Origin of the sequence: Clostridium lentum (assembly GCF_014287815.1) — a bacterium.
GTDB lineage: Bacteria > Bacillota > Clostridia > Clostridiales > Clostridiaceae > Clostridium > Clostridium lentum.
In genome coordinates, this window is sequence record NZ_JACOOQ010000011.1 from 1 (window position 1) to 57,671 (window position 57,671).

The window sequence follows — 57,671 nt, forward strand, 5'->3', positions numbered from 1 at the left end:
AACACGAGGTTGATAGGTCAGAGGTGTAAGTGTGGTAACATATTTAGCTGACTGATACTAATAGGTCGAGGGCTTGACCAATAAAAATAGATTATCATTTATATGCAATTTTCAGAGAATATTCTCTAATAATCCGCGATAGCTCAATGGTGGAGCACTCGGCTGTTAACCGATAGGTTGGAGGTTCGAGCCCTCTTCGCGGAGCCATAAGACAGAAGTTATACTTCTGTCTTTTTTTGTATATAAAAATAAAGTATAATAGATTTTAGATATAATTAAAAGAAAGAGGAGGGCGATACAATGCTTTCAAAAGAAATAGCACAGCAAGTACTTGGTCGTTGTTTAGTAACTGGAGGAGACTTTGCAGAAATTTTTGAAGAAGATACAATAGATAATTCCATAAGTATTTTAAATGGGAAAGTTGAAAATTCCATAGGAGGAAGAGCTTATGGAATAGGAATAAGAATATTTAAAGGGCTAAAAAGCGTTTATGCTTATACCAATAATAATAGCCTTCATTCATTATTACAAACTGCCGAAAAAGCAGCATTAGCATTGGGAGAATTAAAAGAAGATATAAGCATAACTCTATATGAAAAAGAAACTATAAACATACATCCCACAATTTATTTACCATCTGTTGTAGAAGCAGATAAAAAAATAGGTATAATGAAGATAGCTTATGATGCAGCAAAGAATTATCATAGTGAAATTTCACAAGTAAGTGTTGGTTATGGTGATAAGGAACAAAACATATTAATAGCAAATACAGAGGGATTATACACAGAAGATAAGAGAGTAAGAACAAGATTATTTATTAATGCAGTAGCATCTGCTAATGGTGAAAATCAAACAGGAATTGAAGGCCCAGGTAGAAGAGCTGGAATAGAAATGTTCAAATATATAGATCCTGAATATTATGGAAGACAAGCTGCAAAAACAGCACATACTATGCTTCATGCTAAGAATTGCCCTGCAGGAAAGATGACAGTAGCTATTGATAATGGGTTTGGTGGTGTTATATTCCATGAAGCATGCGGACATTCATTAGAAGCTACATCTGTTGCTAAAGGAAATTCTGTATTTACAGGTAAATTAGGAGAACAAATAGCATCTTCTAAGATTACGGCTATTGATGATGGAACAATTCCCAATGCGTGGGGTTCACTAAATATAGACGATGAAGGTACTCCAACACAAAAGAATATCTTAATTGAAAATGGTATTTTAAAATCTTATATGATAGATAAATTAAATGCTAGAAGAATGGGCATGGAAGTTACAGGAAGCGGAAGAAGACAAAGTTATAAATATGCTCCAACTTCAAGAATGACTAATACGTATATAGCTAATGGAGATAATACACCAGAAGAAATCATAGCATCAATAAGTGATGGATTATATGCTAAAAAAATGGGTGGAGGTTCTGTGAATCCTGTTACAGGTGAGTTTAACTTTGCTGTATCAGAAGGATATTTAGTAAAGAATGGAGAAATCCAAGAACCAGTTAGAGGTGCAAGTTTAATAGGAAAAGGTAGCGAAATATTAATGAATATTGATATGGTAGGAAATAATATGACTCAAGGACAAGGAATGTGTGGATCATCTTCAGGAAGCATACCAACTAACGTAGGTCAACCTATGATAAGAGTAAGTGAAATTACTGTAGGTGGAAGATAGGAGGTAATGTAATGGAATTAAAGATATTTGTAAATCAATTATTTAAGGAAGCTAAAGATGTAGGGTTTGCTGAGTGTGAAGTATACTATGTTGATAGAGAAAGCCTTAGTATAAATGTATATAAGGAAGAAGTAGAGAAATATAACTTAAATACTTCTTATGGGCTATCATTTAGAGGAAAGATGGGTGATAGGATAGGATACTCTTATACAGAAATACTAGATGAAGAAGCAATTCATATGCTTGTTAATAAGGCTAAGGAAAATGTATTAGCTATAGAAAGTGAGGATGTTCAATTTATTTATGGTGGAGACAAGGAGTATAAAGAGATATCTACTTATTCAGAAGCTCTTGAAAATATATCACCAGATAAGCTTATACAAATAGCATTAGATATGGAAAAGGAGGCTAAAGCTTTAAATAGCAAAGTAGAAAGTTTTGCAGGGTGTGCTGTAGCTTATAGTTCTGGTAAGTATGGCATAATAAATAGCAAGGGATTAAACTTACACAATAAATCTAATTTATTATCAGCATATGTATGTCCAATAATAAAGGAAGATGAAAAGATGTATGATGGCTTTGGATATGCAATAGCTAAATCTCTTGAAGAAGTTAATCCTAAAAAAATAGCAGAAGATGCTGTAAATGACGCTTTATCTAAAATAGGTGGAAAAGCTATTCCTTCAGGTAATTATCCTATAGTTATAAAAAATGAAGCAATGGTTTCAATGTTATCTACTTTTGCTGGAATATTCAGTTCAGATGCAGCTCAAAAAGGGTTAAGTCTTTTAAAGGGAAAAGAAGGAGAAGAAATAGCATCATCAGTAATTAACTTAGTGGATGATCCGCATTTAAAAGATGGTTTTGCATCAGTAGGATTTGATGATGAAGGAGTGGCAACAGAAAAAACTTATCTTATTAAGAATGGAAGATTAGAAACATTATTATACAACTTAAAGACTGCTAATAAGGCTGGTGTTAAATCAACAGGTAATGGATTTAAGAATTCATATGCATCATCAATATCAGTATCACCTACTAATTTCTACATTGAAAAAGGAAACAAGAATTTTGATGAGTTATTGGCAAATATAGAGAAGGGTCTTATTATAACTGATTTTGCAGGGCTTCATTCAGGAGCAAATGCTATTACAGGAGAGTTTTCTTTAGCAGTTAATGGATTCTATATTGAAAATGGTAGAAAGACATTCCCAGTTGAACAAGTAACTGCTTCAGGTAACTTCTTTAATTTACTTAAGGATATAGAAGAAGTGGGAAATGACTTAAAATTCCCTATGAGTAGTGTAGGAAGCCCATCTATAAAGGTTAAATCACTTGCCATAGCAGGAGAATAGACAGAATTAAAAATTAAGAATTAAGAATGAAAAATTAAGTAGTAATTTAAAACCATAAGTGAATTAACATGAAGGAAGTACTAAACATAAAATTTTTAACTGAGTAATACTATTCTATCTGAAACTAGTTATATTTTTTATAACTAGTTTCAGATATTATGATATTGTATATTTAAATTAAATCAGTTTACTAATTTTTTATTTTACATTTTTAATTAATTGAAGGGGTGTTTTTGTGGAAAAGTATGATTTAGTTGTCATTGGTTCTGGAGCTTCAGGATTGGTTTCTGCTATTATGGCCATGCGAGAAGGGGTAAAGGATGTTCTTATCATAGAAAAGGAAGAAGATTTAGGAGGAAATTTAAATTTATTTATCCATGATGGTTTTGGTAGCTTTTATTTAGGTAAAAAAGTAACTGGTCCTGAGTTTGCAAGTATAATGATAAATGATTATAAGGAGTTAGGTGGAAAATATTTAACTAGTAGTAAAGTTTTAGAGATAGATTCTGATAAAAAAATAACTGTTATTAATCCAGATAAAGGTGTTTATAATATTGAAGCTGGAGCAATAATATTTGCCACAGGATGTAAGGAGAAGTTTACAGGTAATATAATGATTCCAGTGGATAGATATTCAGGCATTTTTACTATAGCATCAGCTCATAGATTGATTAATTTCTATGGATATTTACCAGGAAAAGAAGTTGTAATACAAGAAAGCGGTAAGTGGTCAGCACTTTTAGCTAGGAGACTATTAATAGAAGGAGCTGAAATAAGAGCTTTAGTAACAGCTAAAAAATCATTAGATAAAGAGCAGTTAGATCTGTTTGAAGGTTTTAATATTCCTGTAATATATAATGCCAGAGTTTCAGAAATTGGAGGAGCAGAAAGGGTGGAGTGGGCTGCTGTAATGATTGATGAAAAGGAAGAAGAATTAATAGAGTGTGATTCTTTAATATTATCAGTGGGGTATTATCCAGAAATAGATTTATTAAGAGGCTTAAATGTAGATATAAAAACCATAAATACTGTTGAAGATGGATTTTTTGCTTGTGGCACAGTAAAGCATGGAATTGAAGGCGTATTTTCTAGTGGAGAAGATGGTTATATAATTGGGCATTTAGCTTCACAATATATAAAGAAGTATTTATACTAAATTGGTATAAATACTTCTTTTGCTTTATTGAATAATATATTCTGTTCTTTAGGATTAAAGTGAATATCAGCTCATAAAAATATAAAATCTATCATTATTGAGTGTCCTTAAAATAATTTTGTAAAACATTTTTTACAGATTAAAGTTTTACCACCATCAGCTTTTATGGAAGATGATTTATCAATTATTCCATTACAGATTGAACACTTTTCCACGGATGTAGTAGAACTTTCTTTTACTTTTGTAGTAGGAATGACCTTTTTTAATGATGAATAAATTCTCTTTTCTGAAGGAGTAGCTTTTTCCTTAATTGTATATGTGACTTCAAAGGAACTTTCACCATAAAACTCTAATTCAAAACGAGGATTTTCTTTATCATAATATTCTTCAGTTATTATTCGACGAATCTGTGCATCATTAACTATAAGACCGCTTTTTTCAATACCATCAAAAATACTTTTTGTTATATTGGCAGTATCAGGATGACGTTTTTCACTTTTGTAGTAAACTTTTAAGATGGCAATTAAAGATTCCTCTAATATGATAGTAGGATTTTGGCTTCTAGCATAATAGGCTATTTCTTCTTCATATAAGGCATATTTGTCATGAGCTTTTCCAGTATTATATGGAAGTATCGCTCTACCTTCCTTATTATGTAATTTAAAATTAGATTTGGAAATAGGGGAACCTGGTACCACTACCTTGGCATATGGTTTCATAATCAATTCTCCTTAAAATTCTATAAATTGAAATAAATATTTAATGAATATGTAAGATTTAATTTATATAATTAAAATATCTACTATATTTAGAATATACAATAGACAGAAAAAATTAACAAGGTTTGTTTGATTATAGGGTTTTATTAAGATATAATACTCATTAGATATAAACAGTAATAAGAAGAGGTATAGATAGATATGGAAAAAAAATATATATTAGCTATAGAGTCAAGTTGTGATGAAACTTCAGCAGCTGTTGTTGTTAATGGAAGAGAAGTTTTATCAAATATAATAGCTTCTCAAATAGATACACATAAAAAGTTTGGTGGAGTAGTTCCAGAAGTAGCTTCAAGAATGCATATTGAAGTTGTCAGCGGAGTAGTTCAGGAAGCATTAGAAGAGGCAGGAGTAACTTTACAAGATATTGATGCCATAGGGGTTACCTATGGACCAGGGCTAGTAGGAGCATTATTGGTAGGATTACAATTTGCTAAGGGATTAGCATTTTCAACTAAAAAGCCATTGGTAGGAGTTAATCACATAGAAGGACATATATGTGCAAATTACATACAACATAAAGATTTAAAACCTCCATTTGTTTCATTAGTAGTTTCAGGAGGACATACTTTCATAGTACATGTTAAAGATTATGGTGTATATGAAGTTATAGGACAGACAAGAGATGATGCAGCAGGAGAAGCATATGATAAGGTTGCTAGAGCATTAGGCCTTGGATATCCAGGTGGACCAAAGATAGATAAGTTAGCAAGGGAAGGAAATCCAGATTCTATTGCTTTTCCAAAAGCTAATTTTCATGATAAATCTTTAGACTTTTCGTTTAGTGGTGTTAAATCAGCAGTATTAAATTACTTAAATAAAGCAAAGATGCAAAATGTTGAAGTTAATAAGGCAGATGTGGCGGCTTCTTTCCAAAAAGCTGTAATAGAAGTATTAAAAGATAATGTAATGGAAACATGTAAAAGTAGAAATGTTAAGAAGATAGCCATTGCTGGAGGAGTTGCATCTAACTCAGCCTTAAGAGAAACGATTATGAATGCTGCATCAAAGAAAGGAATAGAAGTATTATTCCCAGCACCAGTATTATGTACAGATAATGCAGCTATGATTGGAAGTGCAGCATATTTTAATTTAGTAAATGGTAAAATAAGTGATTTAAACTTAAATGCAAAACCTAATTTAAAGCTATAATAATATAAAAGGAGATTGAAAAAATGAACTTATTGCCACATTCAAATGGAGTAAGAAGAGTTAATATGAAGAGGCAAAGAACTACTAAAGAAAAATTAAAGTATATAGCTAAGGTTTTATTAGGTATAATAATAGCAGGCTTTATTGTGCAACAAATTACAAACTTTATAGCAGGAGAAACTTTAATAGAAAGAGTAGATTACATTACAGTGGATGATAAAAGAATGGATTTTAGATTAAGTGGAAGTGGAAATTACACTGTAGTATTTGATGGAGTGCTTGGGGGAAATCTAGAAGTTTGGAATACAATTGCCAGTGAGCTGGAGGAAAATGATAATGTAGCAACTTTCTTATATAATAGAAGAGGATATGGCTTTAGTGCATCTGGGTCAGCTAGAACAATTGAAGAGCAGGCTCAGGACTTAAAGATACTATTAAGAAAATCTGGAGCTTTAGAACCATATATATTAGTGGGAGAAGAGTATGGTTCATTAGTATTAACTAGCTTTGCAGAGCAGTTTCCAGATTCAGTTGCCGGAATTGTTTCAGTTAATCCGTTAGTGGAAGAAGATATTAAAAATTCACGAAATAGTTTAAAGAATGTGGCTTTAAGAATAAGAAGAAAAATAGAACAATTAGGCTCATATATTGGATTAACAATGCTTTTGGATAAATTAAATTTAGATGTTAATATTAATGACTTAGAAGATAATTTAGAAGGCGAGGCTTTAGAGGAATTTTCAAGTCATAGAACTAAAGCAAGTTATACCAGTGCAGTGAGCAATGAATTAAGAAATTTATCAAAATATAATTTAGATATTCAGCAAGATGGGGTATTTACAGGAAAGCCTTATTGTTTAATAACTAAAAATGAAGATGATAGGTTAAAGAGCTTAGGAGATGAAGGTTTAACTACATCTATTGTCAGCAATACTGATTCTTGCGTATTATCATTAAGTAAAGCTATTGATATACTTGCAGGAATAAGAGGAGTAATCAAGCAGTGTAATGATCTTAAAAAATAGAAAGTTATTTTATAGCTTTCTATTTTTTATATATAAAAGTAGTAAAAAGTTTATTGTGAAATTAGTATGAATTATAGATTTAAAACCTATTTGTCATATATTTGACACATAAGGTGGTTATATTATAAGTATAGAATAGTTAACGGAAAGGGAGAGTTAGTCATGGATGATAAGAATATTTATGATGTAGTATACAGTAGTGGAGATGATAATAATACTTATAATTTTCAAGAGCCACCTGTTAAAGTTAAAAAGAAAAGAGGATTTAATAAGACAATAGCAGCAGTTATTGTTTGTACATTATGTAGTGGATTCATAGGAAGTGGAGTAACATATTTGGCATTAAAGGATAATTTAAAAGAAACAAAGACAATTAATGTAAATCCATCAAAATTTGATACTAAAAGTGAAGCTTTAAGTGCTACGGAAGCATATAATAAAGTTGCGCCAGCCGCTGTTGTAGTTTCAACTAAATCAGTAACTCAGGGATATTTCATGCAAACTCAGGAAGTTGAAGGAATTGGATCAGGATTTATAATAAATGAAGAAGGTTATATCCTTACAAATTATCATGTTGTAAAGGGAGCACAAGAAATATCAGTTACATTAAGTAATGATGTAACAACTACAGCTCAGATAGTTAATTATGATGAAAATCAAGATGTAGCAATGATTAAGATAACAGATGAAAGTGTTAAAATACCAGCAACAGTAGAACTTGGAGATTCAGATTCATTACAGCCAGGTGAAGAGGTAATAGCAATAGGTACTCCATTATCAACAGAATTATCAAGTACTGTTACTAAAGGAATAATCAGTGCTACTAGTAGAAGTGTTGCTGTTGAATCAGGAGTAACAATGAACTTAATTCAAACAGATGCTGCAATAAATGCTGGTAATAGTGGTGGACCATTAGTAAACACTAAAGGAGAAGTAGTTGGTATAAATTCAAGTAAGATTAGTGGCGAAGCAGTAGAAGGTATTGGATTCTCAATTCCAATAAATGATATAAAGGATAAGATAGAATCATTATCAAAGCCAATATTAAATTTAGGGATTTCAGTTAGAACTATTGATGAAGCACTATCTAAGCAATTAAATATGGAACAAGGATTATATGTAGTTGAAGTAACAGAATTTTCTTCAGCTGAAAAGGCTGGGTTAAAGGCTGGAGATATAATTGTTAAAGCTGATGGAAATAGAATAACAACATTTGATGAATTTAAAGCAGTAAAGAATGGTAAAGAAGAGGGAGATGAAATATCTCTTGAAGTAATAAGAAATGGTGAAAGTAAAACAATAAATGTAAAATTAACAGCTAGTTAATATTTAGGTTAAATAAAAAGGGTTTAGTTATTATGGTAACTAAGCCCTTTTATTTTATATGTCAATTAGTTTTCCCTTAGTATATCAATGTAAGCTGATAGAGTAAGTTTAGCGGTATTACTCCAAGTAAATTTAAGACTGTTTTTATAACCTTTTTCACCATACTCAGCAAGAAGACTTGGTGAATTTAGTACTCTCAACATTGCTTCACTTAAAGCAGATTTATCAAAAGGATCAATAAGAATAGCTGAATTATTAGCCACTTCAGGCATAGAGCTAGTGTTAGATGTTATGACAGGAGTTTGGCAGCTCATTGCTTCTAAAATAGGTAATCCAAATCCTTCATAAGAAGATGGATAGACGAAAAGGTCAGAAGCATTATGGAAGTATGGCAAATCATAATCTACTACAAAATCTGTAAAAATTACTTTATCATCTATAAGAAGCTCTTTAGTAATTTCCTTTAGACGAAGGCCTTCATCTTTAAGGGAGCCACATATTACAAGAGAGTAATTTTTATTTAATGAGGATAGTATATTTTTAAAGGATAAAATAAGTTCATAAACATTTTTACGTTTACTAAAGCCACCTAGATACAAAATAAAAGGAGTAGTGATTTTATACTTTTTATTAAGGTAATCTTTGCAGTTATCTTTAGGAAGAGGTTTATATAAAGTGTTAGCAGCTAATGGAGTAACATATATCTTATCTTCTGGACAGTTAGGAAAAAATCTTAATATATCCTTTTTAGAATAATTAGAAACAGTTAATATACCATGACAGTTTTTTATTATAAAGGGCATATCAGTGAGGAATCTTTCTAAATAACCTTTGCCAACGGTTTCAGGCATAATATAGGGAATTAAATCATGAATAGTGACGATGGAAGGAGTGTTATAGGTGTTTGATAAACCCATACCATTTTGTGGTATATGGTGTAAGTTAATATTATATTCTTGTAGTATGCTAGGATAGTAATAATTTTCAAAGAATAAATTATGTTTTTTAGAAGTTAATATGACCTTGGAGTTTTTACGTTTATATTTTTGAAAATTATCACCAGCCCAAAATATTGTATAGTTATTTTTTTTATCTATATTAAGGAGTTCTAATGTTAAATTTTCAATATAAGTACCTATTCCAGAGCCTTTATATAAATTAATACCACGAGCATCAATAGAAAAGTTCAAAAATAAGCGCCTCCTAAAAAAACCTTATACAATAAAATATTATCATTTTAAATTAATGTGATAGAAACACAATAAAATATGCATATTCATATAATACAGATGAGAGAATGTTTAGGAGACATTAATGGATATAAATGAAATAAAAGATATAGTGGAAGAAAACTATAGTATTAATATTAGGTCAATATTAAAGGTTAAAAATTCATATAATGTGAAAGCTGATGAGGGAGAATATTGTATAAAGAATATAAAGTATGACTTTCCTCATTTTAATTTTATTATAAGTGCCATAGAGCATTTACAAAAAAGACAGTTTAAAACTATACCAGAAATACTGCCTAATAAGCTAGGAAATAAGTATATAAAAATAGATGAAGATTATGCTTATATCACTAAGTGGATACCTTCAAGAGTGAGTAATTTCAATAATCCTGTTGAGCTTCAAGCTATAGCAATAAAACTAGCAGAACTGCATAAATGTAGTAAAGGGTTTAATTTGAATAGGGAAATGAGACCAAGAATTGGATGGTATTCATGGGTTAATGTTTTTAACACAAGATGTAATGAAATATTAGATTTTAGAAAAAGAATATATCAAAAGGCATACAAAAGTGATTTTGATAGGATTTATTTAGAGCATATAGATAATGAAATTGATAGAGGGCAAAGGGCAGTAAAGGGTCTTGAGAGAAATGGATATTTTGTTCTTATGGATAGAGAAGTAAAGAAAAGAGGTTTTTGCCATCATGATTTTGCTCATCATAATATCTTAATTGATAAAGATTATCAGATAAATATAATAGATTTCGATTATTGTATATTAGATACTCATATACATGATTTATCATCCTTGCTTATAAGAGTTATGAAGGATGGTAAATGGAATAATAAAACTGGAGATTTAATTATTAATAATTATCGGGAAGTACTAGAGGTAACAGATGATGAACTAAAGATTATGAAGTATTTTATTATGTTTCCCCAGAGCTTCTGGCAGATAGGGCTTCAATATTATTGGGAGCAGCAGCCATGGAATGAAGAGGTATTTATAAATAAGATAATTAGGTATTTAGAAGATGTTGAATACCGGGAAATATTTTTAGATGAATACTTTAAATAGGAGGATAGTTTCATGGATATTTACGAGTATTTAAGCAGCAGAAGCATTATCATAAGTGATGAAAAATTTAAAGACAATGCTGAAGTAAGTGTTAGTGATCAAATTCAGTTAATATCAGATGCACATAAGAGGCTTCTAGATGGCAAAGAAGCTATTATACCAAGAATTCAAAGTGTAATTGGCAGGGAGTTTGAGGGATATAAAGTTGATATAAAAAAGAATAAAAATTATATAAATAAAATTATTAATAATAAAAGTACTAATTATATTGAAGATTATTTAATAGATGAAGGCTCTCGTATTATAAAAAAGGCTCAAGAAACTCTTAGCTTATTAGATTTGGAAATCTATTTTTCAATAATTAAAAGAAGCATGAAAAGATATGAAATATGTTTAGGGAGAGTTGATGAAAGTAGTTTAAAGAGAGATAAGAATGAAATAATTTATATAAGAAGCAATAAATATATTGTTTATGATTTATTGGAAAGCGATTGTTATAATTATATAAAAAAAATCAAAAGAAGAAAAAAAGGATATGGTATAAACAATATAATAGATGAGTTTGTTAATAAATCAGCATTAGATCAGGGGAGTATTAAGTATTTAAGAATTTTATCAATATATCCTAATGAATCTATGAAAATCTTAAATAAATGTAGAAATGGTAGGATTGATATTACAAATGAGGATGTAGTGAGTAAGTTTAGAAATGCAAAAGAATGTGATGGTATTAAACTTTTATGAGAGGTAATAAAATGAATAAAAATAGATATGTTGAACGAAAGGTTTTATGTGATTATGACTTATGTGAAGGATTATTTGATAAGCTTAATTTAAATGTTCAAGATATGATTCCACTTAGAAAGGTATTCTTATTAGTTACTGATAAGGGAAAGAAAATATTAAAAAGATGTGATATGAAATTTGAAGATGTACAGTTTATTGATGAAGCTTTAAATTATATATATTTATTAGATAAAGATGTAATTAGGTATTGTAGGAATAAAGATAATGAAGTTATAACAACATGGAATGAAAAGAACTATATTCTCCTTGATATGATTGAAGGAAGAGAAGCAGCATTTACTAATCCAGTGGAGATATCATGGTGTACTAAAGCAATAGAAAAGCTTCATATTTCATCAAAGGGAATAGAAAAATACTTAAAGGAGTTAAATATAAAATGCAAATATGGCAGTAATATAATTAATGATTATATTGATGATTTAAAGGATATAGAACAAATGAAGCTTTTGGTGAAAAAGTACAAATATAAAAATGAGTTCGATAGCTTATTTTTAAAGAATGTAGAAGTTATGGAAAAGCAAATGAACAAAGCTATAGAATTATTAATGAAGACTAGCTACGAAAAGATGAAGAAAGATAATAGATACTTTTATTTATGTCATAATGATTTAGCGCATCATAACTTTATAATAGATAATGATAATGTTAATATAATAGATTTTGACTATTGCAATATTGATTTACGAATTAAAGATATATATATATTTATCAATAAGGTTATTAAGAATCTTGTTTATGAAAAAGAGGCTATAGATAGTATTTTAGAAGCTTATGAAAAGCCAAATGATAAAATAGATAGCCAAGAAAGAGAAATATTAAATGCTCTTATATGTTATCCATATGATTTTGTAGAAATTATTAAGTTATATTATTATAAGCAAAAATCATGGGAGCAAGAAGTATTTATAGGTAGGCTTAAAAATAAAATAGAATTAGATGATTTTAGAATTGCATTAGTAAAGAGGATTCTGAAATAAAAAAATGAGCTGCAATAAAAGTTATAATTTTATGCAGCTCATTTTTATTAATTTATTTAGAATTAATAATTTTTTCATAAGCAGAGATAGTGTTTTTAGCAGTTTTTTGCCAGGTATAGTTAGAGCTTGTTATAAGACCCTTTTGAACCATAGTCAGTTTAAGAAGGCTATCACATAATACTTTCTCCATGGCGTAGCTTAGGGCATATACATCATAAGGATTTACCAATAAAGCAGAATTATAGAATAATTCTGGTAGGGAAGTGATATTTGATGTAATAACAGGAGTACCACAAGCCATTGCTTCTAAAGGAGGAAGTCCAAAACCTTCATAAAATGATGGATAAGTTAATAACTCACATGCATTATAAAAAATAGGTAGATCTTCTAAAGGAATAAAATCAGTAAAAATTACTGAAGATGAAATATTAAGCTCTTCAGTTCTTAATTTATATCTATCATATGAAATACCTTTTCTACCAGTTATAACTACTTTAAGATTTTTTCTTAGAGTAGGATTTAAAAGGGAATAACTTTCTAATATGCCTAATATATTTTTACGAGGGCTATATCCACCTACATATAAAATAAAGTCATCACTTATTCCGTATTTTTCTTTAATGATTTTTTTACATGAATTCTTACTTAGAGGGCGATAAATTTCTTCTGCAGCAAGATGTGTAACATAAATTTTTTCTTTAGGAAAGTTAAATTCCTTGGCTATATCTTCCTTTGAAAAGTCAGATACAGTTATTATGCCATCGCAATCTGGTATTATTTTAGGAAGTTCCTCATTAAATATTTTTAAATATCTATCACTGACTGTTTCAGGCAATTTCAATGGGATTATATCATGCAAGGTAATGGCTTTAAGACAATTAATATTTTTTGAAAGTCCTACTCCGTTTTGAGGAACATGATATAAATCCATCTTATTATTTTTTAAGATATTAGGAGTTTTAACATCATCCCAAAAATGATTGTTTGAAGACTCCTTAAGACATTCTATGGTAAAGTTATCTTTTAAAACTAAATCAGTGTTTTGTGGCAAGAGTATCAAGTATTGATTACTTGAATCTACTATACTTAAGTTATTAATTAGCTGATAAGTATAAGTGCCAATGCCTGTTCCTCTATACCATTTAGCAGCTCTTCCATCAATGCCGATCTTCATGATTTAATCCTTTCATAGTTGTTTTAATTTATTATATTAAAGCAAGCAAAAAAATGTTAATAAAAGAAAATAGATATACATATAAATATATAGGGGGTGATAAAAATGATGAGAGAGTTTGAAATAGAGAGGCAGTTTCAAATAAAAATTGATATTATAAAGGCTAATAAAGGTGTATATTACTTAAAAACTAATAAAGGCGAAAGATGTCTAAAGAAAATTAATTATGGACCTCAAAAACTCTTATTTGTTTATGGAGCAAAAGAGCATCTCATAAAGAATGGGTTTGAATCTGTAGATAGATATTTCTTAAATAATGAAGGTGAGCCTTATGCTTTAGTAAATGAGGATTTATACACCCTATCTGAATGGCTAGATGGAAGAGAATGTGACTTTCATAATTTAGAAGAGGTGAAATTAGCAGCTGAAACTTTAGCCAGATTACATGAAGCTTCTAAGGGGTATGATCCTCCAGAGAATTCTAAGCTAAAAACAGATTTAGGTAGATGGACTAGCCTCATGGAAAAGAGAATAAAATCATTAGATAAAATGAGAGATATGATAAGAAAGAGAAATAATAAGACTAATTTCGATATGTTATATCTTAAATCTATGGATTTTTATAAGGAAATTGGTAAAAATGCCTTGATGACATTAAAGGAATCAAATTATATAGAACTTTGTGAAATTGCAGAAAGGAATAAAGGATTCTGCCATCATGACTATACTTATCATAATATAATACTTACTGATGATAATAAGGTAAATATAATTGATTTTGATTATTGCAAGAGGGAAATAAGAGCTTATGATATTTCAAATTTTATGATTAAGGTGCTTAAGAGATGTAACTGGAACTTAGAGTATGCTAAGGAGATAATCAATGCATATAATAGTGTATCTCCTTTAAGAGATGATGAATATAAAGTGCTTTATGCATATCTTCAATTCCCACAGAGATACTGGAGGTTAGCGAATAGATATTATTATAATGAGGTTAATTGGGGACAAAATACTTTTTCTAATAAAATTGAAAGTATAATAAATGAACAAGAGAAGTTTACTAAGTTTTTAGATGATTTTAAAAAGGAATATTCCCTTTAAAAAATAGGGCTGTTTAAAGAAACAGCTCTATTTTTTATCTTGCTAAATAAAAGTAAATATTTCATTAAACAAAGAGTCGATTATTCTCATATTATAAAATAGTAATATGAAATATGGAGATGCATATGAAAATAGGCGATATTGTTGTGAGAAAGTCATATGATAAGGACATAATATTTAGAATTATAGATATAAAGGAAGTAAGGGGAAAAGTATATTGTATTTTGAAGGGATTAAGCATAAGAATAATAGCAGATTCACCTAAAGATGATTTAGAAGTTGTAGATTATGTATATGTGGAAGAAAAGGAAAAGATATTAAATAATAGAGTAAATGAAGCAATGAAAAAAGCAAAAAGCATGCAGAAAAGAATTGGTATGAGAGAACAGATAAATTGTCGTATTAATAAAAATACAAAGGCACAAGCTGTAAATAATGATATGTTCTTTGGTAGACCAGGGAAAATACTTCATATAGATGGTGATGAAGAATACTTAGAAACATGTTTAAAGGTTTATAAGCAACTATCTTTAGATGCAGTAGGAAAAGCAATAGCAGAAAAGGAGCAATGGACTAAAGTAATAGATCTTGTCAAAGAAGTAAAGCCTGATATTGTAGTTCTTACAGGACATGATAGTGTGATAAAGAGTACAGATGATTATTTAGATCTTGAAAATTATAGAAATACTAAATATTATATTGAAGCAGTCAAGGCATTGAGAGATTATAATTCCAGCTATGATGAGCTAGTGATATTTGCAGGAGCTTGCCAATCATGTTATGAATGCCTTTTAGATGCAGGAGCTAATTTTGCTAGTTCACCAAGCAGAGTTCTTATACATTGTCTAGATCCTGTTTTTGTTTGTGAAAAAATAGCCTATACCAAAATAGATGAAGTTGTTTCTATAACAGATTTAGTTGAAGGTACTATTACTGGGATTAAGGGCATTGGTGGATTGCAGACTAGAGGGAAATACCGTGAAGGATATCCAAGGTCAAATTATATATAGTTAGTATATAGCTGAGCTGTATTGAATGATATAGTTCAGCTATATAAGATATAAAAATTAATAAAATTTTAGAGTTACTGTATAAAATTTATAAAATTTGAAACAATAATTAATGGATTGATAATATTATCTAAAAAGTAAAAGTTTACATTGACAAGTGTATATAAAGATGATAAAATATTTTGTTTTATTTGACAAATGGAAAAAAAAGGAGTAAAATTTATATTAGAAAGAGGGTGTTTTCATGGAAAGAAACAGGACTTTAGCAACAATTAGGAATGATATTGAAAGGCATGTAGGTGAAAAAGTAACCTTAAAAGCCAATGGAGGCAGAAAAAAAATTCTAGTCAATGATGGAATAATTGAAAGCGTTCATCCAAGTATTTTCGTTGTTAGATTAGACAATGACACCCAAAGGACCGTGACATATAGCTATTCAGATGTTTTGACAAAAACAGTTATGTTGTATTATGCTGTATAATTAAAGGCTTCGAATAAATATCGAAGTCTTTTTTTATATATAAAAAAAGAAAGATGGCGGGTATCCATCTTTCAACTATGGTATAAAAGGGTATTGAGAATTTATGAGAGGTTATATGGTCAATAACCATATTTATAATACGACATATTTTTAATGTTGTCAACAATATATTAAAAAAAATATAAAAAAAACTTAAATTACGTCTTTGATTCGACATGATGTTTATAAAATTATATCTTTCATAAAAGTTTTCTTAGAAAATTATAAAAAGCTATTTGAAAGTGTTAACAAATATCATTTATTAGAATAAATATATAGTTAGGGAAATATATATTATAGTAGTTAAGCTATAGGAGGGATACTATGTCACAAATAGATGTCATTAAAGAAAATGTTCAATATGAACAGCTTTTAAGAGAAAGTACTGGAAGCAATATTTTGAAAGGGGAATACTTAATTAAGGATTCACATCCAGATGTACATGAAATCTTAGGAGTTGATGCAAAGGCTACAGTGACCAATAAAGAAGTTTTAGCTGATAAAGTTATGCTTGAAGGTGTTGTAACCTATACTGTTTTATACTTATCTATTGATGAAAGTGATATAGAGAGAATAAATTCTGTAAATCTATCAGAAAAGTTTGCAGATTATCTAGAACTCACTGGTATAGAACATAAAGTCCTTTGTGATGTTGAATGTGTAGTAGAACATATACAAGCTAATATTATGAATGAGAGAAAAATAGCCATAGAAGGAGTTAGGACTACAAAGTGGCATATTTATGAGATTGATGAATTTGAATTTATTAAGGATTTGGAAGGAAGTTCAGATATTCAAGTTCAAAAGGAAACTGAAGAGATAAATAAGGTAATTGGTGATAAAGAAATAGAACTTATGGGAAAATCAATTTTAAAAGCTACTATGGATAAGCCAGAAATAGAAGATATATTACAATGTTCATTAAATCTTCATAAGAAGGAAACTAAGCTAGGAGAAGATAAGATATATTTTGGCTGTTATTGTAAAGTAGAAGTTTTATATAAGGGAAAAGATACTGATGATATCGTACTTTTAAATGATGATGTATATTTATCTAAAGAGCAAGAGCTTATTGGATGTAATGCTGATATGATGGCGTATAATGAAGTGGATATAGTAAATAGTGACTATATAGTAACTTTAGATGATTTAGGGGAAAATAGAATTATCAATGTTGAGTTCTTAGCTAAAGGCGTAGTTAAAGTCCTATCTAAGGAGAAGATTGATTTAATAAATGATGCATATTGTCCATCACAACCAATAGACTTAATAAAGAATAATCATGATATTGGCTTAATACATGGTATGGTAAATACAGAGGTAATTTTGAAAGATAATATATCTTTAGATGATGATAAAGAAAAGATAGGGTCAATTATAATGACGTCAGGATGCCCTGTTATTACAGATAAAAGCGTTGAAAATGATAAAATAAAATTAGAAGGAGTAGTAAAGGTTTCAGCACTATATAGAACTGCTGATGAGATAAGCAGGATAAATATGTGTACAGGAGAAGTTCCTTTCACTACAGCAATAGACTTGAAGGGTACTAATAAAGATATGGATGTAGTTAGTAAGGTACAAATGGAAACAATAGACTCAATTATTGAAGCTAATACTATAGGAGTAAGAATTACTTTAAGTGTATGGGCTAAGGTTTCTTATAAGGTCAATAAAGAATGGATAGTTGATGTTGTGGAAAGTGAAAATGGACGAGCAGAAAGTGAAGCATCTGTCATAATCTATTCTGTAGATAAAGGAGATACCTTATGGAAGCTTGCTAAAAAATATAATACAACCATTGAAGAATTGGTAAAGATTAATGATATTGAAAATCCAGAAATAATAATCATTGGTCAAAAGCTTATAATACCAGGAAGAGCTATTTTTTAATTAACTTTTTAACCCCAAAAAAGGTAATCGCATTTGCGATTACCTTTTTTTGAATAATGAGTTGATATTATGGATAAAATAACAAACGTACGATTTGAGGTGAGATGATGAGTGAAAAAGTTGTCGGCAATTTAATTATCATTGGAGGGGCAGAAGATAAAGTTGGCGATAAGGAAATATTAAAGAAAGTAGTAAGTTGTATTAATAGGGAAAAGGATATGATTTTAATTGCAACTATAGCTACAGAATATCCAGAAAAAAGCTTTAAAAATTATGAAAAGGCCTTTAAATCCTTAGGTGTAAAGAATATTGAAAAATTAGATATAAAATGTCGAACTGATGCTTATGTAACTGAAAATATAAATTTAGTAAAGAAGTGTAGTGTTTTATTTTTTACAGGTGGAGATCAACTTAGGATAACTAGTATATTAGGGGGGACTCCAATTAATGAAGCTATAAAAAGCTTATGTAAGAGTAAAGCATCTATTGTGGGAACTTCGGCAGGAGCTTCAGTTATGAGTGATACGATGATAATAGAAGGAAAAGATGATGAATCACCAAGAAAATGCACTTTGAAAATGTCACCAGGATTAGGATTGGTAAAAAATATTATGATAGATCAGCATTTTGCACAAAGGGGAAGATTAGGAAGGCTTTTGACAGGAATAGCACAAAATCCAGAAGTGTTAGGGATTGGCATAGATGAAGATACAGCAATAATTGTCAGTGATGAAGGTATAGCTGAAGTTGTTGGATCAGGAGCAGTATATTTTGTTGATGGCAGTAGCATACGATATAGCAATGTTTCTGAGCAGTATAGTAATGAAGTGCTAAGCATGTTTAATGTTAAATTACATGTACTAAAAGAAGGAAATAAATTTAATTTACTTAAAAAGGCGCCTTTAGAGGAGGATATGAATTTTTATGAAAATGATAAGCAGCACAGTTTATAAAGGGAGAAATATATATTCACATAAAAAGTGTATAAAGCTAGAAGTAGATTTGGAAGGATATTCGGAAATTGCCAGCAAAGATATTGAATCTTTTAATGAAAGACTTTTAGAATTAGTTCCAGAATTATATACCCATAGATGTGGCATTGATGAAGAAGGCGGTTTTGTTAAAAGATTAAAGGAAGGCACATATCTAGCACATATATGTGAGCATATTATTATTGCTTTGCAAAATAGTGTAGGTATTAATTTAGCGTATGGAAAGGCAAGAGAAAAAAACGGGGATATCTACATCATAGTATTTCAATATAAATATGAAAAGGCAGCAATGGAAATTGTTAAGTTGGCTATTGAAATAATAAATAGCCTAATTAAGGGAAGTAATATAGATATTAATATGAAATTAAGCATAATAAGAGAAATAATTAATGAAGAGGCTATAGGCCCAAGCACGGCAGAAATTATAAAAGGAGCAGAAAAGTTTAATATGCCAGTGATAGATATTGGCAATGGAGATTTCTATCAGATAGGATATGGCAAGCAAGGAAGATGCATTGAAGCGGCTATAACCAGTGAAACAAGGTGTGTAGCAGTGGATATTTCCTGTGATAAGCTTATTACAAAAAAACTTTTAGATATTCAAAATTTGCCAGTGGCAAGAGGGCAGAAAGTTAGCAATGTACTTGATTTATTAAGAGCTGCCGATGAAATAGGTTATCCGGTGGTGCTAAAGCCACAATTTGGTAGTAAGGGCAAGGGAGTTTTTGTAGATATAAGAAGTAAAAAGGAATTAGTAAAGACCTATGATTATTTAAAGAATCAATTTAAAGATATAATCATAGAAAAGTATCATGAAGGCGATGACTTTAGAGTTTGTATTGTAAATAATGAAGTGGTAGCTGTATCAAAAAGAATTCCTCCTTTTATAATAGGTGATGGATTAAAAAATATAGAGCAGTTAGTAGAAGATATTAATTCCACTGAAAATAGAGGAAGAAATCATGAAAAGCCACTTACTAAAATAGATATTGATTTTATTTATTTAAACGAACAAGGTTATCATTTATCCACTGTACTGGAAAAAGGGAAAAAGGTATTTTTAAGGCAAAATGCTAATTTATCTACAGGTGGAATAGCTGTTGATTATACCGATGCAATAAGCGATGAGAATAAAGAAATATGTGTAAGAGCCGCAAAAGCTATTGGGTTAGACGTTTGTGGAATTGATATTTGTACTAAAGATATTACAAAATCAATTAAGGGTAATGGAGTGATATTAGAGGTTAATTCAGCACCAGGACTAAGGATGCATGTATATCCTTCTTACGGTAAATCACGTAATATAGGTGAAAAGGTTATCAATATGCTTTACAATAATAGTGTGCAAAATATCCCTGTTATATCAGTGACAGGAACAAATGGGAAAACAACAACAACTAGAATTATTAGCAGTATATTAATGAAAATGGGATATTGTGTGGGTATGACATGCACTGATGGCATATATATAGATGGCAATTGTATTGATAATGGAGATGATACAGGAGCAGATAGTGCTACTTGTGTACTTTTAAATAGAGATGTTGATGTGGCTGTATTAGAAACTGCTAGAGGTGGAATCATCAGAAAAGGCTTAGCATATGATTTGGCAGATGTAGCTGTAATCACTAATGTTACAGAAGATCATTTAGGTTGTGATGGTATAGAAGATATGGAAGATTTATGCATGGTAAAGTCTTTAGTGGCAGAAGCTGTAAAAGAAGATGGATTTGTAGTTGTAAATGCTGATGATAAATATAGTTTGGATATTATTCCGCGGATAAAGGCGCAAATAATATATTTTTCAAAGGATTGCAATAATGATTATATTTTAGAAGCAATTAATAAGGATAATATATGTGTTTATTTAAGAGAAGGATATATATGTGTTTATAACTACGGTAGAGAATACAGAGTAATAAAGGTTGAAGATGTACCAATAACTTTAAATGGTGTATTGGAATTTAACATTGAAAATGTTATGGCAGCTTGTGCAAGTTTAATAGCAATGCAAGTAGATTATAGCATGATAAAAATAGGGCTTAGCAAATTTGAATTAAATGAAAAAGATAATTCAGGTAGATTTAATATCTATGACTGCAATGGGGTAAAAGCAATTTTAGATTATGGTCATAATATTGATGGATATAGAAAGGTTTTATCATCTCTTAAAGAATTGGCAAAGGGTAATATTATTGGTGTTATAGGGATACCAGGAGATAGAAGTAATAATGATGCTGTAAGAATAGGTAAGCTTAGTGGGAAGAATTTAAATAAGATAATAATTAAAGAAGATAAAGATAGAAGAGGGCGAAGATGTGGTGAGATAGCAGAACTAATCAAGAATGGAGTTCTTCAAGTAAATAAAGATTCAGATTTAAAAGTAATTTTAGATGAGGTTGAAGCGTTTAGAACAGCACTTATGGAAGCAAAGAGAGGAGATACGGTAATTGTATTCTTTGAAAAGAGAAAGCCTCTATTAGAAGTTATTGAGTACTTTAGAAAAGAGCAAGAGGAAAATGGATATAAAAAAATTAATTGAATAAGTGATAAATATTGGGTAACATTTAATTTCTTAATTTGCTTATAAGAAGTTTTATGTTACCCACTTTTTCAAAAATTTTATGTAATAAAAGATATATTTACTACAGATAAAATACTATATATAATAATAGTTATAAAGTTTAGATATATTTGAGTTTGAAGAATTAAATATATGATTATGACAGATTAAGTAAAAGGCTTTCGTCGAAAGGATTTGAATATATGAAAATTAAAGCATACGGTAAGGTAAATATATCTTTAGATGTGGTTGGAAAAAGAGAAGATGGTTATCATCTATTAAGTATGATAATGCAGAATATAGATTTATATGATGAAATTGAAGTTGAGAAGCAGAAATATGGAATAACTTTAGAATGCAATAAAAGTTATGTTCCTGTGGATAATAGAAATTTAGCATATAAAGCAGCTGAAATTTTTAAAGAAAGATATGATATTGTTGATGGAGTTAAAATAAATATAGAAAAGAATATTCCAGTTTCAGCAGGACTTGCAGGTGGAAGTACAGATGCAGCAGCTGTATTAAAAGTAATGAATGAATTATTTAATGTTAATGCAACTGAGGTAGAATTAATGGAGCTAGGTTTAAGATTAGGTGCAGATATTCCTTATTGCATTCATGGAGGCACAGCATTATGTGAAGGAATTGGTGAGATAATAACTCCTATCAAGTCATTTAAAGATAAAATAATAGTATTAGTTAAGCCAGCATTTGGAGTTTCTACTAAAGAGGTATATAAGAATTTCAATTTAGAAAAAGTTAAACAACATCCAAAGACAGCAGAGATAATCAATGCTATAGAAAATGATAACTTAAATTTTGTAGCAAGTAATATGAAAAATTTATTAGAAAATGTTACATTAAGAAAACATAAGATATTAATAAAAATAAAAGAAGAAATGAATGCTTGTGGAGCGATAAATTCAATGATGAGCGGAAGCGGGCCAACAGTCTTTGCGTTTTTTGATGATATGCTAAAGGCACAAAAATGTTTTGAAAAGATGAAAAAGAAATATAGTGATGTATTTATTACAAGAACAATATAAAAATAAAAAATAGATAAATATGAATAATCCCCTAAAGTATGTCAATACTTAACTCATATAGGGGGTTATAAGTATGAAAAAGATTTTTAGTATATTTTTAGTTTTTATAATTTGCATAGGTATTTTAGTAGGCTCAACTAATGAGGGATGCTTGGAGGCACAACTAGTGAGCTTAAATTATGATGAAATTAAAGACAAGCTTATTAGATTTCATGTTATTGCAAATAGCGATTCTGATGAAGATCAAGCTGTTAAGTTATTAGTAAGAGATAAAGTTATTGATTATATTAATATTCAGTTAAAGGATGCTACAGAAGTAGATGAAGCAAGAAATATATTAATGGATAATATAGAAGAGGTAAATAATATAGCAATAAATGTACTTTGGGAAAATGGTTTTGATTATGAAGCTAAGACAATGATATCAAGAGAAAACTTTCCAGATAAGGTTTATGGAGATTATTTATTTCCACAAGGGAATTATGAAGCATTTAGAATTATCATCGGAAATGGTGAAGGTCATAACTGGTGGTGTGTGATGTTTCCACCATTATGTTTTGTAGATGAGACAAAAGGTGATGTTGATTCAAGTAACTTGAAAGAAGTTCTTGTTGATGATAATGATGAAGAAAACAATAATATAAAATGCAAATTTAAAATAGTAGAACTAATAAAAGATATTTTAAAAAATAATTAGGGGAATAAATATGACTAGAGTATAATAGAGTAAAGGAAATGAATGTATCTCCAATGAAATATAAAAAGTTAGAAAAATATTTAATTAACGTAAAATAGGAGGAAATATGGAAAAGAGTGCAATAATATCTGTAAGAAGTTTTTCAGATTTAAATAAAGATGAAGTAATAGAAGTAGTTACGCCAGGAAAGTTTCATTTAGGAGAAAGTGAATTTAAGGCTGTGTATGAAGAGTCGGAAATATCAGGCATGGATGGAACAACTACTACTTTAGTTATAAAAGATGAGGCATTAATTTTAGAAAGAGAAGGTTCTACTACTACAAGAATGGAATTCAAAAAAGGAGAAGAAGTAGTTTCTTTATATAATACTCCGTATGGAATGATGAATATAAATATATATACAAAGGAATTAGATATAGATATGGATGATGATGGTGGAGTGGTATATACTAAATATATATTAGGATTAGAAGGGCAGTCAGGAATAACTATAGAGCTTAAAGTTAAGATTAGAGCTAATTAAGATAAAATCACAAGGTAATTATTAATTATCTTGTGATTTTTTTAAAATAAATATAAGTAATTAATATTGGTATATTCTAAATAACTGCATAGTTATATATTTATATGGAAATAATTATATAAAAAGGGGAAAGGAGTGAATATATATAGAAAAGTATCTAGTAATTATACAAATTATTGCTCAATTTTATGGAATTGATGATGAAGAAATATGCGTAATTATGAAAAGAAGAGAATGTAAATACTTACTACTTTTATTAATGAGAAAATTTAATTGCTTAGATAAAGGGCTCATAAAGGATCAGCTTCAGCTGAAATCTGATAAGACAATCAAGAATAATATAGTAAAAGCTGAAGAAAAATTACTGATGAATAAGGAATTTAGAGATAATTTCTTTTACTTAGAGGAAAAGATAGAGAAAAATTTTTAAAAAAGACAAAAAACACTAGATAAAATATAACTAATGTGATATGATTTTATTTATGAATTAAGGATTACCCCGCTTGTGTAATTAGTGGGGTAATTTATATTATATCAAAGATAAAATCAAGTGTCAACATTAAAAATATAAATTAGGAGGAAAAATAATGGCTACTAAATATGTTTTTGTAACTGGTGGTGTTGCATCAGCTTTAGGAAAGGGAATAACAGCAGCATCATTAGGGAGATTATTAAAAAATAGGGGATTAAAGGTATCAATTCAAAAGTTTGATCCGTATTTAAATGTGGATCCAGGTACAATGAGTCCATATCAACATGGAGAAGTTTTTGTTACAGATGATGGTGCAGAGACAGATTTAGATTTAGGACATTATGAAAGATTCATTGATGAAAGCTTAAGCAAAAACAATAATGTTACAACAGGGAAAATATATGGAGATGTAATTGCTAAGGAAAGAAGAGGTGAATACCTTGGAGGAACAGTTCAAGTAATACCTCATATAACTAATGAAATAAAGGATAGAATTTATGCAGTTAGTAAAGAAACAGATGTTGATGTAGTTATAACTGAAATAGGTGGAACAGTAGGAGATATTGAATCGCTTCCATTTTTAGAATCAATTAGACAAGTACAATATGAAGTAGGAAGAGATAATGTATGCTTTATTCATGTTACTTTAGTTCCTTACTTAGGAAAGGCTGGAGAGTTAAAGACTAAGCCAACACAACATTCAGTGAAGGAATTAAGAAGCATTGGCATTCAACCAGACATAATAGTATGTAGATCAGAAAAGCCATTAAATGAAAGTTTAAGAAGTAAGATAGGTTTATTCTGTAATCTAGAAGCTAAAAATGTTATACAGAACTTAGATGCCAATAGCTTATATGAAGTTCCATTAATGTTACATAGAGAAGGATTAGATAGGCTAGTTGTTGAAAAATTACAATTAGGATGCATAGATATCAACAATAACGAATGGATTGATATGGTTGATAGAATGAAAAATCTTAAGAAGGAAGTTACTATTGCTTTAGTAGGTAAATATGTAGAATTACATGATGCATATATTTCGGTAGTAGAAGCTTTAAACCATGGTGGACTTGCTAATGAAGCGAATGTTAAGATACAGTGGATAAATGCTGTAGATGTTACTGCTGAAAATGCTAAGAACATATTCAATAATGTTGATGGTATTTTAGTTCCGGGTGGATTTGGTGATAGAGGAGTAGAAGGAAAGATTGAAGCTATCAAATATGCAAGAGAAAATAATATACCTTTCTTAGGAATATGCTTAGGAATGCAGACAGCAGTAATTGAATTTGCTAGAAATGTTTTAGGATATGAAGGAGCTAATAGTTCAGAAATAGATTCAGAAACAAAGTATCCAGTAATAGATTTAATGAATGATCAAAAGGATGTACAAGATTTAGGCGGTACTATGAGATTAGGAGCTTATCCATGTATATTAAATAAAGAATCCAAGTCCTTTGAAGTATATGGTGAAGAAAATATATCAGAAAGACATAGACATAGATATGAATTTAATAATAAATTTAGACAACAAATAAGTGAAGCAGGAATGAAAATAGTAGGAACAAGTCCAGATGAAAGATTAGTTGAAATTGTAGAAATTCCAAATCATAAGTGGTTTGTGGCAGCACAATTCCATCCAGAGTTAAAATCTAGACCAAACAGACCGCATCCTCTATTCACAGGATTAATAAAGGCTGCTTTAGAAAAATAATTAATAAGAAGTTCTGCAATAAAAAATTGCAGTACTTTTTTTTAGGTGTGCCCAGTATTGGCAACAATTTGACGGCAAATAGTCCAATAATGGAAACAATATTAACTTTATGAATGTTATTATGATTATACTTGGTATAATAAATTATAAAAAAGGATAATCTTATAGTATAACTTTTTATTGAAATATGTATATTATTGATGGATAATTATATATGCAAATACTAAGGTTTTATTTCAATTCATTTTTTCAAGTCTAAAAGTGCAATCTTAAATGAATCCCAAAAAAATATAAAATATTATGGAGGTATAAATTTGGAAACAGAAAACTATAATGAAATGACTTTAGCTACCTTAAAAGAAATAGCTAAGGAAAAAGGTATAAAAAATATTAGTAAATTAAAGAAAAGTGAATTAATTGAAGAGTTAGTGAAAATAACTCCTAATAAAATAGAAAAGAATGGGGTAATTTTAACAGAAAAAATTGCACCTAAGAATAGAAACATAGAAGCTAGTATACATATAGATGAAAATGTAAATAGTGAAGCTTATGCAAGCGATTCAAGAGATAGATATAATGTAACAGAAGAAGAAAAGGAAGAGAAGAAGGAAAGATTAAAGGTTATGATTAATGAATCTAATTCTTCTAAAGGGGTTTTAGAAATTCAAGAAAACAATAGCTTTGGTTTTTTAAGATGTAGTAATTATCTTACTGGAGAAAACGATATATATGTTTCACCGTCACAAATAAGAAGGTTTAACTTAAGAACAGGTGATGAAGTAGAAGGAAAAGTAAGAGAAGCAAAAGATGGTGAAAAGTTTAAAGCACTATTATTTGTGGAAAAGGTAAATGGTGAATCACCAGATAAGGCTATAGGAAGAAAGAATTTTGAAAATTTGACTCCTATATATCCTAATGAAAGATTACATTTAGAAACTGATAACGGTAGGGATTTATCTTCAAGACTTATGGATTTTATGTGTCCAATAGGAAAGGGACAAAGAGGGATAATAGTTGCACCACCTAAAGCAGGTAAAACTACATTATTAAAAAGAATAGCACAAAATATTTCAAAGAATTATCCTGATATAAAGCTTATAGTATTATTAATAGATGAGAGACCAGAGGAAGTTACAGATATGAAGAGATCTATTAAAGGAGATGTAATTTACTCTACTTTTGATGAAGAACCACAAAATCATGCTAAAGTATCACAAATGGTTCTTGAAAGAGCAAAGAGAATGGTTGAACAAGGGAAAGATGTGGTTATTCTTATGGATAGTATTACAAGACTTTCAAGAGCATATAACTTAACTATAACACCAACAGGAAGAACTTTATCAGGTGGGCTTGATCCAGGAGCTTTATTAATGCCAAAGAAATTCTTTGGAGCTGCAAGAAATATAGAAGAAGGAGGAAGTTTAACAATATTAGCTACGGCATTAGTAGAAACAGGTTCAAGAATGGATGATATGATTTTTGAAGAATTTAAAGGAACAGGAAATATGGAAGTTCATTTAGATAGAAGGCTACAAGAAAGAAGAATATTCCCAGCTATAGATATTTATAAGTCAGGTACTAGAAAAGAAGACTTATTATTATCAGATGAAGAAAAAGAAGTTGCTTTTGCTATAAGAAAAAATATGAATAGAGATGGAAATATAGAAAGTATTACTGAAACATTAATAAATATGCTATCAAAAACTAAGAATAATAAAGAATTTATGGAGTTATTCATAAAAAATGAAGTTATGAAGAAATAAAAAAACGGGAAAGATATCTTTCCCGTTTTTTTAAAAACAATCTTATTTGTTAAGACCGAATTTCTTGTTAAATTTATCAACTCTACCGCCGATATCAACGATTTTTTGCTTACCAGTGAAGAATGGGTGGCATTTTGAACATATATCAATCTTTAATTCTGGTTTAACTGAACCTGTTGTAAAAGTATTTCCACATGCACACTTAACCACTGCATCGTGATGGTATTCTGGATGTATGCCTTCTCTCATATTTTTCACCTCTTTCAATAAAAATATATCATTAAAGTAAAATCTCCAATGACTTTAAAAAGTATAACACACAATTTAATAAGCAGTCAATAAAATTGCATCAATAAAACATTATCAGGAATAAGTGAATTATAGGAAATAAAAACATCTTTATTAAATAACAGTTAAAATGATATAATCTGAGTAGATATTACAGAAGAGGGAGAGATATGATGAGTAAATTATATTTTAGATACGGAGCAATGAATTCAGGAAAGTCTACTCATTTGATGCAGGTGGCACATAATTATGAAGAAAGAGGAATGAAGGTTATCTTAATAAAACCTGCAACTGATAAAAAGGGTGGAGATAAATTAGTTTCAAGATTAGGTGTAGAAAGAAAAGTTGATATACTTTGTCTAGAAAAAATGAATATCTATGAAGAAATACAAAAATGGCAAGAAGTTAAATTTAAGGTAAATTGTATATTAGTTGATGAAGTTCAATTTATGACTAAGGAACAAGTAGACCAGTTATTTAAAATAGCAGTGGTTCTTGATATTCCAGTTATATGCTATGGTTTAAGAACTGATTTTATGATGGAAGGTTTTGAAGGAAGTACAAGACTTTTATTATTAGCTCACAGCATAGAAGAGATGAAGACCATTTGTAAATGTGGCAGAAAGGCTATCTTAAATGGTAGAAAGATAAATGGGGAATTTGTTTTTGAAGGTGAGCAGGTAGCTATAGATAATATTGATAATGTGCAGTATGAATCTTTATGTGGACATTGTTACTTTAGACATAAAAATAATAAATAATGAAAGTGTGATGATATGAGAAAGTGTGATGTAGGGGGGCAAGCTGTAATTGAAGGTGTTATGATGCGTGGCTCCAAAGGTATGGCTACAGCAATAAGAACACCAAAGGGTAAAATAAAGGTTAGTGTAAAAAAAACAGTTTCATTAACTAAAAAATATAAAATTTTATCATTGCCATTTATAAGAGGAATAACGGCCTTGCTAGATTCATTAATTATTGGCATAAAGACATTAAACTATTCAGCATCATTTTTTGAAGAGGAAGAAGAGGAAAGCGCATTTGAAAAATTGATAAAAGATGTATTTGGTGAAAAATTAGCTGGTGATTTAATTATTACATTAACTATGATGCTATCATTTGTAGTTTCTATTGGAATATTTATTGGTATTCCAACTTCTATAGCTTCTATATTTAAAACCTTTGGCTTTTCTAGCATTATTTTAAATTTAATAGAAGCATCCATCAGAATTGCTATACTTATATTATATATGTTTCTTATAAGTAATATGGAGGATATTTACAGAGTATTTCAATATCATGGTGCAGAACATAAAACAATTTTTTGCTATGAAAATGAGCAGAGGCTTACTATTGAAAATGTAAAAAAACAAAGCAGGTTACATCCTAGATGTGGAACTAATTTTATATTTCTTACTATGTTTGTAAGTATATTATTATATACTTTTACAGGCTGGGGCAATTTTATAGAACGTATAATAATTAGGATAGTATTATTACCAGTAGTAGCTGGAATAAGCTATGAAATAATTAAATGGCTAGGAAGGTCAGAAAGTAAGCTTAGCAAGATAATTGCTTATCCAGGGCTGATGCTACAAAAACTAACAACAAAAGAGCCAGATGACATGCAAATAGAAGTTGCAATCAAGTCATTGATGGCTGCAGAGGGGATAAAAGATATGAAGACTATTGGAGAACTTCTCATATATGGTAACCAGCAGTTAAAGGAAGCAGAAATAGATACTTATATATTAGACTGCCAGTTATTATTAACAAAGGTGTTAAATAAAGATAAAATATATTTAATATTAAATAAAGATGAGGAAGTAAGTAATCTTAATGAAAATAAGTTTAAACAACTTATTAAAAAGAGAAAAGAGAAAATGCCTATGGCATATATATTAAAAGATGTTGAATTTATGGGATTAGATTTTTATGTGGAAGAAGGAGTTTTGATTCCAAGGGGAGATACAGAAGTTTTAGTTGAAGAAGTGCTAAAATATATAGGTGAAGAAGAGGCTATAAGTATATGTGATTTGTGTTGTGGAAGTGGAGCTATCGGCATATCATTAGCAGCTTTAAGAAATAATATAAAGGTAGATTTAGTTGATTTTTATCCTATACCTGAAAAAGTAACTAAAAAAAATATAGTTAAACATAATTTAGAAGAAAGAACAGAATTCATTAAAAGTGATTTATTGAATAAAGTTATAGAAGATGGCAAGAAATATGATATATTAGTATCTAATCCTCCATATATAGCTGATGAAGTAATTGATGATTTAATGGAAGATGTGAAAGATTATGAACCACATACAGCTCTAGCTGGTGGAGAAGATGGAATGGATTTCTATAATATAATAGTTTCTGAGAGCCGTAAGGTGTTAAATGAAAATGGTATACTTGCATTTGAAATAGGATATGATCAAGGTGAGAAGGTAAAAGTTCTGATGGAAGAAAATGGGTTTAAAAATATTAAAGTTATTCAAGATTTAGCAGGATTAGACAGGGTAGTAATAGGAAATTTCTAAAATCTTGATATAATTAGATTAAATATGATATAATATTTCAATATGAAAAAAAACAGTATGGAGTGATACTATGTTATTAGATAAATTAGCATTTACAGAAAATAAATATGAAGAGCTTTCAGTAAAAATATCAGATCCTTCTATAATGGCTAACCAAAAAGAATGGAGAAAGCTTTGTAAGGAACATGCTGACTTAGAGATAATCGTTACAGCATATAGAGAATATAAAAAGGTTTTAGAAGACCTTGAAGCAAATAAGGAAATGTTAGAAGAAGAATCAGATAAAGAAATGAGAGAAATGTTATCTGAAGAAATTTCTATGTTAAAAGAACAAGAAATAGAATTAGAAAATAAGATACAAATATTATTATTACCAAAAGATCCAAATGATGATAAGAACGTATTTGTTGAAATCAGAGGTGGAGCTGGTGGAGATGAAGCAGCTCTATTTGCAGCTAACCTATTTAGAATGTACACAAGATATGCCGAAAATAATAGATGGTCAGTAGAACTTATGAGTTCAAATGAAAATGACCTTGGTGGATTCAAAGAAGTTGTTTTTATGATAAAAGGTGCTGGTGCATATTCTAAGTTAAAATATGAAAGTGGAGTTCATAGAGTTCAAAGAGTTCCTGATACAGAAAGTTCAGGAAGAATTCATACATCAACAGCTACAGTAGCAGTACTTCCAGAAGTTGATGATGTTGATATAGAAATCCATGAAAAAGACTTAAGAATTGACGTTTATAGATCATCTGGTAATGGTGGACAATGTGTTAATACTACAGATTCAGCAGTAAGAATTACTCACTTACCTACAGGAACAGTAGTTGCTTGCCAAGATGAAAAGTCACAGCTTAAGAATAAAGAAAAGGCTATGAAAGTTTTAAGAGCTAGATTATATGAAGTTGCAGAAGCAGAAAGATTAGCTGGAATAGCTGAAGATAGAAAGAGCCAGGTAGGAACAGGGGATAGAAGTGAAAGAATAAGAACTTACAACTATCCACAAGGAAGAGTAACAGATCACAGAATTGGATTAACATTATATAAATTAGATTCATTCTTAAATGGAGATATAGATGAAGTAATCAATGCTTTAATTACTGCAGATCAAGCAGAAAAAATGAAAGCAATGGGAAATACTGATTCAATGTAATTAAAAAGCCTTGCATTAATTTGTAAGGCTTTTTCAATAAGTAAAAAGTAGTATGGAAATAAATAGAGCATTAAAAAGAATAAGAAAAAAAGAAAATATATTTTTTATTATAATGGGTATCTTGTCTGTGTTAATACCAACTTTGGCTTATTTAGCAAACTTAAAAAATACATTTGTTTATGTATATATAGCAATTATTGAATTTTTAATTTTAATAGCAATACTGGCAAGGATAAATATATGTACTTTGAAATTTAAATATTATAATAGCAGGTTTAAAATAAGGCAGGGATTATTTTTAAGAGAAAGCATAATACTATGTGATAATGTGGCTATTGTGCATACCAATAAAGATAGAGAAGAACTTGAGATAATAATTGTAACATCAAGTAAGTTTAGAAATAAGAAGGCTAGACCTATAGTAAAGGGATTTTTAAAAAGATATCCTGAAGTTGAGCGTGAATATAATAGATTAAAAAAAATCAATGAAGAACAAACTTATTATTTTCAGATAATAAGAAATGGAAGTTTAAGAAAATATATTTTTTTAGAAAATATATATACTACCTGTGTTAAATCAGCATATACTCCAGCCGCCATAGAAAGTATAAAGATAGCTAGAGGGCAAATTAATTTTAATGAAAGAGGGTAAAAGGCTAATGAAAACAAAAGTAGCCATAATAAGAAATTTAAATGAAGATAAAGATTTTATTAATGAAGCAGGAAACATAATAAAATTAGGTGGAACAGTAGCTTTTCCAACAGAAACAGTTTATGGGCTAGGAGCTGACGCATTAAATGGAGAAGCTGTAAAGAAAATATTTTTAGCTAAGGGTAGACCACAGGATAATCCTCTTATTATCCATGTATGCTCTAAAAGTATTGAAAAGTTTGTTAAGGATATACCTAAAGTGGCAGAAAAGCTAATAGATAAGTTCTGGCCAGGTCCAATGACTATAATATTAAATAAGAAAGATATAGTACCAGATGAGACAAGTGCAGGGCTTTCTACTATAGGGGTAAGAATGCCAAATTCAGAAATAGCACTAAAGCTTATAGAAGCAGCAGGAGTACCTATAGCAGCACCATCAGCTAATATATCTGGTAGACCTAGTCCTACAGATATGGAAAGATGTGTAGAAGACTTAGATGGAAAGATTGATTATATTTTAGGTGGAGAAAGAAGTAATATTGGGGTAGAATCTACCATAGTTGATTGCACAGTAAACCCTCCAATGGTACTTAGACCAGGTGGAATTACCTTAGAAATGCTGAGAACTGTAGATGAAAATATAGTTATAGATGAAGCATTAAAGGAAAAACCATCAGAAGATTTAAAGCCAAAGGCACCAGGGATGAAGTACAGGCATTATGCACCAAAAGCTAAATTGAAAATTATTAGTGGAAAAAATGAAAAAACAGTTGAAATAATGTGCAAAATGTTAGAAAATTATATTGAAAATAATAATAAAGTAGCAATTATAACTACAGATGAAAATATAGATAGATTTAAAAATTGCGAAGTTTTATCACTGGGAAGAAAAGATAATTTAAATGAAATAGCAAAAAATCTTTTTGAAACTTTAAGAAAATGTGATGATTTAGGTGTAGAATATATTTTATGCCAAGGGTTTGAAGAAGATGGAGTTGGTCTGGCAATTATGAATAGACTTAATAAAGCTGCAGGCTATGACATTATCAAAGTATGATAAGGGGAGGGTGGGTTACCATTCTCCTTTTTTATAAAAAAAATTAACTTGAGAATTTATTTATTAAAGGAGGAGTAGAGTATGAAGATAGCTTTAGGCTGTGACCATGGCGGTTTAAATTTAAAAAATGAAATTTTAAATTATTTAAAAGAAGAAGGTATGGAAGTTAAAGATTTTGGAACTTATACAGAAGAATCGTGTGATTATGCAGATATTTCGTTACCAGTTGCTGAAGCAGTAGCTGCCAAAGAATTTGATTTTGGTATACTAATATGTGGGACAGGAATTGGTATAGGAATAGCGGCAAACAAAGTTCCAGGAGTAAGGGCAGCTTTATGTTCTGATACTTTTAGTGCACATGCCACTAGAGAACATAATGATGCAAATATACTTACTATGGGAGAAAGAGTGGTAGGAAAAGGTCTTGCTATAGATATAGTAAAGACATTCCTTAGTGCAGAATTCCAAGGTGGGAGACATACTACAAGAATTGCCAAAATAACAGACATAGAAAAAAAATATAGTAAATAATAATTATTAAGATTATTTTTTTATTTGGAGGTAACATATGAGTAAAGTAACACAAATTAATCATCCTTTAATATTACACAAATTAGCATTTATTAGAAGTAAAAATACAGGTTCTAAGTATTTTAGAGAATTAGTAGAAGAAGTATCTATGTTAATGGCTTACGAAGCAACTAGAGATTTAAGTACAGAGGAAGTTGAAATTGAAACACCTATTTGTACAACAAAATGTCAGATGTTATCAGGTAAGAAATTAGCTGTAGTACCTATATTAAGAGCTGGTCTTGGAATGGTTGATGGTATATTAAACCTAGTGCCAGCAGCAAAAGTAGGTCACATAGGATTATATAGAGATGAAGAAACTCTTCAACCAGTAGAATATTTCTGTAAGCTTCCACAAGATATAGCAGAAAGAGATATTTTTGTAGTTGACCCAATGTTAGCTACAGGGGGGTCAGCAGCAGATGCCATAACTTTATTAAAGAAAAGGGGAGCAAAGAAAATTAGATTAATGTGCTTAATATCTTCTCCAAATGGAATTGAATTAGTGCAAGAGCAACACCCAGATGTAGATATCTATGTTGCTGCTATAGATGAAAAATTAAATGAAAAAGGATATATTGTACCAGGTCTTGGAGATGCTGGAGACAGACTATTTGGAACTAAATAATATAAAAAGCGAAGCTTAGGCTTCGTTTTTTTATATACAAGCATATAAAGATTTAACATTGTTACTTAAGTTGTAAAGAAAAAGAGTAAATAAAATTATTATGATTAATACTTAGTATAGAAAAAAATAATGTGCAGTAGTATAATTTAAAAAACAAAGGAGGATATAAGATGAAAAGACAAGAATATCTATCGTGGGATGACTATTTCATGGCTGTTGCACTTTTATCAGGAAAAAGAAGTAAAGATCCAAGTACTCAAGTTGGTGCATGCATAGTAAATGAAAATAATATAATAGAAAGTATAGGATATAATGGATTTCCTAAGGGATGTTCTGATGATGAATTTCCTTGGGAAAGAGAAGGCGATACGTTAAATACAAAATATGCATATGTAGTTCATGGTGAATTAAATGCAATATTAAACTGTAAAGGCAAAGATTTAACTGGATGTAGAATATATGTAGGATTATTTCCCTGTAATGAATGTGCAAAGGCAATAATACAATCAGGGATAAAGGAAGTAGTATATTTAAGTGATAAATATGCTGAAACAGATATAGTAAAGGCATCAAAAAGAATGTTAAATGCTGCAGGAGTTAAATTAACTCAATTAGAACCAGAACATTTTAAAATTGAATTATCATTAGATAAATCATTAATATAATTATATTTATGAATAATAGTATTATTTGAATTTGTAAAATAAATAGATTAAATTGATAGTTAAAATTTAGTCTATGTTATTTCAAAGGTTAAGTAGTACTATTTTTTTATATGTAGAAAAAGATGAAAGAATATCCTTCGAAATATAGAATTTTTAAAAAGCAACTATAAATATTATAAAATGCAAAAAGGTTAAAATATTTTTAAAATTGGTTGAATATGGAAAAAGAGAGATGTATAATTAAATTGTTAATTGTTTAACATTTATTACATTAAATTGTAAATTTTGGAGGGTAATTTTATGAGAGAAGTTGTAATAGCAAGTGCTGTAAGGACAGCTATAGGAACTTTTGGAGGATCACTAAAAGATATTCCAGCTGTAGACTTAGGAGCACTAGTAATTAAAGAAGCAGTAAATAGAGCTGGTATAAAGCCAGAGTTAGTTAATGAAGTTGTAATGGGGAATGTTATACAAGCAGGTTTAGGACAAAATGTTGCAAGACAATCTGCTGTAAAGGCTGGTCTTCCAATAGAAATTCCAGCAATGACTATAAATATGGTATGCGGATCAGGGCTTAGAAGTGTTGCTCTAGCAGCTCAAATGATTAAAGCTGGTGACTGTGATGTAGTAGTAGCAGGTGGTATGGAAAATATGTCCAGGGCACCATATGCATTAGAAACTACTAGATGGGGTCAAAGAATGGGAGATGGAAAAATCGTTGACACTATGATAAAAGATGCTTTAAGTGATGCATTTAACAATTATCACATGGGTGTAACTGCTGAGAATATAGTAAAGGAATGGGGATTAACTAGAGAAGAATTAGATGAATTCTCACTTAATTCACAATTAAAGGCTGAAAAGGCTATTAAAGAAGGAAAGTTTAAAGATGAAATAGTTCCAGTTATGGTCCCACAAAGAAAAGGAGAACCAAAAGTTTTTGATACAGATGAAGGACCAAGATTTGGCTCAACAATAGAAGGATTAGCTAGATTAAAACCATGTTTTATTAAGGATGGAAAGGTTACTGCAGGTAATTCATCAGGGATTAATGATGGCGCAGCTGCATTTGTAGTGATGAGTGCAGAAAAGGCAGAAGAACTTGGTGTTACTCCTTTAGCAACAATAGTATCTTACGGACATAAAGGACTAGATCCTGCAATAATGGGATATGGACCATTCCATGCAACGAAGGCAGTAATGCAAAGTGCAAATTTAACTGTAGAAGATATGGATCTTATTGAAGCAAATGAAGCTTTTGCAGCACAAAGTATTGCTGTTGCAAAAGATTTACACTTTGATATGTCAAAAGTAAATGTAAATGGAGGAGCTGTGGCATTAGGACATCCAGTTGGAGCATCTGGTGCAAGAATATTAGTAACTTTATTACACGAAATGCAAAGAAGAGATGCTAAGAAGGGATTGGCAACACTTTGTATAGGTGGTGGAATGGGAACTGCCATGATAGTTGAAAGAAGATAACACTCATAATTAATTATGTTTAGTAAAAAAATGAGAAGTATTCATAAGTGAATGCTTCTTGTTTTTTTGCTGAAACCAAGAAAAATAGAAGTATATAAGAAATATGTTGTGAGCAAAAGAAATTTTTATATAAATAAATTGTGAAATAAAATGAATAATTTCAATTTAAATTATTCATTTTATTTCTGCAATATAATATAAAATACCTTATAGAAATCCTTAAATAGCAGTAAATGATAAAAAAATACTTAAAAAATTAATAAAATACAAATATGAAAATGATATCATAATTAATATATTAAAATTAAAAGAGAGAAAATTCTGACAATTGCATAGGTGGGAATTTTCTTTCAAGTTTTATATAAAAAACGCTGAAAAATGTAGCTTGAGTAAGAAAAAAGAACTAAATTACTGATTTTTTTTATGTAAAATGAATAAATCATAAGAAATTGAAAAATATGAGGTTTTAATTAATTATTTAACGGGAATATAATACAAGAGTTACTGGAGGAGATTTATATGACTATAGAAATGAAGGCTCTTTTAAAGCTTGTTATAAAAGAGGACATATTATTTGGGTCAATTATTGCATTAATTATTTTCTTTATAAATCCTAAAGGTGCACTTATATTTTTATTAGGAATAATAATAGCTATGCTAAACTTTGTGATTAGAGGTATTATTCTTGACAAAAGTCTAAATGCAGGAAAAGGAAATGTATTTTCCGTAGTAAGTACATTTATTAGAATTTCAACAGTAATAATAATTGCATTAATTTTTGCAAATAATAAATATCATCTTCTTTTATATTTAGCAGGGTTTATAACACATTTTCCAATTATAATTTTTGGTTGGATTAAGAGCCAGAAAGGAAGTGATTAAATGGATGTTAGCGAAGCCATTTATACCTTTTACATCGGAGGTCTTGCTTTAGATATAAAACCAGAAGCAATAATTCAGTTAATAGTAATATTATTAGTTGGAGTATTAGCTTGGTGGTCAACAAAAGATTTAAAACGAAGACCAGAAGGTAAAAAACAAATTGTTGTAGAATATATTTACACATCATTAATGAATTTGGTAGATGCTAATATGGGAGAAAAATATAGGGATGTAATTCCTTTTATAGGAACTATAGCAGCATTTATCTTACCTATGAACCTTTTAGGACTTATAGGTATAGCTCCAACAACAAAGAATTATAGTGTAGCTCTTACTTTAGGATTAATTTCATTCTTTGCAATACAAGGATATGCAATTAAGAAAGTAGGACTAGGACATTATTTTTTAGGTTACGGAGAGCCAATGTTATTCATGTTGCCACTTAATATAATTGAGAGAATAATGCTTCCAGTTTCATTGTCTTTAAGATTATTTGGTAACATACTAGCAGCGTCATTTATCGTTGAGCTAGTGTATGAATCACTTGAAAAAGTTGCATGGATAGCTCAGATAGGGCTTCCAGTACCATTACATGCATATTTTGATGTATTTGATGGAACAATTCAAATGGTTATCTTTGTTATGTTAACAATGATAAATATGAAAGTCGTAGCAGAACATTAATTTTTAGGAGGTATTTAGTAATGAGCGATTTAGGAGTAAAAGCAATAGCAGCAGCAATAGCGGTATTAGTAGGTATAGGAGCAGGTATCGGAATAGGTATAGCAACAGGGAAAGCAGTTGAAGGTATAGCAAGACAGCCTGAAGCAAGTGGTAAAATTACAACAACTTTACTTATAGGTGCTGGGTTTGCAGAAGCAACAGCTATTTATGGATTATTAATTTCAATCTTATTAATTTTCGTATTCTAATAAAAACATAATTAGGTATTTAATAAATACTCCCAAAAAAGGAGGCGAATTTTTGTTATGGAAATAAACCTAGGGCTTATATTAGCAAGTTTGATTAACTTCTTTATTCTATTTGCAATACTTAAGCATTTCTTCTTTGGAAAAGTAAAGGCAATTATTGACGAAAGAGAAGAATACATAAATGAGCAGATGGATGATGCAGAAGAAGCTACTAACAAGGCTAGACTTCTTGCTATTGAAAATGAAAGAATATTAAAGCAAGCTAGAGAAGAAGGTAAAAAGATAACAGAAGAAAAGAAAAGAAAAGCAGAAGAGATTTATGATGAAATTGTGTTAGAAGCTAAAAATGAGGCTAATACAATCATCGAAAGAGCTAAAGTTGAAATCAATAGAGAAAGAGAAAAGGTTGAATATCAATTAAAGAAAGAAGCTATTGATTTAGCTTTAGAGTTATCTACTAAGGTTATTGAAAAAAATATTGATAAAGAAAAAAATAAAGAGCTTATTGATGAGTTTATTACTGAGGTAGGAAATTAAATATGTTTGAGTATTTAGACCGAAGATATGCCCTTGCCCTTTATGAAGTTGCAGAAGAAAAGGGAAAGGTGCAAGAGTATTTAAATGATTTAAGAGAAATTTGTGACCTTATAGATAATAATAAAGATTTTTACGAGGTAGTTAAGCATCCTCAAATAAGTACAAAGCAAAAAAAGAAAACTTTTATAAATATTTTTAAAGGTAATATTGATGAAGAGCTTTTATCATTTTTATTAATATTAATAGAAAAGGATAGAATACTATTCTTAAGAGAAAAGCTTAATGAAATGGAAAAAATCGACCTTGAAAGAAAGAATACTTATAGAGGAATAGTAAAGACTACAGAACCTTTAAGTGAAGAGCAGTATAATAATTTAATTACAAAGCTTGAAAAGAAATATAATAAGAAAATTATTTTACAACAAGTTATTGATTCAAGCATTCTAGGTGGAATATATGTAAGAGTTAATAATGAAGTAATGGATGGCACTGTAAAATTAAGATTAGAAGAATTAAAGAAATTAATGGTTAGTGCAGAATAGAGGTGATGGTATGAATATTAAACCAGAAGAAATTACATCAATTATAAAAAAAGAAATTCAAAGATATGGTGCACAGATTCAAACCATAGACTCTGGTACAATAATTCAGATCGGTGATGGTATAGCAAGAGTATACGGTTTGGATGATTGTATGCAAGGTGAACTTTTAGAGTTCCCTAATGGCGTATTTGGTATGGCATTAAATCTTGAACAAGATAATGTAGGATGTGTACTTCTTGGATCAGAAGAAGGAATAAAAGAAGGGGATATAGTAAAAAGAACTAATAAAATAGTTGAAGTCCCTGTTGGTGAAGGAATGCTTGGAAGAGTAGTTAATTCATTAGGTGAAGAAATAGATGGTAAAGGACCAATAATAACTAATGAAACTAGACCAATAGAAGTTCCAGCACCAAGTATAATCGATAGACAATCTGTTAAAGAACCATTACAAACAGGTATTAAGGCTATTGATTCAATGATTCCAATTGGAAAAGGTCAAAGAGAGTTAATAATAGGTGATAGACAGACTGGTAAGACAGCAATTGCTATCGATACTATATTAAATCAAAAGGGAAAAGATGTTATTTGCATATATGTTGCTATAGGGCAAAAACAATCAACAGTTGCTCATATTGTTAACACATTAGAAACTATGGGAGCTTTAGATTATTCAATAGTAGTAGCAGCCACTGCTTCTGAAAGTGCGCCACTACAATATTTAGCACCATATGCTGGATGTAGTATTGGAGAATACTTTATGCATCAAGGGAAAGATGTTCTTATAATATATGATGATTTATCTAAGCATGCAGTAGCATATAGAACAATGTCACTATTACTTAGAAGACCACCAGGAAGAGAAGCATATCCAGGAGATGTTTTCTATATTCATTCAAGATTATTAGAAAGAGCTGCAAGGCTTTCAGATGAATTAGGTGGAGGTTCATTAACTGCACTTCCAATAATAGAAACATTAGCTGGAGATGTTACAGCATATATTCCAACAAATGTTATTTCTATAACTGATGGACAGATATTCCTTGAAACTGGATTATTCTTAGCAGGTCAAAGACCAGCTGTTAATGCAGGTATTTCAGTATCAAGAGTTGGTGGTAATGCTCAAATAAAAGCAATGAAACAAGTTTCAGGTACTTTAAGATTAGAGCTTGCACAGTTTAGAGAATTAGAAGCTTTTACTCAATTTGGATCAGATTTAGATTCTGACTCAAAGAGAAGACTTGAAAAAGGTAAGAGAATTGTAGAAGTATTAAAACAAGATCAATACAATCCAATGGATGTAGAAAAAGAAATACTTATTCTTTATGCAGTAGTTAATGATTTCTTATCTGATATAGATGTTTCAGATATAAGAAAGTTTGAAGCTGAATTCTTAGAATATGCTGATACTCATTATAGAGATTTATTAAAAGAAATAGTAGAAGTGGGAGCATTGACTGATGAAATAAAAGTCAAAATTGAAAACTCTATTTTAGAATTTAAAAAAATATTTTTACAAAATGCATAGCTTTAAATAGCTATGCAATTCTTTAGGAGGTAGAACTGTGGGAGCAGCGGGACTTATAGAAATAAAAAGAAGATTAAAGTCTGTTGAAAGTACTAGAAAAATTACCAAAGCTATGGGACTTGTTGCCACTTCTAAACTAAGAAAAGTAAGAAATGAGCTTGCAAATAATGAAAAATACAACGAGCTATGCAAAGATATAGTTGATGTTGTAGTTTCAAATCTTCCAGAAGGATATGAATCAATATATTGCACAGAAAGAAAAGGCGATAAATTGTATATTGTATTAACTTCAGATACAGGGCTATGTGGAGGATATAATAATAATGTTATAGCATATCTTAAGGAAGTTTTAGATAATGAAAGTGGAACTGAAAAAATAGTACTAGTTGGAAGTAAAGGTTTATCATATATGAGCAAATATAGCTTGAATACTTTTAATGAATATGTATCTATTCCAGATATTCCAACTATATCAGAGATTAATAAAATATATAATGAAGCAATATATCTATATAAGCAAGGTGAGGTATCTGAGGTTAATATAGTATATACAAAATTTATATCGCCAATGAAACAAGAACCTATATTAATTAAGATGTTGCCTTTTGAAGTTAATAGTAGTAAAAAGGAAGACTACTTAATCGAACCAGATTTTGAAGAGGTTTTAAATAATTCAATTGATACTTATTTAAAGAGTCAATTACAAAATTGTATGCTTCATGCTAAAGCCAGTGAACAAAGTTCTAGAATGACAGCTATGGATGGAGCTACAGAAAATGCTAGTGATATAATCAATAATTTAAATATAAAATATAACAGAATAAGGCAATCAGTTATTACACAAGAAATTAGTGAAATAGTTGGTGGGGCTGAAGCTCAAAAGTAACAGGGAGGTAGACAAATGGCTGAAGAAAAAATAGGAAAAGTTGTTCAGGTTATAGGACCTGTAGTAGATATAAAATTTGATTCAGATTCATTGCCTAATATATATAATGAAATAAAAATAGATATGGGTGATCATGTTTTAGCTGTTGAAGTTGAACAGCATATGGGAGATGACATAGTTAGAACTATAGCCATGGAATCTACAGATGGATTAAAGAGAGGGGTTAAAGCTGTTGATACAGGTAAACCAATTTCTGTACCAGTAGGGAAAAATGTATTAGGAAGATTATTTAATGTATTAGGAAATCCAATTGATAATTGCGGTCCAGTAGAAAGTCAAGAGTATTATCCAATACATAGACCAGCTCCAAGTTTTAAGGAACAATCTTTAGAGCCAGAAATGTTCGAAACAGGTATCAAAGTTATAGATTTAATTGCTCCATATCAAAAAGGTGGAAAAATAGGGCTGTTTGGAGGAGCTGGTGTTGGTAAGACAGTATTAATCCAAGAGCTTATTAACAATATAGCCAAAGAACATGGTGGATTATCTGTATTCACTGGTGTTGGAGAAAGATCTAGAGAAGGTAATGATTTATATCATGAAATGATGGATTCAGGAGTTATCAATAAGACTGCTCTTGTATTTGGGCAAATGAATGAATCTCCAGGGGCTAGAATGAGAGTTTCTTTAACAGGACTTACAATGGCAGAATATTTTAGAGATCAAGGTCAAGACGTATTATTATTTATAGATAACATATTTAGATTTACACAAGCAGGTTCAGAAGTTTCTGCGCTTCTTGGAAGAATTCCATCAGCTGTTGGTTATCAACCAACATTAGCAACTGAAATGGGAGCACTTGAAGAAAGAATTACTTCAACTAAGGATGGATCAATTACATCTGTTCAAGCAGTATATGTACCGGCAGATGACTTAACAGACCCAGCTCCAGCTACAACATTTACTCACTTAGATGCTACTACAGTATTATCAAGATCTATATCTGAACTTGGTATATATCCAGCAGTTGATCCTCTTGAATCTTCTTCAAGAATATTAGATCCAAGAATTGTTGGAAAAGAGCATTATGAAGTAGCTATACAAGTAAAACATATCTTAGAAAGATATAAGGAACTTCAAGATATAATTGCTATATTAGGTATTGATGAATTATCTGATGAAGATAAGGCAATTGTTAATAGAGCAAGAAAAGTTCAAAGATTTTTATCACAACCATTTACAGTTGGTGAACAATTTACAGGTATGCCTGGTAAATATGTGTCTATAAAAGAAACTATAAGAGGATTTAAAGAAATATTAGAAGGAAAGCACGACGACTTACCTGAATCAGCATTCTTATTTGCAGGAACCATCGAAGATGTTATACAAAAAGCTAATAAGATGAAGTAGGAGATATAACTATGAGTAATACAATTAAATTAAATATTATAGCTCCAGGAAGAAGTCCAATTACTGAGGAAATTATTTCTTTAATTACAGAAAATTCATCAGGGCAAATAGAATTTATGAGAGGGCATGCACCTATTATAAGTAGTACTATACCTACCATTAGTAGAATTAAAACTGCTGATGGTGCAGAAAAGAAAATATTTACTGCTACAGGGATAGTAAGAGTTAAAGATAATATAATTGATTTTTGTGTTGATTCAATGAATTATAAAGAAGAAATAGATTTAAGACGAGCTGAAGAATCGAAAGAAAGAGCGGAAAAACGACTTAAACAAAAAGAAAATATTGATATCTTGAGAGCTGAAAAATCTTTAGCAAGAGCTATTGCAAGAATAACATTAGCCCAAGGTTAATAAAAAAGACTACCTAAAATATAAAATAGGTAGTCTTTTTTATTATTAAATCCTTGCTTTTTGTAGAATAGTAACAATTTTAGAGATTTTTTAATATATTATAATATATTAAATTTGTATAAAAAAATAATATATGGACAATAATTTTAGAGGAAGGGTGGGAGATAATATATGAAAAAAATCCTTATTATATTTCTTGGAATCTTTTCTCTATTAATTATTAATGGAAGATATTGTTTAGCAAAACAAGATGTAGATAGTTTTGCTGCCATTGAAAATGCAATGTCGCAAGAGTTTGACATAGTAGAAAATGGGGTAAAGTTTCAGTATTGTACTAATTTATCAGAAAATCAGGAAAACGAAAGAATAGAAAATTGCATAATGAATAAATATGGAGTAGATATAGTAGATAAGGGAAATAATATTAAAGCTGAGATTAAAAATGTTGAGATAGACATAAGTATATACAGTATAGATAATAAAACAAAGGTAGAAATAGTATTAATAAATAAGGATAGTTCTGTGAAAACAGAAAGTTTATTAGATATTGCAAAAGAAATAAGAAGCAATGAGTATATTGGCACAAGAATTTTTCAATTTATAAAATACAGAACAAAATATAGTGCTGAAAGTATTCCTAAAAGTATAATTGAAAATAGTAAACAAGATACCATAAGATCCTTAGAAATTAATAATGGAAGAGTAAGTAACATTGTTATGAATGATGATAAAAGTATTAATGTTGCACAAGTTAATTATAATTCAGGATCATATTTAATTATTGGTACTCCAACAATTTTCATAACATACTAACAATAAATATGGAGGATAATATGGAAAAGATTATAGTTAAAGGTGGGAAGAGGCTTCAAGGGGAAGTTGATATAAGCGTTGCTAAAAATTCAGTTTTACCTATAATAGTAGCAACAATACTAAATCCAACTCCAATAGTAATAAAAAATGTACCAATATTAGAAGATGTAACTGTATTAATAAATTTATTAAGAGAATTGGAATGTGAAGTAAATTTTTCACAGATAACAGGTGATTTAATTATAGATACATCTAATTTGAAAGAAGTGGATGCTAATAGTGAGCTTATAAGAAAAATGAGAGCATCCTTTTTAATTATGGGTCCAATGCTTTCAAGATTTGGCAGGTGTAAAATATCTATGCCAGGTGGATGTAATATAGGAAGTCGTCCAATAGATCTTCATCTAAAGGGATTTAAGTGCTTAGGAATAGATTCAGAGATTGGATATGGCTATGTAGAATCAAAAGTTAAAAAAATAGTAGGAAACAGAGTTTACTTAGATTTTCCGTCTGTAGGAGCTACAGAAAATATAATGATGAGTGCTGTTTTGGCAGAAGGAAAAACAATAATAGAAAATGCAGCAGAGGAACCAGAAATATGGGATTTAGCACGGTTTTTAAATAGCATGGGAGCTAGAATAACTGGTGCTGGATTTGGAAGAATTACAATAGAAGGTGTTAAAAGTTTAAGGAAGCCTGAACCGTTCACTCCTATTTTTGATAGAATTGAAGCAGGTACTTTTATGGTTGCTGCCGCTATAACTAATAGTAAGCTTACTATTAATGGAGTTAATGAACAGCATTTAATGCCTAATATAGAAAAGTTAAAAGAGTGTGGAGTGCATTGTATTGTGGAAGGAAATAGAATGATTGTTGATGGAACTGGTGAGAAAAAGCCTGTAGATATAAAGACAATGCCTTATCCAGGATTTCCTACAGATATGCAACCACAAATGATGGTTTTATTATCTATGACTCCAGGAGTAAGTGTTATTACTGAGACTGTATTTGAAAATAGGTTTATGCACGTTAGTGAATTGGGAAGAATGGGAGCAAATATCAAAATAGATGGTAAAGTTGCTATAGTTGAAGGTGTCAGCCAACTTACTGGATGTAATGTAAAAGCTACAGATTTAAGGGCTGGAGCAGCCATGATTTTGGCTGGACTTGTGGCTAATGGTCAGACGGAAATTGGCGAAGTTTATCATATAGATAGAGGATATACTAATATAGAAGAAAAATTCATTAAGCTTGGTGCTAACATTGAAAGAGTGACAATTCAATAATGGCTTTCTTAAACTAGGATTTATATCAAAATTAACAGTATTTAAGTTTGATATAAATCCTAGTTTATTTTTGCTGTAAATTAATAGGTAGTTATAGTACGTCTAGTATTTTCAACTACTTTAAAAAAGTATTATTTTTAATTTTTAATACATATATTTATTTAGAGTAGGAGGAATAAGGAGGGCAAACAAAACTTTTATGGCAAAACAATTGAAAGGTATATTATTTACTACTTTAGCTATTATAGTATTTATGATTGCTATGCCAATTTTTATTATGAAGCCTAAGGTAAGTGCTAAGATAAGTACCAATGATGTAGAAAAAATAACTGATACAAATGAAGTAGTGGAGGCTAGCGCAAAACAAAATAATAATATAATAATGAAAGGTAATGAAACCATTAGGGTATATATAACTGAAACAGGAGAAATTGAAGAAGTTAACTTAGAGGATTATATATGTGGTGTCGTTTCTAATGAGATGCCAGCTAATTTTGAAAAAGAAGCATTAAAAGCACAAGCTGTTACTGCTAGGACATATCTGGCCAGTAAAAAACTTAATAGATGTACCCTTCATGAAGGGATAGATATTTGCGATTCAACCCATTGTCAAGTATACACATCAAAAGAAAAGCGGTTGGAAAAATGGGATGCAGATTATGCAAATGAGTATTGGAATAAAATAAAGGAAGCAGTAGACGAGACAAGTGGACAAGTTTTAAGTTATGAAGGGGAACTTGTATTATATCCACAGTTCTTTTCCACAAGTTCAGGGCAAACTGAAAACTCAGAAGATGTATATTTAGGAGAAATACCATATTTAAGGTCTGTTGCAAGTACAGGAGAGGAATCAGCACCTAAATATACCAGTGATAAGACCTTGAAGATAAGTGATTTTGTCTATTTATTAAATTCAAATTTCACTAATTTAAATGTAACAGTAGAAAATATTAAAAATAATTTTAACATAAAGTCAAGCAGTGCAGCAGGCGGAGTAATAAAGCTAAATATCAATAATGTAGAAATAAGAGGTGTAGATTTTAGAAAAGCTTTGTCATTAAACTCAACTAATTTCACTTACGAATTCAATGGTGATTATATAACCTTTCATTGTAAAGGGTATGGGCACGGAGTAGGTATGAGTCAATGGGGAGCAAATGCAATGGCTAAGAATGGAAGCAATTATGAGGAAATACTTAAGCATTATTATACTGGTGTTGAAATAACAAACTTAGAATTAACAGAATAGTGATAATGTATAAAAGGGTCTTTTGAGATATTTCAAAGGACCCTTTTGTCATATTAAAGGGAAATTTGTTATACGGAAATGTTGTCTAAATTGAATTAATTCAATGAAAACGGTAAGACTACAAAAAGGAGGTGTTGATATGAACAGTAACAACAGTGATAAAGTTAAAAACTTTTTTAGAAAGGAGGGTTTTTACTTTGTTTTATTTATTTGCTTGTGTGTTATAGCAACTGTTGCTGTATTTACCATAAATAGAAATAGTACAGCAAATAAGAATAATAGTGCTGAAAAGAATTTAAGTTTAAATGTTGAGGAGAATACTTCATTAGAACCATCAGAAAGTGCAAATAATGAAAAGATTCAAAATGCAGAGAGAGCTGAAAGCAATTCAAGCAATGTTACTAATAATGAAGTAGCAGAGTCTGTAAATGAAGAAGAGACTTCAACTGTTTCAGAAGCTGATAGTGAAGTTGCAGATATAGCTGAATCAGGAGATGCGGCAGTGATGTCTGGAAGTGAAAATGGAATTGTTTTTTCATTACCCTTAGAAGCAACTGTAAGTAGAACTTTTGGTGAAATGATTGAAGTGAAAAAGACTGATGAAGAACAAATAATAATGACTAGAAGAGGTGTAGATTTACAAGCACCTATTGGAAGTGTTGTTAAGTGTGCTGCAGAAGGTCAAGTTAAAGAAGTGGGAAGCAATAGTGAAGATGGTAATTATATAGTTGTTGCACATGCAAATGGATTAAAAACAAAATATGCTAACTTGGATCCTGAAGTATATGTCTCAGAAGGAGATATGGTAACTGAAGGACAAGAACTTGGAATAATAGGAAATAGTTCTTTAGTATTCACATCTGATATATGCGGTGATGTTTTAAATCTTCAAGTTGAAGATTCTAACGGAAAGTCAGTAGATCCATCAAGTTATTTTAATTTTTAAATGTAAATTTTCATAAATCTTCACTGGCCATTAGTTTGGCTAGTGAAGGTATGATTGTTTTATTAAAAAAGGAGGTAGTAATTTGAAAGATTATATAGAAGAAAGAGTATTAGAAGTAGCTAAGTATATATTAGATTCAAAGGCTACAATTAGAAAGACCGCAAAGGTGTTTGGAGTAAGCAAGAGTACAATTCATAAGGATATGACAGAGAGACTTCCTAAGATTAATCCAGCTATAGCAGAACAGACACATTCTGTATTGGAACTTAATAAATCAGAACGACACATAAGAGGTGGAAAAGCTACCAAAATGAAGTATAAAGCTATTGAATGATAACTTTATTATATATATAATGGTGTATAAAGGTAATTTTTGTTGAAAAATGATTATTTTTAAATTGTTATGTATATAATAGGAGTGAAATTTAATGTGGTTTTGGAGAAAAAGTGCAGACTTAGGAATTGATTTAGGTACTGCAACGGTATTGGTTTATGTGAAAGGTAAGGGTGTAATATTAAAAGAACCTTCAGTGGTTGCTATTAATAAAGTTAATAATAAGATTTTAGCAGTAGGTGAAGAAGCTCGTAATATGATAGGAAGAACACCAGGAAATATTGTAGCGGTAAGACCTTTAAAAGATGGTGTTATATCTGATTATGACATAACTGAAAAAATGCTAAAGGAATTCATAAAAAAAGCATGTGGGGGTAAGAAAATTATAGCTCCTAAAGTAATGGTATGTATACCTTCACAAGCTACAGAAGTTGAAAAGAGAGCAGTAATTGATGCTACTAAAAATTCAGGTGCTAAGGAAGTGCATTTAATAGAAGAACCATTATCTGCAGCTATTGGAGCTGGCATAGATATAACCAAGCCTGATGGTAATATGATAGTAGATATAGGTGGTGGAACTACCGATATAGCTGTTATTTCTCTAGGTGGAGTTGTAATAAGAAAATCAATTAAATCAGCTGGTGATAGATTTGATGAGGCTATAGTAAAATATGTTAGATTAAAGCATAGAATCATGATAGGTGAAAAAACTGCTGAAGATCTAAAGATTAATATAGGTTGTGCATATAAAGATGCAAGAGAAAGTTCTTATATAATGAAGGGAAGAAACCTAGTAACTGGATTGCCTGATCAAGTGGAAATTACATCTGAAGAAATAAGAGAAGCACTTGAAGAACCTGTTGGCCTAATAGTGGACGGGGTTAAATCTATATTAGAAAAAACTCCACCAGAATTAGCGTCAGATATAATTGAAAAAGGAATAATAATGACTGGCGGAGGTTCATTATTATATGGATTAGATAAACTTATCGAAGTTAACACTGGATTAAATGTAAAAATAGCTGAAAATTCAGTGGAAGCAGTAGTAGAAGGAACAGGTCAAGTTTTAAATTATATTAATAAATTACAATTTGATGATAGTGGAAATGAAATATCTTTAATTGAGTAGTACAAAAGCTAGGCTAAACCTAGCTTTTCTTTTGATATATAGTAAATATTTATTTGGAATAAGATTGGATTAATCCATTTGATATTACTTTAGCCATTTCAAATATTAAGTTTAAACGTATACTCCTGGAAGTGAAAAATTCTGAATTATCACTAGAATCTATAATTCCAATAATGGATACATCGCCAACATCAGGTAACATTTTGCCAACACCTTTTCCAGGGTGAATGGGAAAGTCACGCACATGAATTTCTCCAATGGAATTAGCATCACCTAAACAAGCATCTATACCAATAATTGTTGAATAGGGATATATTCTTTTAATTTCATAGATGCTTTTCTCAAGATTAAGTGCGTGTATAGGATCGGCTAAAGTACCATATATAGGAATAGGAAAACTATTTTCCTTAAGTAATGTGCCAACAAGAGGGCCAAGACAATCTCCAATACATTTATCGGTACCAATACAAACAATAATGGTTTGTGGTTTAATATATTTTTTTAAAAATTCAGCAATTTTCATGGAGGCTGAATTTGAATTATAATTTATTTTAAGTTTTTGCAAAAGAATCCCCCCTCTCACAATAAATATATATGAATATTTTTTACTTAATATAATTCAATAACATAAATAACTTTTTAGCATTATCTGATAATTAAAATAAAAATAGATATAGAAGTTTAGGGAGTAAAAATGAGTAAAAAAGAGAAAAATAGAATAAAAACTTCGATAAATAGCTATAAATTACTTAAATGACGAAATATGAAGTTGCAATATGTAATAAAAACATATATACTAATCATTGTCAGTTTAGCAAGTAGTTGCCGAAAGACAAAGTGTTAATAAAGAAATTTATTAAATGGGGGAGTTCCCGAGAGGCCAAAGGGGGCAGACTGTAAATCTGTTACGTTTCGTTTCGATGGTTCGAATCCGTCCTCCCCCACCATTTAAATTTAGTTTAATATATGCTGGCATGGCTCAACGGTAGAGCAGCTGACTTGTAATCAGCAGGTTGTAGGTTCGATTCCTATTGCCAGCTCCATAAATGGGGGAGTTCCCGAGAGGCCAAAGGGGGCAGACTGTAAATCTGTTACGTTTCGTTTCGATGGTTCGAATCCGTCCTCCCCCACCATTTATAATTTAATTTAGAATAATATGGAAGCATAGCTCAGCTGGGAGAGCATCTGCCTTACAAGCAGAGGGTCACAGGTTCGATCCCTGTTGTTTCCACCATTTAAAAATATAATATACGCTGGCATGGCTCAACGGTAGAGCAGCTGACTTGTAATCAGCAGGTTGTAGGTTCGATTCCTATTGCCAGCTCCACAAATGGGGGAGTTCCCGAGAGGCCAAAGGGGGCAGACTGTAAATCTGTTACGTTTCGTTTCGATGGTTCGAATCCGTCCTCCCCCACCATTTATAATTTAATTTAGAATAATATGGAAGCATAGCTCAGCTGGGAGAGCATCTGCCTTACAAGCAGAGGGTCACAGGTTCGATCCCTGTTGTTTCCACCATTTAAAAATATAATATACGCTGGCATGGCTCAACGGTAGAGCAGCTGACTTGTAATCAGCAGGTTGTAGGTTCGATTCCTATTGCCAGCTCCACAAATGGAGGAGTTCCCGAGAGGCCAAAGGGGGCAGACTGTAAATCTGTTACGTTTCGTTTCGATGGTTCGAATCCGTCCTCCTCCACCATGACTTGACACCAATTTTGATACAATGAATATTAAAATTGGTGTTTATTTTCTTTGAAATAGATATTGACATAATTTGGGGATAATGTTATAATTGATTGAAAATTAAACATGATATTAATTCTTATCAAGAGAGGTGGAGGGAAAGGGCCCTGTGAAACCCGGCAACCTATTTAGGAGTGAAGAATGGAGAATTAAAAATGAAAAATTATAGTAATTTTACATTTTAAATTTTGTACTTTACATTTTTAGGTGTGGTGCCAATTCCTGCAAGAAATTTTGCAAGATAAGAAAAGACCTTATGAATATAGGCTCTTCTTATTGAAGAGTTTTTTTTATTGTTTTTAATTGCTTAGAATTAATATCATGCCTAGAAGAGAGGAGCTAAGCATAATGAGAAAATTATTTACATCAGAATCAGTTACAGAAGGGCATCCAGATAAGATTTGTGATCAAATATCAGATGCAGTATTAGACAACATATTAGCAAAGGATCCAAATGCAAGAGTTGCTTGTGAAACAACAGTAACTACAGGAATGGTACTAGTTATGGGGGAAATTTCAACTAACTGTTATGTTGATATTCCTAAAGTAGTTAGAGATACTATAAAAGAAATTGGATATGATAGAGCAAAATATGGATTCGACTGCGATACTTGTTCAGTATTATCATCAATAGATGAACAATCTAGTGATATAGCTATGGGAGTTGATGAAGCTCTTGAAGCGAAACAAGGAAATAAAGATGATGTTGAAGCAGTTGGTGCTGGAGATCAAGGAATGATGTTTGGTTATGCAACTAATGAAACAGAAGAATTTATGCCATTACCAATAATAACTGCCCATAAGTTAGCTAGAAGACTTACAGAAGTAAGAAAGAATGGTACATTAAGCTATTTAAGACCTGATGGAAAGACTCAAGTAACTGTTGAATATGATGGAAATAATGTTGTAAGAATAGATACAGTAGTAATATCAACACAACATGATGAAAAAGTTTCACAAGAACAAATAAGAAGAGATTTAATGGAGCATGTAATAAAGTCTGTTATTCCAGCAGAATTATTAGATGAAGAAACAAAATATTTCATTAATCCAACAGGAAGATTCGTTGTTGGTGGACCACAAGGTGATAGTGGATTAACAGGTAGAAAGATTATAGTAGATACTTATGGAGGAAGTGGAAGACACGGTGGTGGTGCTTTCTCAGGAAAAGATCCAACTAAAGTAGATAGATCAGCTGCATATGCTGCAAGGTGGGTTGCCAAGAATTTAGTAGCAGCAGGAGTTGCAGATAAAATAGAAATACAATTAGCTTATGCAATAGGTGTAGCTAAGCCAGTATCTATATCAGTAGAAACTTTTGGAACAGGTAAAATAAATGATGATGAAATTGTATCAATAGTAGAAAAGGTATTTGATTTAAGACCAGGTGCAATTATCAGAGATTTAGGATTAAGAAGACCTATCTATAAGCAAACAGCTGCTTATGGACATTTTGGAAGACATGATTTAAATCTTCCATGGGAACAATTAAATAAAGTTGGAGAAATCAAAAGATTTCTTTAATTAGTACAAGGGTGGGGTGTGTTTTTCATAATCCACCTTTTCTTGTTATTATGATATAATAATATAATTACAAGAGAGAACTTTGGAAGGGTTGGAAATATAGATGGAATCACTAGTATTAGAAGGTTCAGTGGAAGCTATTATATTTAAAAGTGAAGATACAGGATATACTGTTGCGAAGATTACAGCTAATAAAGAACTAATAACAATTGTAGGTGTAATGCCTCTACTACAAGAAGGGCAACAAATTGAAGTTAAAGGGACGTTTATTCAGCATAAGCAATTTGGAAGACAGTTTAGTATAGAAGAATATAAAGAAAAATTACCTTCATCATCAAAAGAAATAGAGAAGTATTTAAGTACAGGGATTATACATGGAATAGGACCAGTAACAGCTAAAAAAATAGTAAAGGCATTTGGTAAGGATACTTTACATATTCTTGATAATAATATTGAGAGATTAAAAGAAATTGAAGGAATTGGTGAAAAGAAATTTAACATAATATATGAGTCTTATATTGAAACAAAGGATTTAAAAGATATAATGATATTTTTTCAAAAACATGGAATTACGGTAAACCAATGCTTAAAGATATATAAAAAGTTTGGGGCAGATTCAATAAATAAAGTATCAATCAATCCATATATATTAAATGATGAAATATCAGGTATTGGATTTTTGACAGCTGATAAAATTGCTAAGGAATTTGGTGTTGAAGATACATCTTCCTTTAGAATACAAAGTGGTATAAGATATGTTTTAAATAACTTTTCTGCCATGGGAAATACATATATGCCAAAGGATAAGCTAATTCAAGAATGTCAGAAGGTATTGGCTGTAAGTAAAGAAATTATTGAAGAAAATATATATAACTGCGTCCTTGAAGAAAAGTTGAAGATTGAAAAAATTAAAGATATAGAAGCTGTATATTCTCTACCATATTATTATTGTGAATTGGGAGTAACGAATAAAATAATAACTTTATGTATAGAAAATTTCCAGACCATAAATACTGATGTAGAATTTGAAGTTAGTACATTTGAAAAGAAAAATAACATTAAATTTGCTCCATCACAAAAGAAAGCCATACTGGGAGCTTTTGAAAATGGTATAGAAATAATAACAGGTGGACCTGGAACAGGTAAAACCACTATAATAAAATGTATAATTGAAATATATGAAAATAGTGGTATGAAGGTTCTTTTAGCAGCACCTACAGGAAGAGCTGCTAAAAGAATGAGTGAGTCTACAGAAAGAGAAGCAAAAACAATTCATAGGCTTTTAGAGATGGGAGTAAGTGATGAGGAAAACTCTTTTTTTTGTAAAGGGGAAAGTGAGCCTTTAGAAGCAGATGTGATTATTATAGATGAAGCATCGATGATAGATATAATGCTGATGAATAGTCTTTTAAAAGCTATAAAGTTAGGAACAAGGGTAATAATAGTGGGGGATGTGGATCAGTTGCCATCTGTAGGACCAGGAAATGTTCTTAGGGATTTAATCAACAGTAAGTTTATCAATGTTGTAAGATTAAAGGAAATATTTAGGCAAGGAAAAGAAAGTATGATAATAGTCAATGCCCATAAGATTAATAATGGAGAAATGCCCTATTTAAATAAAAAAGGAGGTGATTTTTTCTTTGATGCTAGAGATGAAGTTGAAAATATTTTAAGTACTGTCCTTGATTTAGTAAATAGAAGGCTTCCATCATTTAATACAAAGTGGAGCAAAATTTGGGATATACAAGTTTTATCTCCTACAAGAAAAGGTATTTTAGGTGTTGATAATTTGAATAATGAAATACAAGCAATATTAAATCCAAGTTGCAAAGATAAGAAGGAAAAGCAGGTAAGAGATATAGTTTTCAGAGAAGGCGACAAGGTTATGCAAATAAAGAATAATTACTCTCTTGAATGGCATAGAATTGGTGGAGATGGTGAAAATAAAGGTGTAGGTGTTTTCAATGGAGATATGGGATATATTGAAACCATAGATGAAGAAAGAAAGGTTTTAAGTGTAGTCTTTGATGATGAAAGAAGAGTTGTATATGAATTTATGTTTTTAGATGAATTAGAATTAGCATATGCAATTACTATACATAAGAGCCAAGGAAGTGAATTTAAAGTTGTAGTTATGCCAACATTTATGGGGTCAGCATTTTTGATGAATAGGAATATACTGTATACTGGTATAACAAGAGCAAAAGAGTTAGTGGTTGTTGTTGGAAATCAAAAATCTCTTCAATATATGGTTAATAATACTAATAATATGAAGAGATATTCTTCATTGAAAGAAAGAATAATGGATATAACGATAGATAAGAATATGATTGAGTAGGTTAGAAAAAGAGGTATTTGATAAGTGAATTATAAAGAGTTGAGTTATGCTTTTAAAAATATAATATCTTGGTATAAAAAAAAGACCAAGGTATTAAATATAAAAAGCAGACCGTATAATACAGGTTTTGTTTTTTTTGATTTAATAAGTAGGTTGATAAATGATAATAAAAAGGTATTATATGTTTTTAGTATGGGTTCTGATGAGATAAAGAGTAAGAGTCATGATGAACTGTATATGAAAAGCATTCAAAAGATTATGCCTGGTGATATAGAAAATGGTATAACATTTATTTCAATAGATGAAATAGAGAATATAGGAGAGGAATATAGCCTTATTATATTTGATGATATAACTATGTTTTCTAAATCAACAATAAAAGATATAAGAGATGCTATTGAAAAGGTATATTGGAAGGTTAATAAGATAATTATTTATAGTTGTGAAAGAGTGTTTCCCATTGGTGAAAATATGGATTTGGTTTATTTATTAAATCCTATGCCAATGATAGAACCAAGATTTCTAAATACTAGGATAAAATTAGAAGATGATATTCCACTGGCGGTATATGAATATGTGAAATGGTTTAGCTATAATAATAAAAATGTAATTATTATGGTTCCTGACGAAGAAAAACTAAGTAAGGTATATTATACCTATAAGAATAATTTAAAAGATAATAATGCAAAAGTTGTTAAGTATGAAAAAGGTGATGATTTTAAAAATATAAAAAATATTGTTAAAAATGAGCCTGCTTTTATAGTAACAAACAGCATGGGAGATTATATAAATAGCATTGAAGATGTGAATATATTAATATTATTTGGTGATGATGCAAGTTATACTTATAAACAAATTGTGTATTTATGTGGATGTATATATGTAAAAAGTGATATATTACCAGAAGTTCTTTTGGTTTCAAGAGAAACCTCTGTAGAGATGGATAAGTCTAGGAATATAATAAGAGAATTTAATAAAAAATTATGGGAAAAGAATTTATTAAGATAATAAATATTGTAATAGAAGCACTTTTAGATATTATTTACCCATATGATAATAAATGCATAATTTGTGGAATCGAAGGATTTAGAGGAATATGTAGCAGGTGCAAAAGTGATATAAAGAGAGTTCAAGAGCAAGAAGAAATAATAGCTTATGGATATTATGGAGGAGTACTTAAAAAACTTATTCTAAATTTAAAATATCATAAGAGCTTTATAGCAGGTGAGGTTTTAGCTGATTTTCTATGCCAGATAATTAGGGAAAAACATTTAAGTATAGATTACATATGTTATGTACCCATAAGTAAGAAATCATTAAAAAAAAGAGGATTTAATCAATGTAGGGTGCTAGCAAAAAATATGAGTATAGCTTTAGACATACCTATTATTGATTGTTTAGTAAAGGTAAAAGAAACAAAAGAACAAAAGCTTTTAGGGAAAGAAGAAAGAGCAAAAAACATATTAAATGCTTTTACAATAAAAAATAAAGAAAAGCTTTTTAAAAAAAATATTTTATTAATTGATGATGTTTATACCACTGGTGCTACTATAAATGAATGTAAAAAAAGTATCGAAAAATGCAATATAAATAAAATTTATCTATTGACAATTGCAAAAAGCAATATATAATAGTAGTATAAAGCTAGGTCTGTGGATGAAAGTCGATGCCAGTCGCAGGCGAAACGATCCACGTAAGTTAGACAAAGAGCTAATGAGCATGGTGCGGTATAGATGTTAGTCCTACCAACAGAGATGTTGAGAGTGTTAGTAGTGAGAGGTTAATTCCGGGTAGCAAAAGCTCCAGTAGGCGAGTGTGGGGGCAAAAGCCAGGTCAGCTAGCTTTATAAAAAAACACTAATTTAATTTAAATTAGTGTTTTTTTATTTTTTACTTAAAGTAGATAATATTTTGAAAATTAATGTAAAAGTCATTAAAAGGATGTTGAAAAAAGAGTTTTAATTTTCTGAAAATTTAACATATGTTTATTGTAAGTCAAAGGGAATGGTGGTAAAATATAAATATGAAAGGTCATATTAATATTTATATTAATATTTTGAGTAAAAACGAGAGGGGTTGACTTTATGAAAGTAACAGTAATAGGTAAAAATATT

Annotated in this window: 55 protein-coding genes, 10 tRNA genes and 1 riboswitch (1 of these 66 running past the window's edge); of the genes, 60 read left to right on the plus strand and 5 right to left on the minus strand. The window is 30.0% G+C overall.

Features of this window, described 5'->3' with window-relative positions; translation table 11 throughout:
* The first annotated feature begins 132 nt into the window (after positions 1-132).
* The 4 genes from H8R92_RS07455 (at position 133) to H8R92_RS07470 (ending at position 4,191) form a co-directional block, all read left to right on the plus strand.
* A tRNA-Asn gene (locus tag H8R92_RS07455) sits at positions 133-207 on the plus strand.
* 93 nt (positions 208-300) lie between these two features.
* Complete coding sequence (locus tag H8R92_RS07460; protein WP_186835128.1) at positions 301-1,680, plus strand: TldD/PmbA family protein; 1,380 nt, start codon at positions 301-303, stop codon at positions 1,678-1,680.
* Between the two features lie 11 nt (positions 1,681-1,691).
* Positions 1,692-3,035, plus strand: coding sequence for a TldD/PmbA family protein (locus tag H8R92_RS07465; RefSeq protein WP_022211346.1), 1,344 nt, complete (start codon positions 1,692-1,694; stop codon positions 3,033-3,035).
* 235 nt (positions 3,036-3,270) lie between these two features.
* On the plus strand, positions 3,271-4,191 hold the full coding sequence (locus H8R92_RS07470; protein ID WP_022211345.1) for an NAD(P)/FAD-dependent oxidoreductase: 921 nt from the start codon (positions 3,271-3,273) through the stop codon (positions 4,189-4,191).
* Positions 4,192-4,298: 107 nt separating this feature from the next.
* Here the strand turns inward: H8R92_RS07470 and H8R92_RS07475 are convergent, their stop codons facing one another.
* Positions 4,299-4,910, minus strand: coding sequence for a RusA family crossover junction endodeoxyribonuclease (locus tag H8R92_RS07475; protein ID WP_022211344.1), 612 nt, complete (start codon positions 4,908-4,910; stop codon positions 4,299-4,301).
* Between the two features lie 201 nt (positions 4,911-5,111).
* On the opposite strand from H8R92_RS07475, the gene tsaD reads away from it, so the two are divergent.
* The 3 genes from tsaD to H8R92_RS07490 all read left to right on the plus strand — a co-directional run bounded on the left by tsaD (position 5,112) and on the right by H8R92_RS07490 (position 8,473).
* Positions 5,112-6,122, plus strand: coding sequence for a tRNA (adenosine(37)-N6)-threonylcarbamoyltransferase complex transferase subunit TsaD (tsaD, locus tag H8R92_RS07480; protein ID WP_022211343.1), 1,011 nt, complete (start codon positions 5,112-5,114; stop codon positions 6,120-6,122).
* A gap of 23 nt (positions 6,123-6,145) precedes the next feature.
* Positions 6,146-7,147 carry an alpha/beta fold hydrolase gene (locus H8R92_RS07485; protein WP_022211342.1) on the plus strand — a complete coding sequence of 334 codons (1,002 nt, stop codon included), beginning with the start codon at positions 6,146-6,148 and terminating at the stop codon, positions 7,145-7,147.
* Positions 7,148-7,309: 162 nt separating this feature from the next.
* Positions 7,310-8,473 carry a S1C family serine protease gene (locus tag H8R92_RS07490; protein ID WP_022211341.1) on the plus strand — a complete coding sequence of 388 codons (1,164 nt, stop codon included), beginning with the start codon at positions 7,310-7,312 and terminating at the stop codon, positions 8,471-8,473.
* Between the two features lie 65 nt (positions 8,474-8,538).
* Here H8R92_RS07490 and H8R92_RS07495 read toward each other — a convergent pair whose 3' ends face one another.
* Positions 8,539-9,663: a glycosyltransferase family 4 protein gene (locus tag H8R92_RS07495; RefSeq protein WP_022211340.1), complete on the minus strand. Its 1,125-nt coding sequence runs from the start codon at positions 9,661-9,663 to the stop codon at positions 8,539-8,541.
* Positions 9,664-9,787: 124 nt separating this feature from the next.
* Here H8R92_RS07495 and H8R92_RS07500 point away from each other — a divergent pair, with 124 nt between their 5' ends.
* From H8R92_RS07500 to H8R92_RS07510, 3 genes are read left to right on the plus strand one after another with little or no spacing between them, the layout of a single operon-like run.
* Positions 9,788-10,783: a CotS family spore coat protein gene (locus H8R92_RS07500; protein ID WP_022211339.1), complete on the plus strand. Its 996-nt coding sequence runs from the start codon at positions 9,788-9,790 to the stop codon at positions 10,781-10,783.
* A gap of 12 nt (positions 10,784-10,795) precedes the next feature.
* Positions 10,796-11,527 (plus strand): hypothetical protein, encoded by a 732-nt coding sequence (locus H8R92_RS07505; RefSeq protein WP_022211338.1) that lies wholly within the window; start codon positions 10,796-10,798, stop codon positions 11,525-11,527.
* 11 nt (positions 11,528-11,538) lie between these two features.
* Positions 11,539-12,567: a CotS family spore coat protein gene (locus tag H8R92_RS07510; protein ID WP_022211337.1), complete on the plus strand. Its 1,029-nt coding sequence runs from the start codon at positions 11,539-11,541 to the stop codon at positions 12,565-12,567.
* Between the two features lie 52 nt (positions 12,568-12,619).
* Here H8R92_RS07510 and H8R92_RS07515 read toward each other — a convergent pair whose 3' ends face one another.
* Positions 12,620-13,741 (minus strand): glycosyltransferase family 4 protein, encoded by a 1,122-nt coding sequence (locus H8R92_RS07515; RefSeq protein WP_022211336.1) that lies wholly within the window; start codon positions 13,739-13,741, stop codon positions 12,620-12,622.
* Between the two features lie 105 nt (positions 13,742-13,846).
* Between H8R92_RS07515 and H8R92_RS07520 the strand changes: the two genes are divergently transcribed.
* The 12 genes from H8R92_RS07520 to rho all read left to right on the plus strand — a co-directional run bounded on the left by H8R92_RS07520 (position 13,847) and on the right by rho (position 28,038).
* Positions 13,847-14,845 (plus strand): CotS family spore coat protein, encoded by a 999-nt coding sequence (locus H8R92_RS07520; RefSeq protein WP_022211335.1) that lies wholly within the window; start codon positions 13,847-13,849, stop codon positions 14,843-14,845.
* A 125-nt stretch (positions 14,846-14,970) separates the two neighbouring features.
* Complete coding sequence (gene yabG / locus H8R92_RS07525) at positions 14,971-15,855, plus strand: sporulation peptidase YabG (protein WP_022211334.1); 885 nt, start codon at positions 14,971-14,973, stop codon at positions 15,853-15,855.
* Between the two features lie 244 nt (positions 15,856-16,099).
* Positions 16,100-16,336, plus strand: a complete 237-nt coding sequence (locus tag H8R92_RS07530; protein WP_022166413.1) for a Veg family protein — start codon at positions 16,100-16,102, stop codon at positions 16,334-16,336.
* A 363-nt stretch (positions 16,337-16,699) separates the two neighbouring features.
* Entirely contained in the window at positions 16,700-18,268 is a 1,569-nt protein-coding gene (locus H8R92_RS07535; protein ID WP_022211333.1) for a DUF3794 and LysM peptidoglycan-binding domain-containing protein, read from the plus strand.
* A 107-nt stretch (positions 18,269-18,375) separates the two neighbouring features.
* Positions 18,376-19,221 carry a cyanophycinase gene (locus H8R92_RS07540; protein WP_022211332.1) on the plus strand — a complete coding sequence of 282 codons (846 nt, stop codon included), beginning with the start codon at positions 18,376-18,378 and terminating at the stop codon, positions 19,219-19,221.
* Positions 19,193-21,802, plus strand: coding sequence for a cyanophycin synthetase (gene cphA / locus H8R92_RS07545; RefSeq protein ID WP_022211331.1), 2,610 nt, complete (start codon positions 19,193-19,195; stop codon positions 21,800-21,802). The genes H8R92_RS07540 and cphA overlap by 29 nt, the downstream gene beginning before the upstream one ends.
* A gap of 224 nt (positions 21,803-22,026) precedes the next feature.
* Positions 22,027-22,869 carry a 4-(cytidine 5'-diphospho)-2-C-methyl-D-erythritol kinase gene (gene ispE / locus H8R92_RS07550; RefSeq protein WP_022211330.1) on the plus strand — a complete coding sequence of 281 codons (843 nt, stop codon included), beginning with the start codon at positions 22,027-22,029 and terminating at the stop codon, positions 22,867-22,869.
* A 73-nt stretch (positions 22,870-22,942) separates the two neighbouring features.
* A complete protein-coding gene (gene spoIIR, locus H8R92_RS07555; protein WP_022211329.1) occupies positions 22,943-23,566 on the plus strand; it encodes a stage II sporulation protein R in 624 nt (207 codons plus the stop codon).
* Between the two features lie 106 nt (positions 23,567-23,672).
* Positions 23,673-24,089: a YwiB family protein gene (locus tag H8R92_RS07560; protein ID WP_022211328.1), complete on the plus strand. Its 417-nt coding sequence runs from the start codon at positions 23,673-23,675 to the stop codon at positions 24,087-24,089.
* Positions 24,090-24,309: 220 nt separating this feature from the next.
* Positions 24,310-24,519 (plus strand): hypothetical protein, encoded by a 210-nt coding sequence (locus H8R92_RS07565; protein WP_186835129.1) that lies wholly within the window; start codon positions 24,310-24,312, stop codon positions 24,517-24,519.
* 157 nt (positions 24,520-24,676) lie between these two features.
* Positions 24,677-26,275 (plus strand): CTP synthase, encoded by a 1,599-nt coding sequence (pyrG, locus tag H8R92_RS07570; protein ID WP_022211327.1) that lies wholly within the window; start codon positions 24,677-24,679, stop codon positions 26,273-26,275.
* Positions 26,276-26,613: 338 nt separating this feature from the next.
* Complete coding sequence (gene rho, locus H8R92_RS07575; protein WP_243166634.1) at positions 26,614-28,038, plus strand: transcription termination factor Rho; 1,425 nt, start codon at positions 26,614-26,616, stop codon at positions 28,036-28,038.
* 42 nt (positions 28,039-28,080) lie between these two features.
* On the opposite strand, the gene rpmE is transcribed toward rho, so the two are convergent.
* Positions 28,081-28,287 carry a 50S ribosomal protein L31 gene (gene rpmE / locus H8R92_RS07580; protein WP_022211325.1) on the minus strand — a complete coding sequence of 69 codons (207 nt, stop codon included), beginning with the start codon at positions 28,285-28,287 and terminating at the stop codon, positions 28,081-28,083.
* Between the two features lie 212 nt (positions 28,288-28,499).
* Between rpmE and H8R92_RS07585 the strand changes: the two genes are divergently transcribed.
* The 24 genes from H8R92_RS07585 (at position 28,500) to mreB (ending at position 49,951) form a co-directional block, all read left to right on the plus strand.
* A complete protein-coding gene (locus H8R92_RS07585) occupies positions 28,500-29,087 on the plus strand; it encodes a thymidine kinase (protein WP_186835149.1) in 588 nt (195 codons plus the stop codon).
* A 15-nt stretch (positions 29,088-29,102) separates the two neighbouring features.
* Positions 29,103-30,857 (plus strand): peptide chain release factor N(5)-glutamine methyltransferase, encoded by a 1,755-nt coding sequence (prmC, locus tag H8R92_RS07590; RefSeq protein WP_022211323.1) that lies wholly within the window; start codon positions 29,103-29,105, stop codon positions 30,855-30,857.
* 70 nt (positions 30,858-30,927) lie between these two features.
* Entirely contained in the window at positions 30,928-32,013 is a 1,086-nt protein-coding gene (prfA, locus tag H8R92_RS07595) for a peptide chain release factor 1 (RefSeq protein ID WP_022211322.1), read from the plus strand.
* A 52-nt stretch (positions 32,014-32,065) separates the two neighbouring features.
* Positions 32,066-32,665, plus strand: coding sequence for a hypothetical protein (locus H8R92_RS07600; protein WP_022211321.1), 600 nt, complete (start codon positions 32,066-32,068; stop codon positions 32,663-32,665).
* Positions 32,666-32,672: 7 nt separating this feature from the next.
* The gene (locus H8R92_RS07605; protein WP_022211320.1) at positions 32,673-33,722 is read left to right on the plus strand and encodes an L-threonylcarbamoyladenylate synthase; all 1,050 of its coding nucleotides are present in this window, start codon (positions 32,673-32,675) and stop codon (positions 33,720-33,722) included.
* 81 nt (positions 33,723-33,803) lie between these two features.
* Complete coding sequence (rpiB, locus tag H8R92_RS07610) at positions 33,804-34,253, plus strand: ribose 5-phosphate isomerase B (RefSeq protein WP_022211319.1); 450 nt, start codon at positions 33,804-33,806, stop codon at positions 34,251-34,253.
* A gap of 37 nt (positions 34,254-34,290) precedes the next feature.
* Entirely contained in the window at positions 34,291-34,920 is a 630-nt protein-coding gene (gene upp / locus H8R92_RS07615; protein WP_022211318.1) for a uracil phosphoribosyltransferase, read from the plus strand.
* 170 nt (positions 34,921-35,090) lie between these two features.
* The gene (locus H8R92_RS07620; protein ID WP_022211317.1) at positions 35,091-35,585 is read left to right on the plus strand and encodes a deoxycytidylate deaminase; all 495 of its coding nucleotides are present in this window, start codon (positions 35,091-35,093) and stop codon (positions 35,583-35,585) included.
* Between the two features lie 300 nt (positions 35,586-35,885).
* Positions 35,886-37,067, plus strand: coding sequence for an acetyl-CoA C-acetyltransferase (locus tag H8R92_RS07625; protein ID WP_022211316.1), 1,182 nt, complete (start codon positions 35,886-35,888; stop codon positions 37,065-37,067).
* Positions 37,068-37,586: 519 nt separating this feature from the next.
* Complete coding sequence (locus H8R92_RS07630; protein ID WP_022167330.1) at positions 37,587-37,949, plus strand: ATP synthase subunit I; 363 nt, start codon at positions 37,587-37,589, stop codon at positions 37,947-37,949.
* The gene (locus H8R92_RS07635) at positions 37,950-38,633 is read left to right on the plus strand and encodes a F0F1 ATP synthase subunit A (RefSeq protein WP_022167331.1); all 684 of its coding nucleotides are present in this window, start codon (positions 37,950-37,952) and stop codon (positions 38,631-38,633) included.
* Between the two features lie 20 nt (positions 38,634-38,653).
* Entirely contained in the window at positions 38,654-38,881 is a 228-nt protein-coding gene (gene atpE, locus H8R92_RS07640) for an ATP synthase F0 subunit C (protein WP_022167332.1), read from the plus strand.
* A gap of 57 nt (positions 38,882-38,938) precedes the next feature.
* On the plus strand, positions 38,939-39,418 hold the full coding sequence (locus H8R92_RS07645; RefSeq protein ID WP_022167333.1) for a F0F1 ATP synthase subunit B: 480 nt from the start codon (positions 38,939-38,941) through the stop codon (positions 39,416-39,418).
* Between the two features lie 2 nt (positions 39,419-39,420).
* Positions 39,421-39,960 carry a F0F1 ATP synthase subunit delta gene (locus H8R92_RS07650; protein ID WP_022167334.1) on the plus strand — a complete coding sequence of 180 codons (540 nt, stop codon included), beginning with the start codon at positions 39,421-39,423 and terminating at the stop codon, positions 39,958-39,960.
* A 10-nt stretch (positions 39,961-39,970) separates the two neighbouring features.
* Positions 39,971-41,485, plus strand: coding sequence for a F0F1 ATP synthase subunit alpha (gene atpA, locus H8R92_RS07655; RefSeq protein WP_022211315.1), 1,515 nt, complete (start codon positions 39,971-39,973; stop codon positions 41,483-41,485).
* 37 nt (positions 41,486-41,522) lie between these two features.
* Positions 41,523-42,371, plus strand: coding sequence for an ATP synthase F1 subunit gamma (gene atpG, locus H8R92_RS07660; RefSeq protein ID WP_186835130.1), 849 nt, complete (start codon positions 41,523-41,525; stop codon positions 42,369-42,371).
* A gap of 15 nt (positions 42,372-42,386) precedes the next feature.
* The gene (gene atpD / locus H8R92_RS07665) at positions 42,387-43,781 is read left to right on the plus strand and encodes a F0F1 ATP synthase subunit beta (protein WP_022211313.1); all 1,395 of its coding nucleotides are present in this window, start codon (positions 42,387-42,389) and stop codon (positions 43,779-43,781) included.
* A gap of 11 nt (positions 43,782-43,792) precedes the next feature.
* Positions 43,793-44,194 carry an ATP synthase delta/epsilon chain alpha-helix domain-containing protein gene (locus H8R92_RS07670; protein ID WP_022211312.1) on the plus strand — a complete coding sequence of 134 codons (402 nt, stop codon included), beginning with the start codon at positions 43,793-43,795 and terminating at the stop codon, positions 44,192-44,194.
* 171 nt (positions 44,195-44,365) lie between these two features.
* Complete coding sequence (locus tag H8R92_RS07675) at positions 44,366-45,007, plus strand: hypothetical protein (RefSeq protein WP_022211311.1); 642 nt, start codon at positions 44,366-44,368, stop codon at positions 45,005-45,007.
* Between the two features lie 20 nt (positions 45,008-45,027).
* A complete protein-coding gene (gene murA, locus H8R92_RS07680; RefSeq protein ID WP_022211310.1) occupies positions 45,028-46,293 on the plus strand; it encodes a UDP-N-acetylglucosamine 1-carboxyvinyltransferase in 1,266 nt (421 codons plus the stop codon).
* A 199-nt stretch (positions 46,294-46,492) separates the two neighbouring features.
* The gene (gene spoIID / locus H8R92_RS07685) at positions 46,493-47,542 is read left to right on the plus strand and encodes a stage II sporulation protein D (RefSeq protein WP_022211309.1); all 1,050 of its coding nucleotides are present in this window, start codon (positions 46,493-46,495) and stop codon (positions 47,540-47,542) included.
* A 139-nt stretch (positions 47,543-47,681) separates the two neighbouring features.
* Complete coding sequence (locus tag H8R92_RS07690; protein ID WP_022211308.1) at positions 47,682-48,488, plus strand: M23 family metallopeptidase; 807 nt, start codon at positions 47,682-47,684, stop codon at positions 48,486-48,488.
* An 82-nt stretch (positions 48,489-48,570) separates the two neighbouring features.
* A complete protein-coding gene (gene spoIIID, locus H8R92_RS07695; protein ID WP_022167343.1) occupies positions 48,571-48,822 on the plus strand; it encodes a sporulation transcriptional regulator SpoIIID in 252 nt (83 codons plus the stop codon).
* 94 nt (positions 48,823-48,916) lie between these two features.
* Complete coding sequence (gene mreB, locus H8R92_RS07700) at positions 48,917-49,951, plus strand: rod shape-determining protein MreB (protein ID WP_022211307.1); 1,035 nt, start codon at positions 48,917-48,919, stop codon at positions 49,949-49,951.
* A 49-nt stretch (positions 49,952-50,000) separates the two neighbouring features.
* Here mreB and yyaC read toward each other — a convergent pair whose 3' ends face one another.
* The gene (gene yyaC, locus H8R92_RS07705) at positions 50,001-50,516 is read right to left on the minus strand and encodes a spore protease YyaC (protein WP_022211306.1); all 516 of its coding nucleotides are present in this window, start codon (positions 50,514-50,516) and stop codon (positions 50,001-50,003) included.
* A gap of 297 nt (positions 50,517-50,813) precedes the next feature.
* Between yyaC and H8R92_RS07710 the strand changes: the two genes are divergently transcribed.
* From H8R92_RS07710 to hpf, 14 genes are all read left to right on the plus strand, one after another.
* Positions 50,814-50,898: transfer RNA gene (locus H8R92_RS07710), tRNA-Tyr, on the plus strand.
* 21 nt (positions 50,899-50,919) lie between these two features.
* Positions 50,920-50,994 (plus strand) — tRNA-Thr (locus tag H8R92_RS07715).
* Positions 50,995-50,999: 5 nt separating this feature from the next.
* A tRNA-Tyr gene (locus tag H8R92_RS07720) sits at positions 51,000-51,084 on the plus strand.
* Positions 51,085-51,109: 25 nt separating this feature from the next.
* Positions 51,110-51,185: transfer RNA gene (locus H8R92_RS07725), tRNA-Val, on the plus strand.
* An 18-nt stretch (positions 51,186-51,203) separates the two neighbouring features.
* A tRNA-Thr gene (locus tag H8R92_RS07730) sits at positions 51,204-51,278 on the plus strand.
* Between the two features lie 5 nt (positions 51,279-51,283).
* Positions 51,284-51,368, plus strand: a tRNA-Tyr gene (locus H8R92_RS07735).
* A 25-nt stretch (positions 51,369-51,393) separates the two neighbouring features.
* A tRNA-Val gene (locus tag H8R92_RS07740) sits at positions 51,394-51,469 on the plus strand.
* Between the two features lie 18 nt (positions 51,470-51,487).
* A tRNA-Thr gene (locus H8R92_RS07745) sits at positions 51,488-51,562 on the plus strand.
* Positions 51,563-51,567: 5 nt separating this feature from the next.
* A tRNA-Tyr gene (locus H8R92_RS07750) sits at positions 51,568-51,652 on the plus strand.
* A 120-nt stretch (positions 51,653-51,772) separates the two neighbouring features.
* Positions 51,773-51,944, plus strand: a riboswitch (SAM riboswitch).
* A gap of 100 nt (positions 51,945-52,044) precedes the next feature.
* Positions 52,045-53,220, plus strand: coding sequence for a methionine adenosyltransferase (gene metK / locus H8R92_RS07755; protein WP_022211854.1), 1,176 nt, complete (start codon positions 52,045-52,047; stop codon positions 53,218-53,220).
* Positions 53,221-53,323: 103 nt separating this feature from the next.
* The gene (gene recD2, locus H8R92_RS07760) at positions 53,324-55,558 is read left to right on the plus strand and encodes an SF1B family DNA helicase RecD2 (protein ID WP_022211853.1); all 2,235 of its coding nucleotides are present in this window, start codon (positions 53,324-53,326) and stop codon (positions 55,556-55,558) included.
* 24 nt (positions 55,559-55,582) lie between these two features.
* Positions 55,583-56,566 (plus strand): hypothetical protein, encoded by a 984-nt coding sequence (locus H8R92_RS07765; protein WP_186835131.1) that lies wholly within the window; start codon positions 55,583-55,585, stop codon positions 56,564-56,566.
* The gene (locus tag H8R92_RS07770; RefSeq protein WP_186835132.1) at positions 56,542-57,189 is read left to right on the plus strand and encodes a ComF family protein; all 648 of its coding nucleotides are present in this window, start codon (positions 56,542-56,544) and stop codon (positions 57,187-57,189) included. The genes H8R92_RS07765 and H8R92_RS07770 overlap by 25 nt, the downstream gene beginning before the upstream one ends.
* A 452-nt stretch (positions 57,190-57,641) precedes the next feature.
* Positions 57,642-57,671, plus strand: partial view of a ribosome hibernation-promoting factor, HPF/YfiA family gene (hpf, locus tag H8R92_RS07775; RefSeq protein WP_022211850.1) — the start only. Its footprint extends 504 nt past the window's final position; 30 of the gene's 534 nt are visible here — the first part of the coding sequence; it begins with the start codon at positions 57,642-57,644; its stop codon lies off the right edge, out of view.

Coding starts and splice junctions, on each gene's coding strand:
- metK (WP_022211854.1), top strand. CDS start 52,045: ATGAGAAAATTATTTACATCAGAATCAGTTACAGAAGGGCATCCAGAT.
- mreB (WP_022211307.1), top strand. CDS start 48,917: ATGTGGTTTTGGAGAAAAAGTGCAGACTTAGGAATTGATTTAGGTACT.
- pyrG (WP_022211327.1), top strand. CDS start 24,677: ATGGCTACTAAATATGTTTTTGTAACTGGTGGTGTTGCATCAGCTTTA.
- H8R92_RS07625 (WP_022211316.1), top strand. CDS start 35,886: ATGAGAGAAGTTGTAATAGCAAGTGCTGTAAGGACAGCTATAGGAACT.
- H8R92_RS07465 (WP_022211346.1), top strand. CDS start 1,692: ATGGAATTAAAGATATTTGTAAATCAATTATTTAAGGAAGCTAAAGAT.
- rho (WP_243166634.1), top strand. CDS start 26,614: ATGACTTTAGCTACCTTAAAAGAAATAGCTAAGGAAAAAGGTATAAAA.
- H8R92_RS07485 (WP_022211342.1), top strand. CDS start 6,146: ATGAACTTATTGCCACATTCAAATGGAGTAAGAAGAGTTAATATGAAG.
- upp (WP_022211318.1), top strand. CDS start 34,291: ATGAGTAAAGTAACACAAATTAATCATCCTTTAATATTACACAAATTA.
- recD2 (WP_022211853.1), top strand. CDS start 53,324: ATGGAATCACTAGTATTAGAAGGTTCAGTGGAAGCTATTATATTTAAA.
- spoIID (WP_022211309.1), top strand. CDS start 46,493: ATGGCAAAACAATTGAAAGGTATATTATTTACTACTTTAGCTATTATA.
- H8R92_RS07505 (WP_022211338.1), top strand. CDS start 10,796: ATGGATATTTACGAGTATTTAAGCAGCAGAAGCATTATCATAAGTGAT.
- rpmE (WP_022211325.1), bottom strand. CDS start 28,287: ATGAGAGAAGGCATACATCCAGAATACCATCACGATGCAGTGGTTAAG.
- H8R92_RS07460 (WP_186835128.1), top strand. CDS start 301: ATGCTTTCAAAAGAAATAGCACAGCAAGTACTTGGTCGTTGTTTAGTA.
- spoIIR (WP_022211329.1), top strand. CDS start 22,943: ATGAAAAAGATTTTTAGTATATTTTTAGTTTTTATAATTTGCATAGGT.
- prmC (WP_022211323.1), top strand. CDS start 29,103: ATGAGAAAGTGTGATGTAGGGGGGCAAGCTGTAATTGAAGGTGTTATG.
- prfA (WP_022211322.1), top strand. CDS start 30,928: ATGTTATTAGATAAATTAGCATTTACAGAAAATAAATATGAAGAGCTT.
- H8R92_RS07510 (WP_022211337.1), top strand. CDS start 11,539: ATGAATAAAAATAGATATGTTGAACGAAAGGTTTTATGTGATTATGAC.
- H8R92_RS07540 (WP_022211332.1), top strand. CDS start 18,376: ATGAGTGAAAAAGTTGTCGGCAATTTAATTATCATTGGAGGGGCAGAA.
- H8R92_RS07605 (WP_022211320.1), top strand. CDS start 32,673: ATGAAAACAAAAGTAGCCATAATAAGAAATTTAAATGAAGATAAAGAT.
- H8R92_RS07530 (WP_022166413.1), top strand. CDS start 16,100: ATGGAAAGAAACAGGACTTTAGCAACAATTAGGAATGATATTGAAAGG.
- yabG (WP_022211334.1), top strand. CDS start 14,971: ATGAAAATAGGCGATATTGTTGTGAGAAAGTCATATGATAAGGACATA.
- H8R92_RS07690 (WP_022211308.1), top strand. CDS start 47,682: ATGAACAGTAACAACAGTGATAAAGTTAAAAACTTTTTTAGAAAGGAG.
- H8R92_RS07645 (WP_022167333.1), top strand. CDS start 38,939: ATGGAAATAAACCTAGGGCTTATATTAGCAAGTTTGATTAACTTCTTT.
- H8R92_RS07670 (WP_022211312.1), top strand. CDS start 43,793: ATGAGTAATACAATTAAATTAAATATTATAGCTCCAGGAAGAAGTCCA.
- H8R92_RS07565 (WP_186835129.1), top strand. CDS start 24,310: ATGAAAAGAAGAGAATGTAAATACTTACTACTTTTATTAATGAGAAAA.
- H8R92_RS07620 (WP_022211317.1), top strand. CDS start 35,091: ATGAAAAGACAAGAATATCTATCGTGGGATGACTATTTCATGGCTGTT.
- H8R92_RS07535 (WP_022211333.1), top strand. CDS start 16,700: ATGTCACAAATAGATGTCATTAAAGAAAATGTTCAATATGAACAGCTT.
- H8R92_RS07630 (WP_022167330.1), top strand. CDS start 37,587: ATGACTATAGAAATGAAGGCTCTTTTAAAGCTTGTTATAAAAGAGGAC.
- H8R92_RS07650 (WP_022167334.1), top strand. CDS start 39,421: ATGTTTGAGTATTTAGACCGAAGATATGCCCTTGCCCTTTATGAAGTT.
- H8R92_RS07475 (WP_022211344.1), bottom strand. CDS start 4,910: ATGAAACCATATGCCAAGGTAGTGGTACCAGGTTCCCCTATTTCCAAA.
- H8R92_RS07600 (WP_022211321.1), top strand. CDS start 32,066: ATGGAAATAAATAGAGCATTAAAAAGAATAAGAAAAAAAGAAAATATA.
- H8R92_RS07560 (WP_022211328.1), top strand. CDS start 23,673: ATGGAAAAGAGTGCAATAATATCTGTAAGAAGTTTTTCAGATTTAAAT.
- H8R92_RS07520 (WP_022211335.1), top strand. CDS start 13,847: ATGATGAGAGAGTTTGAAATAGAGAGGCAGTTTCAAATAAAAATTGAT.
- H8R92_RS07675 (WP_022211311.1), top strand. CDS start 44,366: ATGAAAAAAATCCTTATTATATTTCTTGGAATCTTTTCTCTATTAATT.
- H8R92_RS07490 (WP_022211341.1), top strand. CDS start 7,310: ATGGATGATAAGAATATTTATGATGTAGTATACAGTAGTGGAGATGAT.
- H8R92_RS07770 (WP_186835132.1), top strand. CDS start 56,542: ATGGGAAAAGAATTTATTAAGATAATAAATATTGTAATAGAAGCACTT.
- murA (WP_022211310.1), top strand. CDS start 45,028: ATGGAAAAGATTATAGTTAAAGGTGGGAAGAGGCTTCAAGGGGAAGTT.
- rpiB (WP_022211319.1), top strand. CDS start 33,804: ATGAAGATAGCTTTAGGCTGTGACCATGGCGGTTTAAATTTAAAAAAT.
- H8R92_RS07585 (WP_186835149.1), top strand. CDS start 28,500: ATGAGTAAATTATATTTTAGATACGGAGCAATGAATTCAGGAAAGTCT.
- atpA (WP_022211315.1), top strand. CDS start 39,971: ATGAATATTAAACCAGAAGAAATTACATCAATTATAAAAAAAGAAATT.
- cphA (WP_022211331.1), top strand. CDS start 19,193: ATGAAAATGATAAGCAGCACAGTTTATAAAGGGAGAAATATATATTCA.
- atpD (WP_022211313.1), top strand. CDS start 42,387: ATGGCTGAAGAAAAAATAGGAAAAGTTGTTCAGGTTATAGGACCTGTA.
- atpE (WP_022167332.1), top strand. CDS start 38,654: ATGAGCGATTTAGGAGTAAAAGCAATAGCAGCAGCAATAGCGGTATTA.
- tsaD (WP_022211343.1), top strand. CDS start 5,112: ATGGAAAAAAAATATATATTAGCTATAGAGTCAAGTTGTGATGAAACT.
- H8R92_RS07635 (WP_022167331.1), top strand. CDS start 37,950: ATGGATGTTAGCGAAGCCATTTATACCTTTTACATCGGAGGTCTTGCT.
- ispE (WP_022211330.1), top strand. CDS start 22,027: ATGAAAATTAAAGCATACGGTAAGGTAAATATATCTTTAGATGTGGTT.
- H8R92_RS07500 (WP_022211339.1), top strand. CDS start 9,788: ATGGATATAAATGAAATAAAAGATATAGTGGAAGAAAACTATAGTATT.
- H8R92_RS07515 (WP_022211336.1), bottom strand. CDS start 13,741: ATGAAGATCGGCATTGATGGAAGAGCTGCTAAATGGTATAGAGGAACA.